General features: G+C 61.0%; 42 protein-coding genes, 1 pseudogene and 1 riboswitch. Of the genes and pseudogenes, 20 read left to right on the top strand and 23 right to left on the bottom strand.

Annotated features, from left to right (window positions below; all coding sequences use genetic code 11):
- From ACQY7U_RS05945 to ACQY7U_RS05920, 6 genes and pseudogenes are all read left to right on the top strand, one after another.
- A pseudogene (locus ACQY7U_RS05945) lies at nucleotides 1–320 on the top strand (hypothetical protein); the annotation flags it as partial.
- A 65-nt stretch (nucleotides 321–385) separates the two neighbouring features.
- On the top strand, nucleotides 386–910 hold the full coding sequence (locus tag ACQY7U_RS05940) for a SixA phosphatase family protein (RefSeq protein ID WP_428642850.1): 525 nt from the start codon (nucleotides 386–388) through the stop codon (nucleotides 908–910).
- Nucleotides 911–964: 54 nt separating this feature from the next.
- Nucleotides 965–2479 carry a YcjX family protein gene (locus ACQY7U_RS05935; RefSeq protein WP_428642849.1) on the top strand — a complete coding sequence of 505 codons (1515 nt, stop codon included), beginning with the start codon at nucleotides 965–967 and terminating at the stop codon, nucleotides 2477–2479.
- Entirely contained in the window at nucleotides 2476–3522 is a 1047-nt protein-coding gene (locus tag ACQY7U_RS05930) for a YcjF family protein (protein WP_428642848.1), read from the top strand. Before ACQY7U_RS05935 ends, ACQY7U_RS05930 begins: the two co-directional genes overlap by 4 nt.
- Nucleotides 3523–3609: 87 nt before the next feature.
- Nucleotides 3610–4785 carry a vWA domain-containing protein gene (locus ACQY7U_RS05925; protein WP_428642847.1) on the top strand — a complete coding sequence of 392 codons (1176 nt, stop codon included), beginning with the start codon at nucleotides 3610–3612 and terminating at the stop codon, nucleotides 4783–4785.
- A 22-nt stretch (nucleotides 4786–4807) separates the two neighbouring features.
- On the top strand, nucleotides 4808–5920 hold the full coding sequence (locus tag ACQY7U_RS05920; RefSeq protein WP_428642846.1) for a hypothetical protein: 1113 nt from the start codon (nucleotides 4808–4810) through the stop codon (nucleotides 5918–5920).
- Here the strand turns inward: ACQY7U_RS05920 and ACQY7U_RS05915 are convergent, their stop codons facing one another.
- Together ACQY7U_RS05915 and ACQY7U_RS05910 are read right to left on the bottom strand one after the other, a co-directional pair.
- Entirely contained in the window at nucleotides 5921–6352 is a 432-nt protein-coding gene (locus ACQY7U_RS05915) for a universal stress protein (RefSeq protein ID WP_428642844.1), read from the bottom strand.
- Nucleotides 6353–6422: 70 nt separating this feature from the next.
- Nucleotides 6423–7211, bottom strand: a complete 789-nt coding sequence (locus tag ACQY7U_RS05910; protein ID WP_428642843.1) for an AraC family transcriptional regulator — start codon at nucleotides 7209–7211, stop codon at nucleotides 6423–6425.
- Between the two features lie 203 nt (nucleotides 7212–7414).
- On the opposite strand from ACQY7U_RS05910, the gene ACQY7U_RS05905 reads away from it, so the two are divergent.
- Entirely contained in the window at nucleotides 7415–8641 is a 1227-nt protein-coding gene (locus ACQY7U_RS05905; RefSeq protein ID WP_428642841.1) for an MFS transporter, read from the top strand.
- Between the two features lie 212 nt (nucleotides 8642–8853).
- On the opposite strand, the gene ACQY7U_RS05900 is transcribed toward ACQY7U_RS05905, so the two are convergent.
- The 3 genes from ACQY7U_RS05900 to ACQY7U_RS05890 form a co-directional block, all read right to left on the bottom strand.
- A complete protein-coding gene (locus ACQY7U_RS05900) occupies nucleotides 8854–9174 on the bottom strand; it encodes a 2Fe-2S iron-sulfur cluster-binding protein (RefSeq protein ID WP_428642840.1) in 321 nt (106 codons plus the stop codon).
- A 155-nt stretch (nucleotides 9175–9329) separates the two neighbouring features.
- Complete coding sequence (locus ACQY7U_RS05895) at nucleotides 9330–9692, bottom strand: Hpt domain-containing protein (protein WP_428642839.1); 363 nt, start codon at nucleotides 9690–9692, stop codon at nucleotides 9330–9332.
- A 251-nt stretch (nucleotides 9693–9943) separates the two neighbouring features.
- On the bottom strand, nucleotides 9944–10258 hold the full coding sequence (locus ACQY7U_RS05890) for a hypothetical protein (protein ID WP_428642838.1): 315 nt from the start codon (nucleotides 10256–10258) through the stop codon (nucleotides 9944–9946).
- 280 nt (nucleotides 10259–10538) lie between these two features.
- Here ACQY7U_RS05890 and ACQY7U_RS05885 point away from each other — a divergent pair, with 280 nt between their 5' ends.
- Nucleotides 10539–16376 (top strand): antitoxin, encoded by a 5838-nt coding sequence (locus ACQY7U_RS05885; protein ID WP_428642837.1) that lies wholly within the window; start codon nucleotides 10539–10541, stop codon nucleotides 16374–16376.
- Between the two features lie 252 nt (nucleotides 16377–16628).
- Here the strand turns inward: ACQY7U_RS05885 and ACQY7U_RS05880 are convergent, their stop codons facing one another.
- Complete coding sequence (locus tag ACQY7U_RS05880; protein WP_428642835.1) at nucleotides 16629–17162, bottom strand: MarR family winged helix-turn-helix transcriptional regulator; 534 nt, start codon at nucleotides 17160–17162, stop codon at nucleotides 16629–16631.
- Nucleotides 17163–17335: 173 nt separating this feature from the next.
- Here ACQY7U_RS05880 and ACQY7U_RS05875 point away from each other — a divergent pair, with 173 nt between their 5' ends.
- The 5 genes from ACQY7U_RS05875 (at nucleotide 17336) to ACQY7U_RS05855 (ending at nucleotide 23253) form a co-directional block, all read left to right on the top strand.
- Nucleotides 17336–18364: a TRAP transporter substrate-binding protein gene (locus ACQY7U_RS05875; RefSeq protein ID WP_428642834.1), complete on the top strand. Its 1029-nt coding sequence runs from the start codon at nucleotides 17336–17338 to the stop codon at nucleotides 18362–18364.
- Nucleotides 18365–18366: 2 nt separating this feature from the next.
- Nucleotides 18367–18876, top strand: a complete 510-nt coding sequence (locus ACQY7U_RS05870) for a TRAP transporter small permease (RefSeq protein WP_428642833.1) — start codon at nucleotides 18367–18369, stop codon at nucleotides 18874–18876.
- A gap of 4 nt (nucleotides 18877–18880) precedes the next feature.
- Nucleotides 18881–20188, top strand: a complete 1308-nt coding sequence (locus ACQY7U_RS05865) for a TRAP transporter large permease (protein ID WP_428642832.1) — start codon at nucleotides 18881–18883, stop codon at nucleotides 20186–20188.
- Between the two features lie 176 nt (nucleotides 20189–20364).
- Nucleotides 20365–21270, top strand: coding sequence for a DMT family transporter (locus tag ACQY7U_RS05860; protein ID WP_428642831.1), 906 nt, complete (start codon nucleotides 20365–20367; stop codon nucleotides 21268–21270).
- 249 nt (nucleotides 21271–21519) lie between these two features.
- On the top strand, nucleotides 21520–23253 hold the full coding sequence (locus tag ACQY7U_RS05855; RefSeq protein ID WP_428642830.1) for an adenylate/guanylate cyclase domain-containing protein: 1734 nt from the start codon (nucleotides 21520–21522) through the stop codon (nucleotides 23251–23253).
- Between the two features lie 24 nt (nucleotides 23254–23277).
- Here ACQY7U_RS05855 and ACQY7U_RS05850 read toward each other — a convergent pair whose 3' ends face one another.
- Genes ACQY7U_RS05850 through ACQY7U_RS05835 form a run of 4 tightly spaced genes read right to left on the bottom strand, consistent with a single transcriptional unit; the run spans nucleotide 23278 to nucleotide 27883 of the window.
- Entirely contained in the window at nucleotides 23278–23883 is a 606-nt protein-coding gene (locus ACQY7U_RS05850) for an ABC-type transport auxiliary lipoprotein family protein (protein ID WP_428642829.1), read from the bottom strand.
- A gap of 26 nt (nucleotides 23884–23909) precedes the next feature.
- Complete coding sequence (locus ACQY7U_RS05845; RefSeq protein ID WP_428642827.1) at nucleotides 23910–25904, bottom strand: MlaD family protein; 1995 nt, start codon at nucleotides 25902–25904, stop codon at nucleotides 23910–23912.
- Nucleotides 25905–25913: 9 nt separating this feature from the next.
- On the bottom strand, nucleotides 25914–26723 hold the full coding sequence (locus ACQY7U_RS05840; RefSeq protein WP_428642825.1) for an ABC transporter ATP-binding protein: 810 nt from the start codon (nucleotides 26721–26723) through the stop codon (nucleotides 25914–25916).
- 8 nt (nucleotides 26724–26731) lie between these two features.
- Nucleotides 26732–27883: an ABC transporter permease gene (locus tag ACQY7U_RS05835; protein WP_428642823.1), complete on the bottom strand. Its 1152-nt coding sequence runs from the start codon at nucleotides 27881–27883 to the stop codon at nucleotides 26732–26734.
- Nucleotides 27884–27975: 92 nt separating this feature from the next.
- Here ACQY7U_RS05835 and dgcN point away from each other — a divergent pair, with 92 nt between their 5' ends.
- Nucleotides 27976–28989 carry an N-acetyltransferase DgcN gene (dgcN, locus tag ACQY7U_RS05830; RefSeq protein WP_428642822.1) on the top strand — a complete coding sequence of 338 codons (1014 nt, stop codon included), beginning with the start codon at nucleotides 27976–27978 and terminating at the stop codon, nucleotides 28987–28989.
- Nucleotides 28986–29969: an N-acetyl-D-Glu racemase DgcA gene (gene dgcA / locus ACQY7U_RS05825; RefSeq protein WP_428642821.1), complete on the top strand. Its 984-nt coding sequence runs from the start codon at nucleotides 28986–28988 to the stop codon at nucleotides 29967–29969. The genes dgcN and dgcA overlap by 4 nt, the downstream gene beginning before the upstream one ends.
- 39 nt (nucleotides 29970–30008) lie before the next feature.
- Here the strand turns inward: dgcA and ACQY7U_RS05820 are convergent, their stop codons facing one another.
- Nucleotides 30009–31175, bottom strand: coding sequence for an MFS transporter (locus tag ACQY7U_RS05820; protein ID WP_428642820.1), 1167 nt, complete (start codon nucleotides 31173–31175; stop codon nucleotides 30009–30011).
- 118 nt (nucleotides 31176–31293) lie between these two features.
- Between ACQY7U_RS05820 and ACQY7U_RS05815 the strand changes: the two genes are divergently transcribed.
- Nucleotides 31294–32451 (top strand): protein phosphatase CheZ, encoded by a 1158-nt coding sequence (locus tag ACQY7U_RS05815; RefSeq protein WP_428642819.1) that lies wholly within the window; start codon nucleotides 31294–31296, stop codon nucleotides 32449–32451.
- A 93-nt stretch (nucleotides 32452–32544) separates the two neighbouring features.
- Here the strand turns inward: ACQY7U_RS05815 and ACQY7U_RS05810 are convergent, their stop codons facing one another.
- The 4 genes from ACQY7U_RS05810 to ACQY7U_RS05795 all read right to left on the bottom strand — a co-directional run bounded on the left by ACQY7U_RS05810 (nucleotide 32545) and on the right by ACQY7U_RS05795 (nucleotide 37247).
- The gene (locus tag ACQY7U_RS05810) at nucleotides 32545–33879 is read right to left on the bottom strand and encodes a protoglobin domain-containing protein (RefSeq protein WP_428642818.1); all 1335 of its coding nucleotides are present in this window, start codon (nucleotides 33877–33879) and stop codon (nucleotides 32545–32547) included.
- 303 nt (nucleotides 33880–34182) lie between these two features.
- Nucleotides 34183–35208 (bottom strand): threonine ammonia-lyase, encoded by a 1026-nt coding sequence (locus tag ACQY7U_RS05805; RefSeq protein ID WP_428642817.1) that lies wholly within the window; start codon nucleotides 35206–35208, stop codon nucleotides 34183–34185.
- Nucleotides 35209–35397: 189 nt separating this feature from the next.
- Nucleotides 35398–36447, bottom strand: a complete 1050-nt coding sequence (locus ACQY7U_RS05800; RefSeq protein ID WP_428642816.1) for a glycosyltransferase family 4 protein — start codon at nucleotides 36445–36447, stop codon at nucleotides 35398–35400.
- Nucleotides 36444–37247 (bottom strand): UDP-2,3-diacylglucosamine diphosphatase, encoded by an 804-nt coding sequence (locus tag ACQY7U_RS05795; RefSeq protein ID WP_428642815.1) that lies wholly within the window; start codon nucleotides 37245–37247, stop codon nucleotides 36444–36446. The genes ACQY7U_RS05800 and ACQY7U_RS05795 overlap by 4 nt, the downstream gene beginning before the upstream one ends.
- 268 nt (nucleotides 37248–37515) lie before the next feature.
- On the opposite strand from ACQY7U_RS05795, the gene ACQY7U_RS05790 reads away from it, so the two are divergent.
- Complete coding sequence (locus ACQY7U_RS05790) at nucleotides 37516–38295, top strand: SDR family oxidoreductase (protein ID WP_428642814.1); 780 nt, start codon at nucleotides 37516–37518, stop codon at nucleotides 38293–38295.
- Nucleotides 38296–38357: 62 nt separating this feature from the next.
- On the opposite strand, the gene ACQY7U_RS05785 is transcribed toward ACQY7U_RS05790, so the two are convergent.
- The 4 genes from ACQY7U_RS05785 to ACQY7U_RS05770 all read right to left on the bottom strand — a co-directional run bounded on the left by ACQY7U_RS05785 (nucleotide 38358) and on the right by ACQY7U_RS05770 (nucleotide 42763).
- On the bottom strand, nucleotides 38358–39617 hold the full coding sequence (locus ACQY7U_RS05785; RefSeq protein WP_428642813.1) for an OmpP1/FadL family transporter: 1260 nt from the start codon (nucleotides 39615–39617) through the stop codon (nucleotides 38358–38360).
- A 418-nt stretch (nucleotides 39618–40035) separates the two neighbouring features.
- Nucleotides 40036–41145, bottom strand: coding sequence for a TRAP transporter substrate-binding protein (locus tag ACQY7U_RS05780; RefSeq protein WP_428642812.1), 1110 nt, complete (start codon nucleotides 41143–41145; stop codon nucleotides 40036–40038).
- Nucleotides 41138–41953: a bifunctional hydroxymethylpyrimidine kinase/phosphomethylpyrimidine kinase gene (thiD, locus tag ACQY7U_RS05775; protein WP_428642810.1), complete on the bottom strand. Its 816-nt coding sequence runs from the start codon at nucleotides 41951–41953 to the stop codon at nucleotides 41138–41140. The genes ACQY7U_RS05780 and thiD overlap by 8 nt, the downstream gene beginning before the upstream one ends.
- Before the next feature lie 36 nt (nucleotides 41954–41989).
- The gene (locus ACQY7U_RS05770) at nucleotides 41990–42763 is read right to left on the bottom strand and encodes a hydroxyethylthiazole kinase (RefSeq protein ID WP_428642809.1); all 774 of its coding nucleotides are present in this window, start codon (nucleotides 42761–42763) and stop codon (nucleotides 41990–41992) included.
- Between the two features lie 68 nt (nucleotides 42764–42831).
- Nucleotides 42832–42942, bottom strand: a riboswitch (TPP riboswitch).
- Nucleotides 42943–43077: 135 nt separating this feature from the next.
- Between ACQY7U_RS05770 and ACQY7U_RS05765 the strand changes: the two genes are divergently transcribed.
- Both ACQY7U_RS05765 and ACQY7U_RS05760 read left to right on the top strand, forming a co-directional pair.
- Nucleotides 43078–43314 (top strand): Lrp/AsnC ligand binding domain-containing protein, encoded by a 237-nt coding sequence (locus ACQY7U_RS05765; RefSeq protein ID WP_428642807.1) that lies wholly within the window; start codon nucleotides 43078–43080, stop codon nucleotides 43312–43314.
- A gap of 34 nt (nucleotides 43315–43348) precedes the next feature.
- Nucleotides 43349–43762, top strand: coding sequence for a hypothetical protein (locus ACQY7U_RS05760; protein ID WP_428642806.1), 414 nt, complete (start codon nucleotides 43349–43351; stop codon nucleotides 43760–43762).
- 15 nt (nucleotides 43763–43777) lie between these two features.
- Here ACQY7U_RS05760 and ACQY7U_RS05755 read toward each other — a convergent pair whose 3' ends face one another.
- Entirely contained in the window at nucleotides 43778–44782 is a 1005-nt protein-coding gene (locus ACQY7U_RS05755; RefSeq protein WP_428642805.1) for a DMT family transporter, read from the bottom strand.
- Nucleotides 44783–45142: 360 nt separating this feature from the next.
- Between ACQY7U_RS05755 and sbmA the strand changes: the two genes are divergently transcribed.
- Nucleotides 45143–46156: a peptide antibiotic transporter SbmA gene (gene sbmA, locus ACQY7U_RS05750; RefSeq protein ID WP_428642803.1), complete on the top strand. Its 1014-nt coding sequence runs from the start codon at nucleotides 45143–45145 to the stop codon at nucleotides 46154–46156.
- 125 nt (nucleotides 46157–46281) lie between these two features.
- Here sbmA and ACQY7U_RS05745 read toward each other — a convergent pair whose 3' ends face one another.
- From ACQY7U_RS05745 to ACQY7U_RS05735, 3 genes are all read right to left on the bottom strand, one after another.
- Nucleotides 46282–48579, bottom strand: coding sequence for a xanthine dehydrogenase family protein molybdopterin-binding subunit (locus tag ACQY7U_RS05745; protein WP_428642802.1), 2298 nt, complete (start codon nucleotides 48577–48579; stop codon nucleotides 46282–46284).
- 167 nt (nucleotides 48580–48746) lie between these two features.
- Nucleotides 48747–49808 (bottom strand): succinylglutamate desuccinylase/aspartoacylase family protein, encoded by a 1062-nt coding sequence (locus ACQY7U_RS05740; protein ID WP_428642800.1) that lies wholly within the window; start codon nucleotides 49806–49808, stop codon nucleotides 48747–48749.
- On the bottom strand, nucleotides 49805–50326 hold a 522-nt coding region (locus ACQY7U_RS05735; protein ID WP_428642799.1), incomplete at its 5' end, for a RimK family alpha-L-glutamate ligase. The genes ACQY7U_RS05740 and ACQY7U_RS05735, both read right to left, overlap by 4 nt.

Here is a 50326-nt window from a genome sequence, read left to right as displayed (position 1 = left end):
GCATCTACACCGGCCGAAACGGCATTACAGCCGTCCTGCGCAAGCATCTGGAAGCGACCGGCCGGCGGGAGGCGCGAACCTTCTCGCGCAACTACAAGGCTGCCGGTTTCGAACCCGTCAAGTTGTCGGGAGCGGCAGCCTCCGGCATTTCCTTCCGCACGCGTAACTGGACACCTGTCAGCCTTTACGAAACCTTCTGGTACTTCACCGGCGCCAGGGCGGACTATACCCTCTGGCTGTCCTACTCTCTTCCCGAACAGGAGGAGGAAGTCGGTCCGGCGATCGCCGCCTTCACCCAGGCACTCGCAAGCCAGAACTGAAACCGGCAGATACCTGTGCTATGAAACCGGCCGGAAACCCGTCCGGTACAGGAAGAATTGATGACATGCGGCTTCTTCTTCTAAGACACGCCAAATCCGACTGGGGCAATGCGGACCTTGCCGATATCGACCGCCCGCTCAACGGCCGCGGCAAGACGGCCGCTGTCGCGATGGCGCGGTATTTGAAGGAAAACGGCCTGTTGCCGAACCGGATCCTGTGTTCGACAGCACAGCGCGCACGCGAGACCCTGGCCCGCCAGCTGCCTCACATGCCGCAGGAGGCCAAGATCCATGTGCTTTCCGATCTCTACTGGCAAAGCGAAGACGACTATACCGCCCTGATCCGGAAACACGGCCTTCGGGTCCAGACGCTCATGGTCATCGGCCACAACCCGGCAACTGAGATGACCGCACTCGGCCTGATCGGCACAGCGAATTCAGGCGCGCTTTCGAATATCGAAGCCAAGTTCCCGACCGCTGCGCTCGCCGTGATCGACTTCGACATCGCCGACTGGGCCGAACTTCAGCCCGGGACGGGACACCTGGAACGGTTTGTCAGACCGCGCGATCTCAAGGCACCGGAAGAATAGCGCCCGGGACGTGCCTCGAATGACCGGTTTGAACTGGCCCGCTTGTGTGCCTACATGAACGCGCTGGAGGCACATGTGAACGCATTGACCACACTTGCAGAAGAAGCCCGGTTGACCCTGGCGAACCTTGCCGACGCGGCAAGCGACCTGACCATCCCGAGCTTGCGCATCGGCGTGACGGGTCTCGCCCGCTCCGGCAAGACCGTCTTCCTGACGGCTCTTGTGCACAATCTGGTCCATGGCGGACGCCTGCCGGTATTCAGCGCCGCGGCCGGCCGCCGCATGACCGGCGCAAGGCTTCAACCCCAGCCTGACGACGACGTTCCCCGCTTCGACTACGAAGCCCATGTCAGGGCCCTGGTCAACGAGCGTGTGTGGCCGGAATCGACGCGCCAGGTTTCCGAGCTTCGGTTGACGGTCGAATACGAGAGCGCCTCTTATCTTTACAGGAAGCTCGGCCCCGGAAAACTGCATCTGGATCTGGTCGATTATCCGGGTGAATGGTTGCTGGACCTGCCGCTTCTCACCAAGGATTACGCCACTTTCTCCGCCGAAGCCCTGCAACGCGCCAGGGCCGGGAACCGAACAAATATTGCCGCCCCCTTCCTGAAGGCCGAGGCGGATACGGACCCGGACGGCGCCGAAAACGAACCGGCGGCCCAGGCGTTGGCGGCATCCTTCAAGACCTATCTGGCAGCCTGCAGGGCAGATGCCCATGCACTTTCCATGCTCCCGCCGGGCCGTTTCCTGATGCCGGGCGACCTGGACGGGTCCCCCGCCCTCACCTTCGCACCACTGGACATTCCCGCCGATGCCGCGCCCGCCCGCTCCGGCACCATGCGTGCCATGATGGAACGGCGCTTTGAGGCCTACAAGACCCATGTCGTGCGCCCCTTTTTCCGGAACCACTTTGCCCGTCTCGACCGGCAGATCGTTCTCGTGGACGTTCTGCATGCCATCAACGCGGGAGGCCACGCCATCGCCGATCTCGAGGTGGCTCTCGGCGAAGTGCTCGGCGCCTTTCGCCCGGGCAAGCGCAGCTGGCTGTCTTCGATTCTCACGCGGCGGATCGACCGCATTCTCTTTGCCGCGACAAAGGCGGATCATCTGAACCGGGCCGACCACGACCGGCTGGAAGCCATTCTGAGACGCCTGGTTATCCGGGCGGAGGAACGGGCCCGTTTCAAGGGGGCCGATGTCGAGGTGCTTGCCATGGCGGCCGTGCGGGCGACGCGCGAGGCGACGGTCAAACACCGGGGAGAAGAGCTTCCGGCCATCCTCGGAACACCCCTGCCGGGAGAGCGGCTCAATGGGGAGACTTATGACGGTGAAACGGAAATCGCTATGTTTCCCGGGGACTTGCCACTGGAAGCTGAATCACTTTTTGCAAAAGATGAATCATCTTGTGAAGACAAGATGCCGGGATTTCAATCAGCTCAAGCAGATCTTCGATTTCTGCGGTTTCGCCCGCCGGTGCTCGATACGACCGCCGAGGGTCTGACCCTGTCGCTTCCCCATATCCGGCTCGACCGGGCCCTTGAGTTCCTGATCGGAGACCGGCTGGCATGACCGGCAAGACACCGCAATCCGGCCGCAAGCCGGCCGCCTTCCGCCTTGACGACAGCAAGGTCCGGATGACGGATGACGACACCAGAAAGCCCGCGGCCGGAGAAGCCCTGATCACCCAGGCCGTCCTGGAGGACGAGGAGCCCCGTCTTCCAAGAGCCGCAAGCACACCGAAATCCGGTTTCGGTTTCGGCAAATGGCTGCTGCTAGGCCTCACCGGCCTTCTCTCCCTCGCTGCCGGGCTCGCGATCGACAGCCTGATCAGGGACCTCTTCGCCCGCACCGACTGGCTCGGGTGGACGGGCGTTGCACTGGCCGCGCTTGCGGTTCTGGGCCTGATTGGCCTTGTGGCCCGCGAACTTGCCGGCCTGATGCGGCTTGGCCGGATCGACCATCTGCGCGAGCGGCTCGAGGCGGCCGCCGACTCCGACGACACCAGGGCCGCGATGGCCGGTCTGAAGGACCTGCTCGCGCTTTACCGTGACCGGCCTGAAACGGCTATTGGCCGAAAGGCCCTTTCCGGACATATGCGCGAGGTGATCGATGGCCGGGATCTGGTGAAACTCGCCGAGCGCGAGCTGCTGGGTCCGCTCGACCTGGAAGCCCGCCGGATCGTCGCCAACAGCGCCAAGCGCGTCTCGGTCGTCACCGCCGTCAGCCCGCGCGCGCTTGTCGACCTGCTGGCCGTTCTTTTCGAAAATCTTCGGACCATCCGGCGGTTGTCGGCCCTTTACGGTGGCCGCCCGGGCACTCTCGGTTTCCTGCGCCTTGCAAGACACGTCATGGCCCATCTGGCGGTGACCGGCGGAATGGCGGCCGGCGACAACCTCGCCTCCCAGGTACTCGGACATGGCCTTGCGGCACGCCTTTCCGCCCGGCTCGGGGAAGGCGTGATCAACGGCCTCCTGACCGCCCGCATCGGAATTGCGGCCATCTCGGTTTGCCGCCCGGCGCCTTTCGTCGGCGGCAACGGGCCCAGAATCTCGGATTTCATGGGAGATCTCGTCTCCTCTTCCAAAGCAGACGATACCGGGGATGCGTCCTGACAAGCCGGCAGCCGGACCATGGCCCAACGGCACTGATCCCCTATTTGCCAACTCGACAGTTACGATCAGCACAGCTACTTTCGCCGCATGTTCATCAATTTCTTCACCGAACTCAAATCCGCAGGCATCCCGGTTTCGCTCCGGGAATACCTGACCCTCATGGAAGCGCTGGACCTGGATCTGGCGGAAAGAAGCGTTGAGGATTTCTACTATCTTGCCCGGCTGTCTCTGGTGAAGGACGAGAGCAACCTGGACAAGTTCGACCGGGTTTTCGCCCATGTCTTCAAGGGTCTCGACCTCATGAGCGATGTGCCGGTGGAAGACATTCCGGAAGAATGGCTGCGCAAGCTCGCCGAAAAGCACCTCAGCGAGGAAGAAAAGGCGCAGATTGAAGCGCTCGGCGGTTTCGAGAAGCTGATGGATACCCTGCGCGAGCGCCTGAAGGAGCAGCAAAAACGCCACCAGGGCGGCAGCAAATGGATCGGCACGGCGGGCACCTCTCCTTTCGGCGCCTATGGCTACAATCCGGAAGGCGTTCGCATCGGCCAGAAGGAAAGCCGGCACCGGCGCGCGGTCAAGGTCTGGGACAAGCGCGAGTTCAAGGATCTCGACGACACCCAGCTCCTCGGCACCCGCAACATCCAGGTGGCGCTCAAACGGCTCAGGAATTTTGCCCGCACGGGAGCGGCCGAAGAACTCGATCTGGACCACACCATCCGAGCAACCGCCCACAAGGGCCTGCTCGACATCAAGATGCGCCCTGAACGGCACAACGCGGTCAAGGTGCTCCTGTTCTTCGACATAGGCGGATCGATGGACGACCACATCCGCGTCTGCGAGGAACTGTTTTCAGCCGCACGCTCCGAGTTCAAGGTGATGGAGCATTTCTACTTCCACAACTGCCTCTACGAATATGTCTGGAAGGAAAATCACCGCCGCCACACAGAACGCATCCCGACCATGGACGTGCTGCACAAATACCCGGCGGACTACAAGATCATCTTCGTCGGCGACGCGTCCATGAGCCCATACGAAATCGCCTATCCCGGCGGCTCGGTCGAACACTGGAACGAGGAACCGGGATCGGCCTGGATGCAACGTGTCACGGGGCTTTACAAGAGTGCCGTCTGGCTCAATCCGGTCCGGCAGGAGCATTGGCACTATACGCCTTCCATCCGGATGCTGAACGAACTGATGGAAAGCCGCATGTTCCCGATGACCCTCGAAGGCTTGACGGACGCCATGAAGGAACTGGCAAGATAGACTGGCTGCAAGGGGATGGCCGATGACGGAAAGAGATTCGCAAGCACCGGCGTCCCATGCAACCACCACCGGCATGACCGGTGGCGGCTTCTACAACGCCAACTCGGCTCCGCAATGGCAAGCCATCGAAGCGGTTATTCCCTGGCTGGAAGAGGCCGCGGCCGGCCTTCCGCTGGAGGGAGACGGGCCGGTTGGCCTGGCTGATTTCGGCTGCTCGGAAGGGCGCAATTCCATTGCAGTGATGACGCACGTCCTCAAGACGTTGCTGCCACGCACGGACCGCCCTGTCCAGACGATACATTCCGACCTTCCCACCAACGATTTTTCAAAGCTTTTCCTGAGCCTGCGTCCGGACGGCGCTTCGGCGTTTCAAAGCAACCGCATCTTTTCAGCAGCCGTCGGCGGATCGATGTTCGACCAGCTTCTGCCGCCGGCAAGCGTTCACCTGGCAACCACCTTCAATGCCATCGGCTTTCTCTCCGAACGGCCGGTCGACGTCCTGCCGGGCTACATCCTGCCCAACGGGCCAGTCCCCATTCGGGAAAACGGGTTTGTGTCCGTCGAAGACAGGCAGACCTTTTCCGAGCTGGCGAAACAGGATGTTGCACGGTTTCTGAAGAAAAGGGCGCTGGAACTCGTGCCGGGAGGCAAGCTGCTGCTCCAGGTATTCGGAACCACGGACACCGCGCGAACCTGTGACGGGATCTACGATCTTCTGAACGATGCCGTGCTGGACTTTGTCGAGACCGGGGAAATCTCCCGGCAGACCTATGACCGCTATTACCAGCCGGTCTATATGCGTTCGCTGGATGAGTTGACGGCTCCACTTCTGGAAAGCCATTACGGCGCGGCGGATCTCTATTCCCTCGACCGAAAGATGGCCTACGAAATCGCGGTTCCCTTCAATCAGGCCTTTGAGGCTGATGGCAACCTGGATCGCTATGTGAAGGATTACGTCAATTTCTTCCGGGCATTCTCCGAAGCCGTGCTACGCAACGCCCTGCCCGACGGCTCGGACAGGGAGGATCTTGTGAACCGGATCTACGCCCGGGCGGAAAGCCTGCTGAAGGCCGCGCCGGAAAGGTACCCCTTCCGCTACGCGGCGGTCGCAATGTTGCTCACGCGGGCCGCCTGATTACTCCTTACCGCGCAGCACCAGCACCGAACAGGGCGCATGCCGGACGATGTGGGCGGCGTTGGAGCCGATGAAATAGGTCGACAGGCCCGGCTTGTGCGAGGTCATCAGCACCAGGTCGCATGCCGCGCGTTCCGCTTCCTCGATGACTTCGTGATAGACCGAGCCCATCCGCACGACGTGATCGACCGTGCCTTCGGGAACGTCGAGACGTGCGCCGACGGTCTTGAGGATGGTCGTGGTTTCCTCGATTTCACGCTTCTGCCAGCCTTCCGGCAGTTGGCTGGCGACAAAACTCTGCACTTCCGGACAAACCGCCATCAGGTGGATCTTGGCGCCATAGTCGCGTGCAAGCTGGGAGGCTTTCGCAAGTGCTTCGTCGGCAAAGCCGGTTTCGCCCGGATCAACGGGAACGAGGATTTTCTTGAACATGGTCATTTCTCCAGGACGTGGAATTTGAATCAGTTTTCGCGCCGGACCCGGATCTGCGCCATGAGCCAGATCAATCCGGACCGCTGCCGGCAAAATAACGGCCGGGCGTCACGCCGAAAGCCTTCCTGAAGGTCGAGACGAATGCGCTTGGCCCCTCGTAGCCGAGTTTGTGGGAGACATCGGACACGCTGCGGCCCGAGGCCAGCAGTTCCAGCGCCCGGAACAGCTTCACCTGACGGCACCAGGTGCGGTAGCTGAGCCCTGTCTCCGCCTTGATCCGCCGCTCGAAGGAGCGCACGGAGGTGGCGCAACGTTCGGCCGCTTCCGTGAGAGAGGGAATGTGGGCCGGACAGCGCACGACGCCGTCGCAAAGTTCCCTGAGCCGAATATCCTGCGGCATAGGCAGTTGCAGGGGCGCGGCCGGCAGCATCTTGAGCTGATCCAGGATAACCGCTGCGATCCGCGCAGCCGGGCCGTCCTCCGTCTCCGCGCGCGGATAGGACATGAATTCCAGGATGAGCGCGCGAAGAAGCGTGGTGACCTGCATGACTTGCGGTGTTTGCGGCAGGTCTTTGGTATGGGCATACTGAACGTATATGTAGCGGATCTCCGTGTCCGTCAGGTAACGGGTCTTGTGCCCGACCCGTGGCGGCAACCAGACCGCCCGTTCCGGCGGCACGAAATAGGTGCCAAGTTCGGTGTCGATGGCAATCGAACCCTTGACCACATGGAACAGCTGGGCGGCATCATGGGCATGCCAGCCATTGTTCCTGCCCCGGAGCTGCGTGCGCGCGTAGCCGATGATCGGCGCGGCCACCTTGTATGTGGGAAACTCGGAAAGCTCCGGATGAATAGTCATCTGCTGCCCCTGCCTGATGCCGTTCCACTTCTAACGTGGGACCCGATTGCTGCGACTATCGCTCAAAAACCAAAGACCAGACAGTCAAATTTTGGCGAGTGAGAAATATTCCATGACAAAACAGCGCTAACACGCAACAGCTGATTGGGATTAGAAGCAAGCCACAGCGCTGGAAAGATGTGACCTTTTTTTACGGCAACGGAATGACCTATTTTACCCGAGACGCACACCCGAATGAAACCACCGGCTGGCGGTCTCCCGCCGTTCTCCTGATGATCATGGCCGGCGCCATGCAGCTGTCCTTTGCTGCCTGGTGGAACCTCATGAACAACTTCGCCGTCCAGGAACTGGACTTCACCGGGCGCGAAATCGGCATCCAGCAGTCGATCCGCGAAATTCCGGGGTTCCTGAGTTTCCTCGCCGTCTATCTGCTACTGATGATGCGCGAGCAGACACTGGCCTATGTGTCCCTGCTCCTGCTCGGGGTCGGTGTTGCGGTGACCGGCTACTTCCCGACCGCCATCGGCTTTTATGTAACCACGCTGATCATGTCGATCGGCTTTCACTACTACGAGACGATGGCCCAGTCCCTGTCTCTGCAATGGCTGCCGAAGGCGTCCGCCCCCGCCAGCATGGGCAAGATCATCTCCGTCGGCGCTTTCGCCCAGCTGATTGCCTATGGTGTGATTTTCGTGGCCTGGAAGATGTTCGACCTGTCCTTCACCACGGTGTTCGCCATCGCGGGCGGACTGACGCTGGTAGTTCTCGCCTTCCTGATGATGGCCTATCCCCACTTCAAGGAAGGCGTTCCCCAGCACAAGAAGCTGATCCTCAGAAAACGCTACTGGCTTTATTACGCCCTCACCTTCATGGCCGGCGCCCGCCGTCAGATCTTCACCGTCTTCGCTGGCTTCCTGATGGTGGAGCGCTTCGGCTACGACGTCCATGAGGTGGCGGGACTGTTTCTTCTGAACGGTGCCTTCAACATGGTGCTGGCTCCCAAAATCGGCAAGCTGATCGTCCGCTTCGGCGAGCGCAAGGCCCTGATCCTGGAATACATCGGCCTGATCCTGGTCTTCGTCTGCTATGCTTTCGTCACCAATGCCACGTTGGCGGCCAGCCTCTACGTGATCGACCACGCCTTCTTCGCAATCGCGATTGCCATAAAGACCTATTTCCAGAAGATCGCGGACCCGGCCGACATTGCCCCGACAGCTGGCGTCGCCTTCACGATCAATCACATTGCCGCCGTGGTGATACCTGTGGTGTTCGGGCTCATCTGGCTGGTCTCCCCGGCCGCGGTCTTTCTTGCCGGTGCCGGAATGGCCACCGTCAGCCTGTTTCTGGCCACGCTCATCCCCAGCCATCCGGACGCAGGCAAGGAAGTCGACTTCTGGTTCCGCAAACCCGTCGCCCAGCCGGCGGAGTAATCGGGACAGCCGAAACTCCCCCCTCCGTGACGTCGAAACCCGGGCAAAGGGCGGTTCGCCGCCCCTGGTCATTCCGGATCGGCGTGCAGCCCTGCTGCACTTGTCCGGAATGACGGCAGAATGTCCTGGAGGCACCGCTCGTCTGGTTCGTTTGCCCAACAAAAAACCCGCCGGTCACCCGGCGGGTTTTTCGTAACTTGCGTCAGTATCCGTTAGGCTTGGCGCTCCGGAATATGGACGACCAGACCGTCCAGCTCGCCCGTCACCTTGATCTGGCAGGAAAGGCGCGAAGTAGGCTTCACGTCATAGGCGAAGTCCAGCATGTCCTCTTCCATCGGCTCGGCGGTACCGGTCTTCTCTACCCAGGCATCGTCCACGTAGACATGGCAGGTTGCGCAGGCGCAGGCACCACCGCATTCGGCCTCAATGCCCTGGACCATGTTCTTGATGGCATTTTCCATCACCGTGGAGCCTTCGGCGGCATCGACTTCGGTCCGGGTTCCGTCGGCGTTGATGTATGTAACTTTCGGCATGCGTCGCGTCCAAGCCTTGAATTTCGGGTTTCAGTTTCCCCGACATAAAGGTTCCGCGAAAAAGGTCAAGGACCGTGCCGTTTCCACATGGCAATCTGCCCCGAAGAAGAACGCTCCCGCATGTTCGTGACAGTGCAGCCGGAAAAGGCGCCGGATCAGCCTTCCAGAAGGTCCCGGATGTACCGGTTCGCCTCATCGACAGCCGCGATGAGACCCTCCGTAGCCGTGTCGGTGGCAGCCTTCATCCTGCCTTCCAGGTTCTCGCACACCTCGGCCACCCGTTCGGCACCGATGGCGCGTGCGGATCCTTTAAGGGTATGGACGAGGTCGAGACGCGCACGCGCGTCGGTCTCCAGTGCAAGTCGCTCAAGCGTTGCCGAGGACTGCGACTTGAAGAGATGCAGGACCTGAACTTCAAGATCCCTGTTTCCCAGCGTATTGGTGGCCAACTGGACCAGATCGATGGGGGCTTCCGGCCCTGCTCGGCCGGTGACGCGGGCCATGGAGGAAGGCGCCATGAGGATACTCCGAACTGCTGCTCATGCCTGACGGCACCCCGCCGCCAGCTGTGACTGCCCGGAAGATTGCAGGTCAAGCCGCAAACACGGGGTTAAACCGGTCTGTCAAACTTGCACGATCCGGCGATGTCCCCAAAAAATTGCTTTTTTGGTTAACGCGCTTTAACGGTGGTTTCGAATCACCGCTGAAAAAGCCCTTGCAAATCTGCCGTTTTTCAGAGTCGTTAGAATTTTAACGATGTGATTCGCCGTTAACGTTTTTTATCTTTTTGACTTGCCGACAGGGCCTTCATTGCGGCAGGCGTCAGCTTGCAAACCAGCCAGTCAGGCTTGATTGGGTTGGAAAACCAAGGCTCTGCCCAGCCTGCGTCGATACAGGCTCGAATGGTGCGCACAGGGATTTCACGGCCTGTGTCATCGAAGAGCGGCAACTTTCCGCCCGGCTGCGACAGCCCCCGCTGCAACCACCGCTTTTGCGGAGCCGAAAGGCTTCCCGCCTTGAGTGTTCCGGTGCGTGCCGGTTTTTCACCTGCTTCCACTACGTCAGTTCGCTTCGATTCAGGCATTCAAATCGCCCCCTAAGTGACTCACGCTATTGCCGTTTCTTGTTCCTTGGGTGAGATTGTGCCATTACAGTTGCTGATGCGGCAAGGTGGGGAGAGTACCGTCGGACGGAAAGTTCACGGTCGGTCAGCGGCGGCCCTCCTCATGAACAAGGTTTTGCGGCGCCCTCCACCCACGAAGGCAGCCGCGGAAACAGCGCATCCGGTGGTCACTGCGAAGGCTGCGTCAGCGGCGCGGCGGAGATACCGGTGTGTAATGAGTACGGATGTGAGGCGACCCTAAATGGCAAATCCGAAACAGGCGAAAGATCCGGCGGAAGCAGCTCTGTCTGCAGTTGAAGAAGCCCTGAAACTCGATTTCGGCGGCCCGGAAACCGCGGCGGCGGATCCTGCACCGGAAGCAAGCGCGGCGGCGGAAGCCGAACCGGCCCAATCGTCAAGAAAGAGCGCGTCGAAAAGGGACGAACAGCGTCAGGCCCGACGGCGCGGCCGTGGCGGGCGCCCGCCAGCAGCCAATGACGATCGCCGCAACATCGGCAATCTGATCTATGCCTTGCAGCGCCGCCCCTCCTCGGCACCCTTCTGGGGGGCTCTGGCCCTCAGTGCCGTCTGGGCCGTGCTTGGCGGCAGCCTGTTCATGACTGCCTTCGCCGACAAGATGGGATCGCTCACAGATCCGCAAGCCCTGGTTGGCTCGCCCGAGATGATTTTGGGTGCCGTCGGTATTGTCGTTCCGATCATCTTCTTCTTCGTCATGGCCATGATGATCTGGCGGGCCCAGGAGATGCGCATCGTCGCCCGCGGCATGACCGAAGTCGCCTTGCGTCTTGCCGAACCGGAAGACATGGCCAAGGAATCCATTCTCAGTGTCGGCCAGGCCATCCGCCGAGAAGTCGCGGCCATGGGCGACGGCATCGAGCGCGCGATCGCCCGCGCCAGCGAGCTGGAAGTCCTGGTCCACAACGAGGTGTCGTCCCTCGAACGGTCCTACAATGACAATGAACTGAAGATACGCGGCCTGATCGAGGAACTGGTCAGCCAGCGTGAATCCATCGTCATGAACGCCGAGCGGGTCCGCGAGACCATCGCCGGCGCACACGAGAATTTCTCCTCGCAGCTCTCCAGCACCTCCGGAGAACTTGGCACCACCGTCGACGAGGCGACCCAACGCATGATCGATGCGGTGAACAGCCGCGTGGAAGAACTGACGGCAACGGTCGACTCCCGCATTGAATCGCTCGGCGCGACCCTGAATGCATCGGGCAGCGAACTCGTGGAGTCCCTGACGGAGCGCGCGGAAGACTACGTCTCGCGTCTGTCGACGACCGGCACCGACCTTGTCGCGAACCTCGCCGATACCGGCTCGACCATGTGGGAGACGCTTACGACCCGCGGCAACGAGGTGAACGAGCGCTTTGCCGAAACGGCCACCAACTTCGTCGAAACGCTGAATATTCGCAGCAGCGAGATCAACGAAACCCTCTCCGCCTCCAGCACGTCCGTCATCGAGACCTTGAGCACCAAGGCCGAGGACTTCCGTACGACGCTGGAAGCAACGGGCACCAATGTCGGCGACATCATCACCCAGCGCGGTGAGGAAATTAACGCCAACCTGTCCCTGACCTCCGGCCGCCTGATCGACACCATTACCTCGCGCACCGAGGAACTGGTCACGACCATCGACACCCGTGTCACTTCGCTGGACGAATCCCTGGCCGAAACCGGCAACCGGGTCGTCGAAAGCATTTCCGAAAAAGGGCAGGCCGTCACGGATACCATCTCCGTTCGCGGAGCCGAGATCGTCGATACCCTGTCCGACCGCTCCACAGAGGTCGCGGAAATCCTGCGCGGCACCGGCGAGAGCATTGTCGTCGACCTGTCCCTGCGCGGCGGCGAAATCGCGGCCAAGCTGGACGAAACGGCAGGCTCCCTCACCGAAACCATTTCCGTGCGCGGTGGCGAACTGGCCGAGAAGCTCGATAATATTTCCGAGCGCATCTACACGGCGATCTCCATCAACGGGACCGAACTCGACGAACGCCTGGCTGCACGCAGCAACGAAATGGCGACCATCCTGGAACAGCAGACAATCGACTTCCGGGACACGCTCGAAGGCGTATCAAGCCAGTTTGCCGCCGGTCTCGGCGAACAGACAGGTACTCTCACCCAGAAACTCGCCGTCACAGGAACCCAGCTTGCCGAACTCATTGGCAGCCGTGGCGACCGGGTTGCAAGCGACATCAACGAAGTCAGCGGCAAGATTGCCGAAACGCTGGAAGTGCGCGGTCAGGCCCTGCAGGAAGGTCTTTCCACGCGGCTTTCCGAACTGGAAACCATCGTCACCGATCGCGGCGGCCAGTTGATCGACGCCTTCGACACCAAGACCCTGCTGCTCTCCGAAGCACTCGATGCGCGTCTGTCCACGCTCGACACCACCTTCGCGGCGCGGATCGATTCCATGGATGCCTCGCTCGGCAACCGGATCGCCACGATGGATTCGTCCCTGGAAGAACGTCACAACGCGATCGACACGACCCTCGGCGAGCGCATCGGTTCTCTGGAAAGCTCGCTCGAACAGCGCTACGCCGCTTTCGACGAAATCCTGGGCGAGCGTCTGAGCACGATGGATGCCTCCCTGGAGCAGCGTCACTTCGCCATTGACGCGAGCCTCACCGACCGGATCGGTTCTCTGGACGCTTCGCTCGAACAGCGCTACGCCGCTTTCGATGCGACATTGAGCGACCGCATCAGCACCATGGATGCGTCCCTGGAACAACGCTATTCCGCCATCGACGAGACCCTGAGCGAGCGGATCGGCACCATGGATTCCTCGCTGGAGCAGCGTTTCACCACGATGGACGCGACGCTCGCCGACCGTATCAGCATCATGGATGCCTCTCTCGAACACCGGTTCAGTTCGATGGACACCTCGCTGAGCGAGCGGATCTCCACCATGGACTCCTCGCTCGGCAGCCACATCAACACGCTGGACCTCACGCTTGATCAGCGTACGGCTTCCTTCGAGGCAACGCTCGAAGCCCGGACCCAGATCCTGGCGGATGCCATCGAGAACCGCACGACCAGCATCAGCGATGCGCTGGAAGAAAAGACCCGCAACATCACCGATGTTCTGGCAGACCGCTCCGACGCCATCACCCTGCAGCTCGGTCAGCGGATCGAGGCCGCCGGCAACTCCCTTGCCGAACGCGCCGTGGAAATTGGTCAGACCCTGTCCGGCCGTGTCGATGAGGCGGCAACCGCCATGGCGGAAAAGGCCGAACTCCTGTCGGCTTCCATGACCAGCGGCACCGACCGGATCGACGAGACCCTCGACGCCCGGGCCCGCCAGATTTCCGAGACCCTGATTTCACGCACCAAGGAAATCGCCCAGGCCTTCGTCGAAGGTCAGGACGAAATGACCTCGGCCCTCGACAACCGCCTCGCCGAAGCAGGAAGCGTGCTCGGCAAGCAGAGTGAGCAGCTGACAGATTCCCTGTCGGAGCGGATCGCCGAAATCAACGTCTCCCTCGGCGCCAAGGTGTTCGAGGTTGCCGAAACGCTCGACAGTCGCGCAACCCAGCTCGAAACCCTGCTGAACGAGCGCCTGGAAAGCATCTCCGGCACGCTGACCGGTGAAAGCGAACGCGCCCGTGACATCCTGACGGCCGTGATCTCCGAAGCCGGCGCAACACTCTCCACGGAAAGCACGAACCTGCGCGACGTCATTCAGGAAGCAGTGACCGCCGCAGTCCAGACGCTCTCCGAAGAGCGCACCAGAACCGTCGAGATTGTCGATGGCGCCCTGAGCCAGGCAACCGAGAAGCTGAGCGGCGAAGGCGACCGCATGCGCCAGATCGTTCTGGGCTCGGTCGGCGAAGCGCGCGGCGTCCTGGTTGGCGAAAGCCAGAAGGCCGCAGACGCGGTTTCCTCGGCCATGCAGCAGGCCACCGGGGCTCTTTCCGGCGAGAGCAGCCGTATCCGGGAACTGGTCCTGGCCGCCGTCGCCGACGCTGCCCGCGCCATGACCGCGGAAAGCGAGAAAGCCCGCACGCTTTATGCCGGCACCCTGGCAGAGTTCAGCGGGTCCCTGACCGGCGAAAGCGAAAAGGTCCGCAACGAGCTGTCCGGCCTGATTGCGGAGATCTCCGGCAACCTGTCCGCCGAAAGCGAACAGGCCCGCCTGACGCTGGCCAAGACCCTGGAGGAAATCCGGGGCCAGATGTCGAGCGAGGCCGGCATGGTCCGGGCTCGCGTCAACAGCGCTGTGGCCGAAGCCGCCGACCTCCTGGTCAATCGCGGCAACCAGGTCGCCAACGAGCTGCTTGAACGGGCAACAACCCTCAACGAGGCCTTCGGCGCCCGCTCCGGGGAACTCGCCAAGATCGTCGGCACCGACGGCAACGAGCTCATCAGTGCCATCGAGATGCGTGCCAACGACCTTACCGGCCGCCTCTCCGAAGTCCATGGCGCAATCCTCGAAGCCATCACGGTCAAGGGCCGCGATGTCACCGAGACCTTCGCTCATACCGGCCTCGATGCAACCCGTTCGCTGGTCGAAGCCGGAGAACGGATCGTCACCAGCATCAACGAGCGCAGCGAACAGGCAACCACCCTGCTCAGCGACACCAAGCGCCGGCTGGAAGCGGACGTTACCGAGATCCTCAACAAGATCGAAGAGTCCAACACCAACCTCCAGAACATTGTCGCAACGGCCGGAGAGAACCTCAACGAAGTGGAAGGTAACCTTGCCCGCCGCGCCGGCGAGTTCCGCTCCGCTGTCGACAGGGCCGTGACCGAGACCAACTCCACCACGTCGCTCATCACCGAGCAGGTGTCCAACCTGCGCGATGTGACGCAGACCACGCTGGCGGATATCCAGAACCTGACTGGCCGCTTCGGCGACCAGTCGGAAGAACTGACCAAGGCGGCCCGTCACCTGGAAGAGACCAACCGCTCCGTGGAAAGCCGCGTTGCCGACCGCCGCACGGCGATCGAGGAAGTGGCCGAAACGCTGTTGTCGAAGACGGAAGCTGTCGATGCGCTCATGCGCACCTTCACCCAGACCCTGTCCGAGACGCTGGAAACGGCCGACGACAAGGCACGCGATGCAGCCAACATGCTGAGCGCGGCAGCGGAAGCGGCCTCCAAGCAGGTGTCGGAGCAGTTCGAATCCATGCGCCTGACCGCCGGCATGGAAGGCCAGAAGGCTCGCGATGCGATCCGCTCCGCACAGGACGACATCATCGCGGAAATGACCCGTACGGTCAGCGAGGCATCCGACCGCTTCAACGATGCGGCCGCCCGCATGCGCGATGTCGCCCGCGACGTCCACCGCGAGTTGGAGGCGACCCGCGCCGAGCTGAAGCAGGGCGTGCTCAACCTGCCGGACGAGGCGGAGGAATCCTCCGCTGCGCTCCGCAAGGTCGTCAACGAGCAGATCCGCGCGCTGACGGAGCTCTCCGAGATCGTTGCCAAGCAGTCCAACGCGCTTGACATCTCCCGGCCGCAGGCACAAGCGGCAAGTGCCGCCCCTGCCCCGCAGCCTGCACCGGTTTCCCCGGCAAGCTACGCCCCGGCGGCTCCCGTCCGGCAGCAGTCAGCGCCTGTCGCCGAGCAGCGCCCGGCGCAGCACCGTCCGGTCGACACCCGTCGTCAGCAGCCGGCCCAGGCCGAAGCCGGTGGTTCTGCCGGCAAGGGCTGGGTGGCGGACCTCCTGCGCCGTGCATCGCGCGACGACGATGCCAGCGCGGATGTGGATATGGGCCGCACACCGCTGCAGACCGTTGAGAGCCTCAACTCCCTGTCGGTCGACATTGCCCGCGCGATCGACCACGAGACCTTCATCGATCTGTGGAACCGCTACCGGAACGGCGAACGGCATGTATTCACCCGCCGCCTCTACACCCTGCAGGGCCAGCAGACTTTCGACGAGATCCGTCAGAAGTATTCCCGCGATCCCGAGTTCCGCACCGCCGTGGAACGTTATGTCGCCGACTTCGAGCAGCTTCTCGCCCAGGTCTCGCGCAACGACCGCGACAACATGCTGGGTCAGACCTACCTGACGTCGGATACAGGCAAGGTTTACACCATGCTGGCCCACGCCAGCGGCCGCCTCGACTGATAACGGTCAGGCAAACAGACACGGAAAAGGCGGCCACTGGCCGCCTTTTTTCGTGAGAGCACCTGATTTCGGCTGACCAGCTCCAGGATCGTGTTTCAGCACGCATCGGCCGGAAGCAAAAGGGCCAAATACCCTTCAGGGGTCATGCATAACGTAATTCCGGCGGCCACTTTCCTGAACCGATGAGGTGGGGTCGCAGCAAACGCCCCAGCAGGCCTTGAAGGAAGATGACCGCTGGAATTACGTTATGAATCAGTCCTCAGCCCCTTCGGCTCCACTGGCCAGATTGTCCCGGATCTTCTGGGCCACTTCCAGGAACCCGGTAATCTCATCGTCCGTCAGGCCGCGCAGCATCTTGGCCTCCACGGCCTTGAGCTTGGGCCCCAGATCGTCATAAACCGCCCTGCCCGTCTCGGAGAGCCGCAGCAGATAGCTCCGCCCGTCCGCCTCGTTCGTCTCACGCGTCAGAAAGCCGCGCTCTTCCATGCGCTTGACGGCACGGCTGACGACGACCTTGTCCATACTGGACCTGGCGACGATCTCCGTTGCCTGCAATCCGCCCGATGTGGCCCCCAAAATCGCCATGGTGCGCCATTCCGCCGGCATCATCCCGTAGTCGCGCTGGTAGATCGCCGACAGCGCACTGGTGACGTCGGAATAGAACACGCGCACCCGGTACGGAAAGAAGCCTTCGAGCTGAAAGTCAGCCTCTGCGCCTTCCGGCAGGTTCCCCGAATTTCCGGGCTGCGCCCCGGTGCCGTTTTCAGATGTCGATGTCTCGGTCATGTGAATTCTACGCAATCCGTAGTGCCTCATACGATTTTATGATTGACTTAGTTTCATATGTAACTATCTTCATCGAACTAGTTTCACCTGCAACTATATGCCATGAGCAGGAAACAAAGGCCAGACTCAGTTTCTGAATTCCGGCCTACGACGTCAATCGGGAGGAGAAATCCGTGAAACATATCAAGAGCCTTTCCCTTCTGGCCGGCCTGACCGCCACAGCGATCACCGGTCTTGTCGCCAACGCGTCCGCGGACGAGCTGGTGCTGTCATCCTGGCTGCCGCCCAAGCATCCGATTGTCACCGAGGTGATCAATCCCTGGGCCGAACAGGTTGCCGACGTCACGGAAGGCCGCGTGACCGTCCGTGTTCTGCCGAAGCCGGTCGGTTCGCCGCCCGAGCACTTCGATCTGGCTGCCGAAGGCATCGTCGACATCACCTACGGCCTGCATTCCTTCACCAAGGACGAACGCTTCCTGCGCTCCCGCATCGGTCAGTTCTCCTTCATCGCCAACACGGCGACGGAAGGATCCAAGGCCTACTGGAACGTTTACGGCGGCACCCTGGATGCCCAGGCTGAGCATAAGGGCACCAAGCTGCTGGGTCTATGGGTGCATGGCCCAGGCATGTTCCACAATAACCAGCGCAAGATCGAAACACCGGAGGATTTCTCCGGTCTCAAGATCCGCACGCCGGGTGGTTACATTGCCAACCTTGCTCAGAACCTCGGTGTCATCACCCAGTTCATGGGACCGGGCGAGGTTTACGAGAAGCTGTCGCGCGGCGTTATCGACGGCGTCACCTTCCCGGTGGAAGCGATCAAGTCCTTCAAGCTGACCGACTACGTCAAATACTCCATGAAGGTGCCGGGCGGTATCTACAACACCTCCTGGTTCCTCGTGATGAACGAGGACATCTGGGACGGCATTTCCGCTGAAGACCAGGCCGCCATCGAGAAGGTCTCCGGAGAAGCGCTTGCTGAGCTGGCCGGCGGAGCGTGGGATGCATCCGATGCACGCGGCGCGGCCTTTGTCGAGGAACAGGGCGTTGAAGTCTACGACGCGCCTGCCCCGGTTCTTGCCCGGATCAAGGAACTGGCCGACAAGGAAGAAGCCGCATGGGCCGACGCGGTCAAGACGACCGGCTTCGACGGCCTGGCAGCCCTTGCCGAAATGCGCTCTCAAACCGGCATCTCCGAATAGGCATGACGAACGAAATCAACAAGACCGCTCCGGGCCGGATCGCTTCGATCCGGCGCGGAGCCACCTGGCTTCTGGGATTCGCCTGCCTCCTGGTGCTGGCGGGTCTGATCGGCCTGACCTGCGTGGACGTGATCGCGCGCTACGTGTTCAACAGCCCGGTCAAGGGAGCCTACGAACTCACGCAGCTGATGCTGGCTTCCCTGATCTTCCTGGCCCTGCCGTTGACGACGGCTGCCGGTGAGCATGTCGAAGTGGAACTGATGGACGGCCTGAAGAGCCGTTTTTTGAAGCAGTTCGGTGCCGTCGCGGCGGGCGTCGCAACGGTTGCGGTCTTTGCATTGCTCGCTACGGAACTCGCCGACCATGCGGAAAAACTGATGCGCCGGGGCCGGGTGACGGATTCGCTCGCAATTCCGCTGTACCTGATCGGGTGGCTCGGCGCGGTATCCTTCGCGATTTCGGCGATAGCCGCTTTCTTCTGGTCCCTTAAACGCTTTCGTGCAAAGGCCTGACTAAGTGTTAGAAGCTCTGATTGGTTTTGTGGCGCTTTTTGCCCTGGTACTGGTGCGTGTTCCGATTGCCGTCGCCATGATCATCGTCGGAACCGTCGGTTTTGCGGCGCTGCGCAACTGGAATGCCGCCTTCAACCTGCTTGGCAACGCGGCCTTCGACACGGGACTGTCCTACACGCTGTCGGTCATTCCCCTGTTCATTCTGATGGGCAACCTTCTGACCATTTCCGGCGTCAGCCAGTCCCTGTTCTCAACGGCCCACAGAATGCTGCACAGGCTGCCCGGCGGCCTCGCCATGGCCTCCATCGTCGCCTGCGGCGGTTTCTCCGCCGTCTGCGGCTCTTCACTCGCCACCGCCGCGACCATGTCGAAGGTGGCCATGCCCTCAATGCGCAAGGCAGGCTATGCGGACAGTCTGGCGACCGGCTCCATTGCGGCCGGCGGCACGCTCGGCATCCTGATCCCGCCAAGCGTCATCCTGATCATCTATGGCCTGCTGACGGAAGCCGACATCGGCAAGCTCTTCATTGCCGGCATCATTCCCGGACTACTCGGCGTGCTGTTTTATCTTGCCGCCATCTATGTCACCGTCCTCTTCAAGCCGAAACTGGCGCCTGCCGATCATGACGATCTGCCTCTGGAACGGAAGGATCTCTGGGGTGTCCTGGCAGTCGTCGGCCTCTTTGCGGTCATCATGGTCGGCATCTATGGCGGTTTCTTCACACCGACGGAAGCGGCCGGCGTCGGCGCAGCGACCGCCCTCGTCATCGCTCTCATTTCCGGCGGCCTGACGTTCGAAAAGCTCTACCAGGCGGGTCTCAACTGTGCCCGCACGACCGCGATGATCTTCGCGATCATCATCGGTGCGGAGGTCTTCTCCAATTTTGTCAGCTATGCGGGCGTACCGGACGCGCTTCTGACCTTCGTGCAGTCGCTCGACGTCAACGCCTATGTGGTCATGCTCGTTCTGGTGCTGATCTACGTGGTTCTGGGGGCAGTTCTGGAAAGCCTTTCCATGATCCTTCTGACCGTGCCGGTGTTCTTCCCGCTGGTCACCTCGCTCGACTTCGGAACGGGCCTTTTGAGCGATCCGGAAATGGTCCTGATCTGGTTCGGCATCATCGTCGTGGTGGTCACCGAAATCAGCCTGATCTCGCCACCCATCGGCCTCAACGTGTTCGTGCTGCGCTCGGTTCTGACCGACGTGCCGCTCCGGACCATGTTCGCCGGCATCATGCCCTTCTGGGCCGCCGACATCCTGCGGCTCGCCCTGCTGATTGCCGTCCCGGCGTTTTCGCTGATGCTGATCTGAGCCCCTCCAAAGTACGTTGCAGTGACGGCTTCGAGCCGTCACTGACCGTCTTCTCCAGGCAGCGCTCTTCTTCGGACGCACTTTACCCTTCCGAACTTCCTGCATAGTTCTAAAATCGTGAGCCAAGGTTTCATCTGATGAACCTTCGTCTTTGACCATTGCTATGTGTGGGAGCCATGAACGACGGCCGCACCACCCTTCTGGCGACCTTGACCGTCGCCGTCACCGGTATCCTTTGGGGGTTCTACTGGATACCGGTCCGGTCGCTGACCGAAGCGGGTCTGCCGGGCGCCTGGGGCACGGTGGTCATCACGAGCGCTGCCGTCCTCCTCCTGTCTCCCCTGGCTGTCATCTTGCGGCACCAATTTGCAAAGACCGGTGCCGTCGCTCTGCTATCCATCGCGCTGGGTGGCGCTGCCTTCACGCTTTATTCGATCGGGTTTGTCTACGGCAGGGTCGCGATCATCATTCTGCTGTACTTCCTCACCCCGGTCTGGAGCGCGGTGATCGGACGGTATGTCATGGGCTGGCACTCCTCCTATGTGCGCCTTCTTGCCATACTGGCCGGGCTGATCGGACTTGTCGTGATGCTCAGCGCCGGTGGTGGGCTCCCCCTTCCGCGAGGCCCGGGCGAATGGATGGCGTTGAGCGCCGGTTTCCTCTGGTCCGTCGCCTCGACCGGCATACGCGCGAAATCGACTTTGAAGCCGGTGGCCGCTGCTTTCGTCTTTGCCCTTGGTGCAGCTGTCATGGCAGTGGCACTCGCTCCCCTGCTCGAACCCTGGCCTGAGGCCGTCCTGACCGGCATTCCAGGCAGTTGGGCCGGTCTTGCCCTCTTAACAGGCGGCCTCTGGTGGGGTGCCTCCATTGCTGCCCTGATGTGGGCAACCGCGCGGCTGGAGCCTGTTCGTGTTGGCATCCTCTTGATGACGGAGGTTCCGGTCGGAGCGGTTTCGGCGGCAATGCTTGCCGGGGAGCATCTTGAACTGCCGGAAATTGCGGGCGGGCTGCTGGTCCTGTGCGCCGGCATTCTGGAAGTTTGGCCGGTTCGCCGAATTGCCGGCGGAAAGTCTGGCCCGTGAATTGGACAATCGTTCTTCGTGCCATAAATAAGTTTAGGGTACGGACCCATAAAAATGTACGTTCAGGTCGATCTGGAAAGGTCGCCAATCGGGCTTTGAACGGCGGCTTCAAAACCTTTGCACCATGCGCCAGCATGGTTCTGCAGGTTATTCCTCGCTTATCTGCGCCCGATTACCCCCGAACGAACAACTTCATGAGTCCATACCCAGAGCCTTTTGAGGGAAACATTCTTCCGCGGGATGAGGGTCATGGAGCGCAAGCTCGCCGCTATTCTTGCCGCCGACGTCGCCGGCTTTTCGCGTCTGGTCGGCGCGGACGAGGAAGGAACCCTCTCCGTACTCCGGTCCTTGCACACCAGCATCATTGAACCGCTGATCCGGGAACACCGGGGGCGAATCGTGAAATTCATGGGCGACGGCCTTCTGGTCGAATTCCAGAGTGCAGTCGATGCGGTGAGATGTGCCGTCGATTGGCAAACCCGGCTTGCGTCCTGCGGCAACGAAAACGCTCTTGCATTCCGGATCGGCATCAATCTCGGCGACATCGTCGTTGATCGCGATGACATCCTCGGTGACGGCGTCAATATTGCCGCGCGCCTTGAAGGATTGGCTGACCCCGGCGGTATCGCCCTTTCCGACATGGTTTTTCAGAATGTTCGGGCAAAGCTCGGTCTTGAGTTTCATGACGATGGACTTCACACGCTCAAGAACATCGAAACTCCTGTCCGCGTCTGGAAATGGGTAAACAGCGCCTCCGCGGCCACCAAAGCGCAAGTGCCGCTTCCACTCCCCGGCAAGCCGTCGATTGCTGTCCTGGCATTCGACAATATGAGCAACGACCCGTCGCAGGAGTATTTTTGCGACGGCGTGGTGGAAGACCTCATTACCGAGTTGTCGAAGTATCACTGGCTGATGGTCATTGCCCGGAACACGACATTCACATTCAAGGGGGCCTCGGTCGACGTGAAGGACATCGGGCGCCAGCTCGGCGTTCGCTATGTCATGGAAGGCAGCATTCGCAAGTCGGGCGACCGGGTGCGTATCACCGCGCAAATGGTAGATGCCGTTTCCGGCTCACACGTTTGGGCGGAACGATACGATCGTGAAGTCGCGGACGTATTCGCACTACAGGACGAAATCACCCAGGCCGTTGCGGGTGCCATCCAGCCGACACTGATTTCGGCAGAGGCCGACCGGGCCAGGCGAACGCCGCCGGAGAACATGGTGGCGTGGGACTACGCGGTGCGCGGGCGCTGGCATGTACTGCGCCTGACGCAGGAGGACAATGCAATTGCCCAAACGCTACTGAGAACCGGCCTCAAACATGATCCGGAACATGTGCCACTCCTCGCCTTTCTTTCCTTCGGGCTTATAAACGCCGTATTCTTCGGCTGGAGCAACGACCCGGCAGCATGGCTCACCGAGGCCCGAGAACTGGCCGAAAAAGCGGCGGCACTGGATGAAAACGATGTGTGGGTTCAATGCGCGCTTGGGCTTTGCCAGTTCATTGCCAAGCAGCCGGGGGAAGCTGTTGGGCACCTGCGGAAAGCCATTGAACTGAACCCCAGCTTCGCGCTCGGACACGGGTACCTTGCCTTGCAACTCGCTTATGCCGGACATCCGGAGGAGGCCATTCAGGAAGCCGAAACCGCAATTCGCCTCAGTCCAAGAGACCCTGAACTCTTTCATTTTTATGTGGCTGCCGGGACGGCGCATTTCGTGGCCGGTCGCTATGAAGACGCCGTCGAATGGGCGGAAAAATCCGTTGGTGAACGGCCAGCGGTTCCCGGATCTCTCCGGCTGCTAGCTTCCAGCCTTGCACTTAAAGGCGCATCCGAAAAGGCCCGGAAGGTGTTCAGCCGAGTACGGGAGATCTCACCAACAGTGTCTGCTGATGGCATTCGGAATGCCATTCACTTCGGCAACCCGGAAGACCTGGAGCGCTATATCAAAGGCCTGAAAATGGCAGGCCTGCCGGATTGACCGGAACGGAACAAAAGTAACCGCTCAAACGTTCTGCAGAGTCCAGGCGGCCAGTTCCGTGAAGACCCGGTCGGCAGAGGCATTCATCGCCTCGACGGCCTTGTCAACCGAATTGCTGCCCGACGGCGTTTCCGCCCGGAACACTTTTGTCGCCACGGTCCGCCCGTTGCGGTCGTTTACGACGCGGGCTGAAATCTCGACCACACCCCGGTTGCCACCGCCGACCCGAAGTTCGAAGGCCCGGATTTCGGTCTGGAGCTGATAGTCGATCAGGAGACCGTCTCCGGGCAAGCCGACGCCGCGCAGGCGGCCCGTGTTCTGCAGTGTCTCCACCAGCTTCAGCTGCACGACATTGGGCAGCGTGTCCGCCCAGGCGGTTTTCGGGAAGTAGCTGTAAACGGGGCCCTTTTCGACGACGGCGATATAGCTGGTATCAAGCGCCTTCAGCGCCCGTGGCGCCGCGACAAGCACCTGGACGCGGCTGGACCTGCCCCTGAGACCACCGACATCGGCCGCATCGATGCTGTAATAGGCGGACGGTGCTGTGCTGGCGCAGCCGGAGACGAGCACACCGAGCCCGAGAGCGCCGAGAACGCTCCTGCGGGTCAAATCTGTGTTTGCTTTCGTCATACGCCTCAATTCCTGAAACTCGTTTGTTATCGCCGACGCCCGCCGGAGTAGGTCGGCACGTCTTCTCCGCCGAAGATCACCCGATTCGGGTTGCGTTCAAAGCTCTCCGCGGCCCGCTGTATAGAAACCAGAGTCCGGTTGACCTGCGCCAGGGCCGCGGCGAAATCGGCAGACCCCTGCGTCGCGAATTTTGACAGACCGCCGGCAATTGCATCGGCCCTGCTTTCGAAGGCCACCGCTACCTTGCGAATGGCCTGCGCCGCCAGCGTCGCTTCCTTGATCAAACCGTCGCCGTCACCGTCAACCATGGTCGAGACTTTCTCGATCAGGCTTTCGACCCGCACGGAGGTGGAGTTCAACGTTGCCGTCATCTGCTTGGCGTCGGTGATGATCTGGTCGACGTCAGGCGTGCGCTTGGTCAGGTCGGCCGTCATCTGCTGGACGTTGTCGGCCGCCTTGCGCGCGCTTTCCAGGATCGCCGGAAGTCCGTCCTCGGTGTTGGCCAGACCGGAGGCCGCCGTCTCGACCGAGCCGACGATATTGGCAACCTTCTCCGGATCCACCGCTTTCATCAGGTCGTTGGCGGTCTGCAAGGTTTCGGAAAAGCGCGCAGCAGCGGCCTGAACATCACTCACCAGAGCCGCGATGCGGTCGTCCTCACCCCGTATCGTGGCGGACACGGCTTCAAAATTCTGCACCGTCGACTTGGTGGACGCGATGATCTCGTTGATCTGGCTCTGCTGGTTGTTGACGTTCTCGACAATGGCGGAGACACCTTCCACGGCCTTGCCGACCTTTTCGGGATCGACGCTGGCAACGATGGCGTCGACGTTCTCAAGCGAAGCATTAAGACCGCTGGTGAACTTGCTGACGGAAGCAACGACTTCCTCGATCTTGAGCGGATCGATGGCGGCGGCCAGTTCGACGCCGCGCGAGACGAGCGTATCGACCTTGGCAACCACATCACGCCCGCCTTCGATCATTTCCTTGATCGTGCCTTCCTCGCCCTTGAGCGTCGCGACAATCTCGTCAACGTTCTGCATCGTCTGGCTGGTGGCAACGATCAGCTTGTCGATGTCGCCGGTCCGTTTTTCAAGCAGGTCCCCGAGCGCTGCAGCCCCCTTTGCAACTCTTTCGACCTGATCCGGATGAACCGCCTTGACAACTTTCTGAACGTGGTCAAGTCCTTCGTTGACCTTCGTGGTGAAGGCCTCCAGCTCCTTGGCCGCGTTCTGCGCGTCGGCCATCAGCAGGTCGACATCCTTGCTGGCCCTGCCGAGGCTGGCGGAAAACTTGCTCAGATCATCAACAATGGCGGTCACCTTGTCGGAAGGCACGGCAGCCATCAGGCGCTCGCCCTGGTCCACCAGCTTTTCGAGTCGCACCGACAGACTGGAGAAGGAGTCGGAAGCCTTGCCGATACTGGCCATAAAGTCCTTGACGCCATCGGAGTTGGCCGCGAGGGCTTCGGAAAAGGTATTGGCGTTCTTGATGATCGACGAAATCTCCGGGCCATTTTCCTTCAAAAGATCGTCGACCGTCTTCATCGTGGAATCCGTCCGTTGAAGCACATCGCGCGCGCCGTCGACGATATCGTCAAAGAAGGATTTGTCCGCGTTGATGACAGGGATCTTGTCGTCGTCCCTGCCGAGCAACAATGGCGAATCCGACGTGCCCCCGCTGAGATCCACGTAGGCGACACCGGTCAGACCGGTAAAATTCAAGGTTGCCTTGGTGTCTTCCCGCAAAGGCGTGTCCGGCCGCACGCCGGTCATCGCCACGACCTTTGTCGGGTCGTCGGGCGCAAAATTCAGCTCCTTCACTTCGCCGACCTTGATGCCGTTGAAGTAAACCGCCCCCCCTATCGGCAGGCCGGTGACCGGGCCCGGAAAGACGATCTCGACTTGCACGTTCTGACGGGATTCCGCCGTCGCGGCGAGCCAGTAGACGAAACCGAACGCGCCGACCAGAGTGGCCACCACGAAAGCGCCGATCCAAATATAATTTGCGCGGGTTTCCATTCCGTCCACCTATGCTCGGCGTAATGCCCGTTCGCCCCGGAAATACGATTTGATCCAGGGATCGTCGTTTTTCATCATGTCGTCCAGTGTTCCGATGGCCAGAACACGTTTTTTCCCAAGAACAGCAATCCGGTCGCAGATGGAGTGAAGACTGTCGAGATCGTGCGTCACCATGTAAACGGTCAGTCCAAGGGTCGAACTGAGATTTGCAATCAGCGAATCAAAAGCTGCCGCCCCGATCGGATCCAGACCGGATGTCGGCTCGTCCAGAAACACCAAATCGGGGTCCAGTGCAAGGGCACGCGCCAGGCTCGCCCGCTTGACCATGCCGCCGGAAAGCTCGGAAGGCAGCTTGTTGGCGGCGTCCTGAGACAGTCCGACAAGGTCCAGTTTAAGCGTTGCCAGTTCGTCCATGAGCTGCGGCGACAGCTTCAGATGCTCGCGCATCGGCACCTGGATGTTCTGCTTCACGGTGAGCGAGGAAAACAGCGCACCCTGCTGAAACAGGACGCCCCAACGGCGCTCAATGGTCTTGCGTTCCTTTTCATCGGCCGTTTCAAGGTCATGTCCGAAGACGGAAATTGATCCGGCGCGCTTTGGCGTCAATCCAAGAATGGTGCGCATCAGCACGGACTTGCCGGTTCCGGAACCACCGACGAACCCCAAAACCTCACCCCGGCGCACGTCCAGATCGAGATCCTTCAATATGATCTTGCTGCCGAATCCGACGGTAACATCCCGCACAGACAACACGTTATCCGTGCCGTCATGCGTCGGCTCTGTCGCTTTGGCTGTGTCTTCGGCTTCGCTCAATGACATGAATAGGGTCAAACTCCAATAGCGGCAAAGAATATGGCAAAGAAGCCGTCGACGACAATCACGAGAAAAATAGCTTTCACAACGGACATGGTCGTATGACGTCCGAGCGATTCCGAAGAGCCCCCCACCTTCAGCCCCTCAACGCAGGCAATCAGCCCGACGATCAGCGCCATGAAAGGGGCTTTCACGATTCCGACCAGCAGGGTCTCTCTTGTAATGGCGGTCTGCAGTTCCGCCAGAAAAGCAGCGGGTGGAATGTCCAGGTAGGCCCAGGTAATCAACCCGGACCCGAAGAGCGCCGCCATATCCGAAATGAACGTCAGGATCGGCAAGGCGATCATCAGGGCCAGGATACGCGGCAGCACCAGCACCTCGGTCACGCTGAGACCGATCACATGCAGGGCATCGACCTCCTCCTGCATGCGCATGGCGCCAAGTTCGGCGGTAAAGGCCGACCCGGACCGGCCCGCCACCATAATGGCCGTCAGGATCACGCCGATTTCGCGCAGGATCAGGATGCCGGCCAGATCGACGACATAGATGTCCACCCCGAATTGCTTGAGATAGAAACCACCCTGCTGGGAAATGATCGCCCCGATCAGAAAACTCATCAGGGCGACGATCGGCACCGCACCGATGCAGCTTCGGTCGAACTGGACGGCGATGGAGATGCCGCGCAGGCGCTTGGGATCCCGCAACACCGCCGCCAGAACCACCCCGAGCGAGCCGAGAATATGCAACATCGCCAGGCCGTCCCGGCCGGAGTCAACCACCTGGCGTCCCACGGCCTCCAGAAAACCGAGGATCGTGAAAGGGTTGCGTTCCGGTTTCCAGCTTGGCGGGTGATGGCGCTCGATTTCGTCAAACAGCGACTGGCGCACCGGCGTCACGCCGGCCAGGCCCACCTTGCGGCCTTCGAATTCCAGACGGCCACGCGTCCGGTGAATGAGCCAGGCGCCACTGGTGTCCAGATGCTCGATTCTGGAAACATCGATGCAGGTCAGGCGGTCCTTGGAGACATCCACCAGCCCGGCCAGTTCCCTTTCGGCCTCCCCGATGGTGCTGACCGTCCAGTCTCCGGACAGCGACAGGAACTGGCGATCCGGACCATCCGCTTCCAGGTGCATCTCCGGCGTTATGTTTTTTTCCAAGAATGCCATTCCGGAGAGCTGCCCTCTTGCCGCTGGTTCAACATCCCCCGTATACCTGATGCAGAAGTTCAACGTCCAGCAGCCACTTGAAAGCTTTGTCCATGGAAATAGCCCATCCCTACCTTTTGTTCCTCGGTGATGTTCCCGATGCGCTTGCCGCCAAGACCGCGACCGGCATTGTGGACTGGCGCAAGGACTGGTGCCTGGGCCAGGTTCGGCTTGAAGGCTGTGCCGCAGATACGGGTCTCTCGGACATGTCGATCAGCGACGGTGCCGCAGCCGGTGCCAGGACCTTCATTATCGGCGCCGTGAATGCCGGCGGGCGTTTGCCGGACCACTGGGTCGACAGCGTCATCGAAGCGCTCGATGCAGGAATGGATGTCGCTTCCGGCCTTCATGTCCGTCTCGGCGACGTCGCCGCCATCCGGGAAGCTGCAGAGCGGAACGGGCGCAAGCTGCATGACGTGCGCCACAATTCGGAGACCTTCGCCACCGGCAAGGGCACCAAACGCCCGGGGAAACGCATTCTCGCGGTTGGCACCGATTGCTCTGTCGGCAAGAAGTACACCGCTCTGGCCATGGACAAGGCCATGAACGAGCGCGGCTACACCAGTTCTTTCTGTGCGACCGGCCAGACCGGGGTCTTCATTTCCGGCCGGGGCGTCGCGCTCGATGCAGTCGTGGCCGACTTCATTTCCGGAGCCGCCGAATGGCTGTCGCCGGCAACCGACGAGAATCACTGGCAGATTGTCGAAGGCCAGGGGTCCCTGTTTCATCCCTCTTTCGCGGGGGTAACGCTCGGCCTTCTGCACGGCTCTCAGCCGGACGGCTTCATTGTCTGTCATGAACCGACCCGCACAAAGATGCGCGGCGTGGAAACGCCCCTTCCGACGATCCAGCAGGTGATCGACCTGACCATTCAGTGCGGCAGGCTGACCAACCCGGATATCCGCTGCGTCGGCATCGCGGTGAACACTGCCGCCCTCGACGACGACGAGGCCCTCGCCTATCTCGCCAAGGTCGGCGAGAAACACGGCCTGCCGGCAACAGACCCGGTCCGCTACGGCATGGAAACCATCGTCGACAAGGTCTCGGCCGAATTCGGTGCCCCATGAGCCTTGTTGTAACCGTCGAGGCGGAATGCTTCGAAATCGCGGGGGGTTTCAGGATCTCCCGCGAAACGCGCACTCACGCGCAAGTCGTTGTGGTCACGCTGCAGGACGGCACTTTCAAAGGCCGGGGAGAATGCGTTCCCTACCCGCGCTACGGCGAATCCCTTGAGAGCGTCCAGACGCAGATCCAGGAAATCGCCCCGGCCCTCCAGGCGGGCCTGACGCGGGCAACGCTGCTGGAGGCCATGCCCGCGGGTGCTGCCCGCAATGCGGTCGATTGCGCGCTCTGGGATCTGGAAGCCAAGAAGTCCGGACGGACAGCGGCGGACCTGGCGGGTGCCGGCACCCTCAGACCGCTGACGACGGCCTTCACCATCAGCGTGGATACACCGGAGGCGATGGCCGAGAAGACAGCGGCCGCAGCTCATCGTCCGCTATTGAAGGTCAAGCTGGCCGGTCCTGGCGATGACGAACGCATTGCCGCCGTCCGGAAGGCCGCGCCTGACAGCACGCTGATCGTGGATGCCAACGAGGCCTGGGACCAAAGCTGTTTCGAAATCAACATGACCGCCTGCAAGGCGGCCGGCGTCGCCCTGATCGAACAGCCCCTCCCCTCAAAAAACGATGGTCTTCTGGCCGAGATCGACCGGAGCGTCACCATCTGCGCCGACGAGAGCCTGCATCCGGGCAAGAGCATCGACGGCCTGCGGGAAAAATATGACGCGGTCAACATCAAGCTCGACAAGGCCGGTGGCCTGACCGCTGCGCTGCAGCTGGTCGAGGATGCGAGGGCCCAGGATCTGAAAGTCATGGTCGGCTGCATGCTCGGCACATCGCTGGCCATGGCGCCGGCGGTCCTGATTGCCCAGAATGCCGACTTCGTCGACCTGGATGGCCCGCTGCTTCTGGCCGAAGACCGCTCGCCCGGACTGACGTTCGAAGGCAGCACGCTCTTTCCGCCCCGCCCGGAACTCTGGGGCTGACAACCTTTTGATCTTCGGATGACGATTGCCGGCGGCAACCTATGCCGCCGCCATGCGCCGGCGCACCAGAGGTGTCAGCGCCAGGGTAGCCAGCACGCCGACCGCGGAGACGGCGGCCATCAGGTAGAACGGCAAGTCCGGATCGACATCATAAAGCGCGCCGCAGATGGTCAGCGCGACCGCCGACTGAATGCCGATGGATGTGGCCAGCAGCCCCTGCCCCGTACCGCCCCATTTGCTCGGCACCAGCTTCGCCAGGATGGAAACCGCCCCCAGATGGGCCGCGCCGAATGTCAGCGCATGCAGCATCTGCAGCGCGGCCATTGTCACGAAGTTGTCGGCAAAGGGAAAAAGTCCCCAGCGAACGACGGCCGCGGCCCCGGATACCAGCAGAAACACGGGGGGATCGAACCGGCGGCCCAACCGGCCCGCGACGGTGAAGAGCGCGATTTCCGCGACCACGCCCACAGCCCAGAGAACACCGATGGTGAAGTCCGGAACATCCATCGCCTTCCAGTAGATGGTGCCGAAACCATAAAAGGCCGAATGACTGGCCTGAAACAGGCCGAGCAAGGCGAGAATGGGCCAGAACCAGGCTTTCCGGAAAGGCGCTTCCCTGTCATCGCCCCGAGTATCCGATTGCCCGCCGCCACGCTGCTGGGAGGACATCGACATGGCAACGGCTCCCGTCGCCAGGGCCGCGACGGCAATCAGGACAAGAATGCTCCAGGAGGTTTGCTCCGCCGCCAGCATGCCGCCTGCGAGGTTTGCGGCGACGAAACCTACCGAACCCCACAGCCGCATGCGGGCATAATCGGTGCCCGTATTTCGCGCCGCATCCAGCGCATAGGCATCTGCAAGCGGCAGCACCGGCGCCTGAAACACCATGTAACCGATAACGGCAACCGCAACCAAAACGAACCCGGCAGGTCCGGCAAACAGGGCAATGAAAGCCGCGCCCGTCAACGAGTAGATCAGGATGGAGAGCCGCCGCTGGCCGGTGCGGTCGGCAATGTTTGCCAGGAGCGGGCTGGCCGCGATCCGGGTGATGGTCCCCGCCCCGAGAATGAACCCGATTTCCGCGGGATTGATGCCGCGAAAATCCAGCACGACCGGCAAGAAGGGCAGAAACAGCCCGTATCCGAAGAAATGGCAGGCGAAGAGCCCGGCAACCCGGGCACTGATGGGTGGAGAAGAAAAGTGCATAGGAAATGTGCCAGATGCCTGCCTAGGGAGATGTTAACGATTTTCACCTTACCTTGCAGGACAAGCCGTCGGTGTACGGCAAATTATGTCCCTTAGGCAAGTTGAGATTCGCGTCCATATGAAAGCGGAAGCAGCACAGGAAGAGCATGAACTGATCGGCGAGGCCGAATATCATACGCTCGAACAGACCCTGATGGAATCCGATCGCGGGCGTCGGTTTCTGAAAGAGTTTCTCAATCGCAACAAGACCCCGGAAACCACTGAGATTCTGGGAGCGATTCACCGGCTTGAAAAGGTGGTGACCCGTCAGCGCGACGTGCCGGATCTCGACAAGATTCGCCTCGATATCGCCGACATGCATGAAGCGATCGAGCGCACCAAGGCCGAGATCGCCAACATCAAGGCGGAAGGCGAGGAAAACAACCGATTCGTCGATGCTTCCAACGAGCTCGATGCGATCGTGACCCAGACCGAGGGCGCGACCCAGACGATTCTGGAAGCGGCAGAGCAGATCCAGGAAAAGGCCTGGGTTCTGCGCGAAAACGGTGCCGACGACGCAACCTGCGACGATATTGATGCGAAGGCCACGGAAATCTTCATGGCCTGTTCCTTCCAGGATCTGACCGGCCAGCGCACCAACAAGGTGGTACAGGTTCTGCGTTATCTGGAAAGCCGCATCAACTTGATGATCAGCATCTGGGGCATAGAAGAGATGGAGGCCGACGCTACGGCAGGCCCCGTCGACAACCGGCCTGACGCCCATCTTCTGAACGGCCCCCAGCTCTCCGGCGGCGGCGTGTCCCAGAACAGCGTCGACGAACTGATGTCCGCCAGCGACGATGTGTTCAACGCCGCGTTGCAGGAAAACAATGCTGTTTCCGCCTTTGACGCAGCGGCCCCCGCTCCCGCCACGGATACCTTTGCCAGCGCAGCCGACGTCGACGCCATCATGGCCAGCGAGGCCGATATCGATGCCATCATGGCCGGTGGTGACGAACCGATGGACGCTGCCGCTATCGACGACATGTTTGCCTCCGCCCCCGTGACGGACGACGTGGAGACCCCGGTGGCGGAAGACGAGTTCGCGGATATGGATCCGGAAGCGACCCTGGACGAAGCCGCCATCGAAAAGCTCTTCGACAGCGAAATCGCCTCCTCGGAAGAGGAAGAGGAAGCTGACGCGGAATGGCAGATGACCGAGGTCGAGGCGGCAGAGGAAGGGGAAGACCCTCTGACGCAACTGAGCGAAGCCGAACGTCAGGCTCTTTTCAACTAACGCAATAGTCTTTGCCGGAGAATTGGAAAAGGGCGCGGCCGGTTGGCCGCGCCCTTTTCAGATCAGATCCACACCTCTCAGGGGGTGGCGCCGTCAGGTACCCGCGGCAATCTTCCGGAAAAAGACCTCGGCCTCTTCACCCAGCCTGTCGGCCTGATTCTTCAACGAGGCCGACATGTTGCGAACCGCGCCGACCGTTGTCTCGACGCTTTCCACCGATTCGCGGATGGCGGTGATTTCATCGGTCACCGCCTGCGTTCCCTGAGCCGCGAGCTGCACGTTCGAGGAAATTTCACCGGTCGCGGCAGCCTGCTGTTCGACGGCCGATGCAATGCTGGTCGCAATCTCGGACAGCTGCCCGATCAGGCCGGTGATGCCATCGATATCCTGGACAGACTGCTGAGTTGCCCGCTGAATGCTGGCGATCTGCTCGGTGATCTCTTCCGTTGCCTTGGTGGTCTGGCTGGCAAGTTCCTTGACTTCCGCTGCCACGACGGCAAAGCCCTTGCCCATCTCTCCGGCTCGCGCTGCCTCGATGGTGGCATTCAGCGCCAGGAGATTGGTCTGTTCGGCAATATCGGAAATCAGACCGATCACGGAGCCGACCTGTTGTGCAAATTCCGCGAGTTGGGTCATCGACTCGTTGGTGTTCTGCGCTCCCTGAACCGCCTTGAGCGCCATTTCCCGCGACTGCCCGGCCTGCCGGCCGATCTCGGCAATCGAAGCCGTCATTTCTTCCGTTGCCGTCGCACTGGACTGCACGCCGCTGGCGGTTTCCGCCGAAGAGGCATCCATGTTGCCCATGCGCGCACTGATGGCCCCGGTTTCCTGGCTCAAGCTGCCGGAAGACGTTTCCAGTTCTTCCGAGGCGTTTCCGAGCGCGTTGACAGCCCCGCCCAGCACGTCCTGAAAGCCCTGGACGGCCGTTTTCAATTCGATTTCACGTGCCACAGCGTCTTCGACCATCTTTTCGTGATAGGTCGAAATCGCGAGATCCATGTCCAGCATCACGAGCTTGGTCACGACATTCAGCGCTTTCGTGCGCTTGGATGCGGACAGGAAACGCCGTTTCATCAAAAGACCGGTGAGCTGCTCAAGCACATAGGCGTAGCCACCGATATACCAGCTCGGCTCAAGGCCGATTTTGACATGGGCAAGCCCGATGCGCACTGCCCGTTCACGATAGGCCTCGGTTGCCCCATCCGTGAACAGCCCCTGCCAATGGGAGCTCTGGGCCGCCACAAGCCGGTTTTCCTGGTCACCGAGAAGACCGGCCAGATGCGGCACGGTTCTGACATGCGCGTAGAAACCCTTGAGGATCCCGGGCAGTTCCTGAGCGATCTGCGGCCAAAGGGATCTGGCGAGGGCGCGATCCTCGTCCGAAAACCGGAAGAAAGTCAGCCGGTCGCTCATGTTCTTGTTTTGCATTTCAACCCCTAGCGGTCCAATGGAGCGCGAAACGAACTGGATCCGCCGACAACCGGACTTACCGGAGTGCAGGAACCAGCACCTTTCGCAAGGTGCACAGACTGCCGGGCGGGATTCGTTTTGGGTTATGAAAAGGCACGGAGATCACCCGCGCCCCGTGTCGGGGCAACGGTTTCAAATCCGGCCAGTCCGTCCTTTCGCCCCGTCCCGGCGAAACGGCAACAACCCTCACGACTTACGTTAAGTAACTGACTCGTAAAGGTTATCCCTGCCTCGCTCTAACGGGCCAGTGCTAAGGACGGGTTAACGGGCTAGGGCTTTCATCAACATTTCAGGGTCGATATTGCCGCCTGTCAGAACAACCCCAACCGTCTTGCCTTCCAGGGGCAGTTTTCCCGACAGGACGGAGGCCAGGGCCACCGCACCACCCGGCTCCACCACCAGTTTCAGTTCGGTAAAGGCAAAGGCGACCGCGTCAAGCACTTCGTCGTCGGTCACGCTCACGCCTTCTCCGGCAAGCCCATGAAGGATCGAAAAACCGATTTCCCCCGGCATTTCGGAAAGCAAGGCATCGCAGATCGACCCGGCCTTGACCGCATTTGGCAAGCGCGTTCCGGCATCCAGAGAGCGTTTGTAATCGTCGAAGAGAGCCGGCTCGCAGGTATGGAATTTCGTTGCGGGCGAGAGGTGCGAAAGAGCGAGCGCGATGCCGCTTGAAAGTCCGCCGCCACCTGTACAGGCGAAAACGTCATCAAGCCGAAGACCAAGATCACCGGCTTGCCGGGCGAGTTCCAGCCCGACGGTACCCTGCCCGGCGATGACGGCAGCATTGTCAAAGGGGTGGACCAGTGTTGCCCCGGTCTCGGCGCAGAGGCGTTCCGCGATCCCGTCACGGTCCTCGGTCTCCCGGTCATAGGTGACGACGGTGGCGCCATAGCCGCGTGTGCGTTCCAGCTTGATCTCCGGTGCATCGGCCGGCATCACGATGGTCGCCGGCATGCCAAGCAGTTGCGCGCTCGCGGCAACTCCCTGCGCGTGGTTTCCGGAAGAGCAGGCAACCACACCCTTCTGACGGTCAGCGGCCGGGATCTGGCTGAGGCAATTATAGGCTCCGCGAAACTTGAAGGATCCGCTGCGCTGCAGGTTCTCCGGTTTGATCAGGACGTTCGCCCCGGTCCGTTCGTCCAGAACGGGGTGCCGCAGCACGGGCGTCAGCAGGGCTTCGCCGCGGATACGCGCGGCAGCGGCTTCAATATCTTCGAAGGAAACGGCTTTTCCGGAACGGTCCGGGTTTGACACCGGCACGGCTTGAGACTGGATTTCCGACATCAGAACTCGCTTTGCGGATCAGAATTCTTCAACACTGAGATCCGGCCCGGGGAGGAGCCGGAGAGGAATACCTGGCTCGCTGATCGCGGCCAACTGAGAATTGTCTTTCACAGGAAGATGGAGTGTTCCAGCAAGAAATTGTCCCGGTATCAATTTTGCCGGAACAGCACTTCGCATCGGAGCCGGCCGTTATTCCGCCGCCCTCACCCCGGCGAGCGAGCGGTTGAAGATGTCCTGCGCCTCTATGCAGTTGTCCAGGAACTGGCGGGCACTTGCCGCCCAGGTGTAGTCCATGGCGATCTTCCGGCAATGCTCCCGTGGAATATCGAGAGCTGCCTCCGCCGCTTCCTGAAGGTTGTCGGACAAGACCCCGGCCCCTGTTCCGCCGATGACATCGAGCGGCCCCATGACGGGATAGGCGGCGACAGGAACACCGCAGGCCAGCGCTTCAAGCATCACGTTGCCGAAGGTATCCGTCAGGGACGGAAAGACGAAGACATCGGCATCGGAATAATGGCGGGCCAGGTCTTCGCCCAGCTTTGCACCGGTGAACAGGACATCCGGATATTCACGGCGCAAGGCCTCAAGCTGCGGCCCGCCACCAACCACGACCTTTGAACCCGGGAGTTTCAGGTCCAGGAAAGCACCGATGTTCTTTTCCACCGAAACGCGGCCGACATACATGAAGACGGGGCGTGGCAGATCGGCAGGCAGAACGGACCCTTCGTATGGACGGAACAACTGCTCGTCGACGCCCCGGGACCAGCGCATCAGGTTCCGGAAACCGCGTGCGCGCAGCTCCTCTTCCAACGATCGGGTTGCCACCATGCAGCCGCTGCCGGAATTGTGGAACCGCCGCAGCCAGCCGTAGGACCACGAAAGCGGCACCGGCAGCCGGGCGGAGACATATTCGGGGAAACGTGTGTGATAGCTGGTTGTGAACGTCCGGCCCGTCTTGCGGGCCGCACTTGCCGCCAGGAGCCCGAGCGGACCTTCCGTTGCGATGTGTAGATGCTCGCAATCGAACGCTTCGATCTTCCGCCGGACGATACCGCGATGGGTCAGCGACAGGCGGATTTCTGGGTAAGTGGGACACGGCAGCGTCCGGAAGCCCTGGGGGGTGAGAAACTCGACGCGGGTCCCGATTGCCTCGAGTTCCTCCGCCGTGCGTTCAAGGGAGCGGACGACACCGTTAATCTGCGGATGCCAGGCATCCGTCACGATGAGAATGGAGCTCATGCGGCGACCGGCGTTTCCCGAGACTTCGTCTGCACGGTCCTTGTCTGGCTTCTGTCCACCCATCGGATCACCTCGAATGTCCCGTCATGGTGTTCTGCAACGGCCGTACAGCTTTCCACCCAGTCGCCTGTGTTGATGTAGTGAATGCCGTTCATATCACGATTGGCGGCGTGATGTATGTGGCCGCAGATGACCCCGTCGACCCCCTGCCGCCGGGCTTCCTCGGAGAGGGCCTCTTCGAACCGGCCGATGAAACTGACTGCGTTTTTCACCTTCAGCTTGGCCCAGGCCGACAGAGACCAGTAGGTCAGGCCTGCCCGGCGGCGAACGGCGTTCAGCCAGGTGTTGACGGTCAGGGCGGTCACGTAGGCCTTGTCGCCAAAGAAAGCGAGCCATTTGGCATGGCGGATGACCACATCGAACTGGTCGCCGTGGATAACCAGGTATCGCTTGCCGTTGGCCGCTTCGTGGATGATGCTGTCGGTCACTTCGACACCGCCGAAGTGGGTTCCGAGAAAACTGCGCAGGAACTCGTCGTGATTGCCGGGAATGTAGACGATCCGCGCTCCCTTGCGGCCCTTACGCAGCACTTTCTGGACAACGTCGTTGTGCAGCTGCGGCCAGTACCAGGACCGTTTCAGGCGCCAGCCGTCCGCGATGTCGCCGACCAGGTAGATGGTTTCGGCATCATTGTCCTTCAGGAAGTCCAGCAGCATATCCGCCTGGCAACCGCGCGTGCCAAGGTGAACATCTGAAAGAAACAAGGCCCGGTAATGCCGCGATGACTCTGCGGTCGACATGGCGCTTCTCCAATTTCCCATTGGGGCGCTTTAGACGCGATTCAAGTTTCACTATTATGACAGCGCAACGCCGAACCAGTACCTCGCATTGTTTTCCGCGGCACGACCGAATACCTGCGAAACATTTTGAACAGGTCCGGAACTCTTTTCGCAACGCCCTCATTTCCAAACAGAACTTGCCGACACAAAAATTTCCTTTCGTTTGACAGCCCCCGTCCGCACGGCCCAAAAGAGGCATCGGGAGTTCCGGCAACGAAGGAGACATTCGATGGATCTGGGCCTTGAGGGAAAGAAGGCGATCATTTGCGCTTCCAGCCGCGGTCTTGGACGGGGCTGCGCGGAGGCGCTGGCGGAAGCCGGCTGCGCGATCGTCCTGAACGGCCGCAACGAAGCCGTGCTCGCGGAAACCCGCGCAGCAATCGAGTCAAGATTTGGCGTCCCGGTTCAAACCGTCGCCGCCGATGTTTCAACGCCCGAGGGACAGGAAGCGCTGCTGGCTGCCTGCCCCGATCCGGACATCCTCGTCAACAACAATGGCGGCCCGCCGCGCCGCGATTATTCGGAACTGGACCGTGCTGCCCTGCTGGAAGGGGCGATCCAGAATTTCGTGACGCCCGTGGAACTGATTCAGGCCGTGGTTCCCCGCATGAAGGAGCGCGGGTTCGGACGGATCGTCAACATCACCTCGCTCTCGGTCAAGATGCCCATCGAAGGCCTTGACCTGTCCAGCGGAGCGCGTGCCGGGCTTACGGCATTCCTTGCCGGCGTTTGCCGCCAGCTCGCTCCGCATGGCATCACCGTCAACAACCTGCTGCCCGGCAAGATGGATACGGACCGTCTGAAAGGCGGCTTCGAGCGCACCGCCGTGCAAACGGGCAAGCCGGTCGATGACATCCGGGCACAACAGGCTGCCGAAATCCCCGCCCGGCGCTTTGGAAATGCCACCGAATTCGGCCAGACCTGCGCCTTCCTGTGCTCTGTTCACGCCGGCTATATCACCGGCCAGAACATCCTCATGGACGGCGGCCTCTATCCGGCGGCGTTTTAGGCGGATCAGCGAAAAAGGCCAGAGCGTTGCCCTGGCCTCCCTGCAAGCGACGTTGAAGCCAATCAGAACTTGTAGCGCAGCGACGCCGCAACGATGTTCACATGACTGTCGACATCGGCGGAATAGTTGCCGAAAGCCGTCTTGTAGTCCTGATGGCTGGAATCGATGTTGATCTCGGTCGCTTCAGGAATGATATGCGTGTAACCGAGATCGAAGGCCAGGTGCTCGTTGAAAGCATAACTCGCCCCGGCGGACAGCCACCAGCGATTGTTGTCGGGAAGACGGGTCGAGCGGATGTCCTCGTCAATCGGCGAAATCTCGTAGGCGAGACCGGCGCGAAGGGTCAGCTTGTCGTTGAAGTCGTATTCACCGCCGAGAGAAAAGAACCAGCCATCGTCGTAGTTGAAGTTGAGCGTCGTCAACGTGGCACCGGATGTGTCGGAAGTCGCGCGAGGCGCTTTCAGGCGGCTCCAGTTGGTCCATTCAATTGTGCCGAGCAGGCGGATCTTGTCCGTGATCTTCTGCTTTGCGGAGAAATTGATCATGTCCGGAGTGGTGACACCGAGGTGGATCGCACTCGTCGCACCACTGGCGTAGAGATTTCCTTCAAGCTCATGGGACACGCCAGAGCGGTATCCCAGCCCGAATTCCGTGCCCTCAAAAGGCTTTACGGTGATACCGGCGGTCACGCCAAAGCCGATATCGTCTCCGGAGATCTCGTTCGACCTGGCAAATCCGGAGGACGTCGCATCCGCCGATTTCAGACTGACGTCCAGGTACTGGACCTGAACACCGGCCGCGATGGAGATCATATCGTTGATCTGATAGGCGATATTCGGATTGACGTTCAGCGAGAAGACCGTCGAGGACCGGGAATAGAACCGGGCCGCCCAGTCGTTCTCCGGCTTGGTCGACATTCCGAAGGGCGCATTGACGCCAACACCGAAAATGAGGCTGTCATTCAACCGGTAGGCGGCGTATCCGGCCGGTAACCAGGCATCGCCTGCAATGTCGCCGCTGCCGATCGACGATGTTCCGACAGCCCCTCCCGAGAGCGTGCCGTTGATGTCGGAATACGGAAGCAGCGCGGTGTTGTGCGTTTCCACGGTCAGTCCCTGCCGGGCACTGATAAGCGATGCCGGGTTCCAGAACATCGAGGAGATGGAGTCGCTTGTCGTACCGTAGCCAGCGAACGACATCCCCTGATAATAGGCGCTCTGTTCCCGGATCGCGAACCCACCCGCATGCGCGGCTCCCGCGACCATGGACAGTGCAATCGCGGTCGATGTAACGAGCGCTGCATTCTTGTTTGCCAAAGGCATCGAGTTTTCTCCCACCCAAATTTCCAACGTGTGTAACGTGACTACCGCCGTTAGAAATTTCGGAGAACGGATGCCGTTTCAACTCAAGAATTACGCCCGAAAACCGCAGTTAATTCGATGCTGCGACGCAAAATATACCAAGTGATACACAGACCGGCGCCACGGAGTTTCAAAGATCAGACACAAAAGTTACTGATCGGAGCTGCTTTGTCATGAAAGCGACACGCCTTCGCGCGATTGCATAAAAAATGAGCAATCGGCGAGCGACCTTCCGATAACGTCAATTAACCTGCCTCCGTTGCCCCCATGCCACACGTAACCCAAGGGAAACCCTTGGGTTTTCAGAGGCAAAGATTCAAATTAGCTCGATATTTTTAACAATACTTTTGCAACGCATGCCAACAAGAGATACCGGATTTCAGGCCGCACCGTCGCGTGCAGCCATGAACCGGCGCATGGCCACGTTGCTCCAGGGAGCCAGCCGTTCGCGCGCTGCAATGTTGCTTTCATAGATGCGCCGGGCCAGGGGATCCTTGCCGGCGAACTCCTCCAGAACCACTTTGGCCGTCTCCCGCAACGCGGTAAGAACGTCATCGGGATAGGGCTTGATCGTCACCCCGTCTTCCTCCTGGAGCAGCTTCAGGCTGCCGGCGTTTTCCCAGTCGCTTTCGGCCAGCGCGCGTCCGTTTTCCGCGCGGCAGGCTTCCAGCACGATCGTGCGCAGCTCTTCCGGCAGGCCATCGAGTGCGAGCTTGTTGAAGAGCGCCTCTCCCGTGCCGTTCGGCTCGTGGAAACCGGGCGTGTAATAGGACTTGGCAACCTTGTGGAAGCCCATGGCCCTGTCCGACCACGGCCCCAGAAACTCCGTCGCATCGAGCACGCCGGACTGCAACGCCTGGAAGAGTTCGCCGGGCGGCAGGCTGACCGGCGTCGCCCCCAGACGGCGCATCACCTCGCCGCCAAGACCCGGCATCCGGATTTTCAGACCCTTCAGATCGTCCAGACCGGCAATGTCCCGCTTGTACCAGCCGCCCATCTGAACGCCGGTGTTGCCGGCCATCACCGGCTTCAGGCCGAAGGGGGCATAGAGTTCGTCCCAGAGCGTCTGACCGCCGCCCTGCTCGATCCATGTGATGTGTTCATGCGGCAGCAGACCGAAGGGAATGGCCGTGAAGAATACCGAGGCCGGGATCTTGCCCTGCCAGAAGAACGAGGCCGTGTGAGCCATCTGTGCCGTTCCGGCGGAGACCGCTTCGAAAACGCCGAGCGCAGGCACCAGTTCACCGGCGGCATAAAGCCGGATGCGCAACTGGCCACCGGACATCTTGGTGACCTGATCGGCGATCCGCTGCGCTGTGACGCCCGGCCCCGGCAAGTTCTTCGGCCAGGAAGTCACCATCTTCCATTCGATCGTGGCCTTTTCCTGCGCCAGCGCAGGAGTGGCCAATGCCGCCGCCGTAGAAGCGGAAGCTCCCAGAAGCGCCCTGCGGCTCAACTTCGTCTTCTTGCCCACGGTGAGATCAGACATCTTGCTTGCTCCAGAAGTCATAAAAATGATGGACCGGACCATGACCGGCACCGATTTCCAGCTGGTCTGCAGCGGCAATCGCTGCCTGTATGTAGCGCTTTGCCGCCCTGACCGCCTCCGGCAATGTCATGCCCCTTGCGAGCCCTGCCGCAATGGCCGAGGAAAGCGTGCAGCCTGTGCCATGGGTGTTGTTCGTGGCAATGCGGGTCTCGCGCAGCCAGATCCCCTCGCCGCTGCCGTCCAGGAAGAGATCGGCGCTTTCCGCGCTGGTGCCGTGTCCGCCCTTGAGCAGAACGGATCTGGCCCCCAGTCCGAGTAGCCGCTCGGCCTGGGCGTGCATGGCGGCCTCGTCCACGGCCACGTCCGTTTCCAGCATCCGGGCGGCCTCGTGCAGGTTCGGCGTGATGACATCCGCAAGCGGCACAAGCACGGAAATCAGGCCACTGACAGCGCTGTCGGCCAGCAGGGGATCTCCGGAAGCGGCCACCATCACCGGGTCCAGCACCACGGGACCCGTCTCATGTGCTTTCAGGCCGCTTGCCACCGCCTCGATGATGTCGACGCGCGACAGCATGCCGATCTTTGTGGCCTTCACCTTCAGGTCCGAGAAAACTGCATCCATCTGGGCGCGCACGAATTCGGGCGGTACATCGTGAATGGCGCTGACCCCGAGCGTGTTCTGCGCGGTCAGGGCGGTCAGAACGCTCGCCCCATAGACCCCGTTGGCCGAAAAGGACTTGAGGTCCGCCTGAATGCCGGCGCCTCCGCCGGAATCGGATCCTGCTATGGTCACCGCGATCGCGGTCATGATGTTCTCCTTCCCTGAATATGATGGGAGTGTCGGTCAGGTGGTTTTGAGACGGGCTTCGATATCGCCAAGGCTCATGGCGTAGAGCGCATCTAGAAGTTCGGGCACGAGAGTGCCGGGGCCGCCGGCCTGTTCGGCAGCCATTTCGCCCGCAATGTTGAAGACGGAAAGACCGCAGGCCGCCGCCAGCGCGGTGTCTTCCTCCACGCTCATGAAGGCCGTCAGAACGGCCCCGCCCGCACAACCGGTCGCCGTCACCCGCGCCATCAAGGGATGGCCGTTCAAAAGCCTGAAATCTTCTCCGCTGCTTTCGATCTTGTCCTCTTGCCCCGTCACCGCGAACACCGTCCCCGTGGCGATCAGATCCTCCACGCCGGCACGGTCGGCAAACATCGCACCCATTTCCGGTTCATTGAGCCGGACAAGGTCGGGCTTGAACCGGAGCAGTTCCTGTGCGAAGGCGCATCGGAGGGGAGAACGGTCGACGAAAACCGGATCGAGACCGACCGGCCTGCCGGCGGCTTGCGCCGCTTCCATGGCGAGCGGAATGGCCTCGCGCCTGGCTTCGTCCAGCGTACCGAGATTGACCAGCAACGCATCCGCGCTTGCGGCAAATCCCGCCACTTCCTCCTTTGCAAGGGTCATGGAGGGCACCGCCCCGAGCGCGAGCAGCACATTGGCGGTGAAACTCTGGGCCACCGCATTGGTGATGGCGTGGATGCGCGGCGCTTTCACGCGGACACGTTCAAGCCGTTCGAAGACGGTCCCGGCCGCAAGCGAGCGGGTAGACGCGGCAAGAGAAAGGCTCATGCGGCACCTCCTAAAAGGGCCGGAGGTCCTCCGGTCGCGGTCTGTGTCGGGAATTTGCCTTTGGCGGTATTCATCATCATCTCAAATCCCTCCGCCGGTGCAAGCCGGATCAGGTTCAAGGAGTTGGCAACCCGCCTCTCAGCCCGAACCACAATGGCCGGGCACCCCCATGAGATGTCTGCACTGCTAGCAAGCCGGGCACGGCATTGCAAGTCTTCGCGCCCCCTGAGACACCATATGCGATTGACTGGCAGCAAGAGATGGGCGATGTCGTTGGAAACGAAATTGCAAAAGCCAACCCGTCGGAGCGCCGAATGACCCCGTTTTTCGTGATGATCAAATGCCAGCTGGGCAAGACCTACCAGGTTGCCAACGCGATTGCCGACGCAGAGATCGCCTCCGAGGTCTATTCCACCAGTGGCGACTACGATCTTCTGGTCAAGTTCTATGTCGACGAAAGCGCCGACATCGGCCATTTCGTCAATGAAAAGGTGCATCCGATCGACGGCATTCAGGACACCAAGACGATTATTACCTTCAAAGCTTTCTGAACCGCGTCCAGTTCCATTGACCGGGAGGTCTTCCATGCGCTTTGTGACATCCGCTGCCCTTGCTCTCGGCCTGACACTCCTGCCGCTTTCAGCGGCTGGAACCGCAAGTGCCCAGGGCATGCCTCCCGAGCAGATCAAGCAGATCCTCGACCTGACCAAGGCGAACTGGGTGGCTTTCCGCGACTGGCAGGGCCAGGAGCTGATCTATTTCACCCATCTGGAATCCTGGAAATGCGGGATCGACTACGTCTTCTACGGCTTCAACGGCGGCGAACTGGACCAGGAGTGGGAACTGGATACCTGCGATCCCGACAACCCGAACGCTGTCCTCAAAGACAAGCCCTATATCGAACTGCCTCTCGGGTCGGTCCAGTCGATCAGTGTTCAGCTGATCTTCCCGGACGGCACCAAGAGCGCGGTTGAGACCTTCCAGTACAAGCCGCAATAGGGCAGCGTCCCGTCTTCATGACTTCGACGGTGAGGATGCCCGACGAGCCTTGGTGCGGTCCAGCCCCAGCCTGTGCTCGCGGTAGATGACGAAGACACCGGCAGCGATCACGATCAGGGCGCCGATCATCACCTCCGGCACCGGAAATTCCGAAAAGACCACCCAGCCGACGATGATCGCCCAGAGCATGTTGACGTAGTCGAAGGGCGCGATGGTCGAGGCGTCTGCGAAGCGGTAGCTCTGCGTCAGCAGGATCTGGCCGACACCGCCGGCAAGACCGATCAGCAGCATCAGGCCGCCGGTATGAAGATCCGGAACCACCCACGCCTGCCCCGGCAGAACGAAGCCGAGCGGCAGGGTCAGCAGCGCCATGACCGTCGAGGCCCCCGCGAACCAGGTGACAATGGTCGAGGTCCGCTCCGTTTCGCACAATTTGCGTACGGTGATCATCGCAAGTGCGGCAAAGCAGGCGGCCACGGCACCCAGCATCGCGCCGATAGCAGACGCATTGTCGAGTTCCCCTTCCCCCAGATGCGGCGACAGCACCACCAGAATACCGATGAACCCGACGCCGACAGCGCTCCAGCGGTAGACCCGGACCCGTTCCCCCAGAATAAAGAAGGCCAGCACAACCACGATCAGCGGCGTGGCAAAGCCGATGGCGGTGGCGTCTGGCAGCGGCAGCAGGTGCAGTGCCGTGAAGGAACAGACCATCGCGGACAGCCCCACCGCCGAACGGGTCAGATGCCCTTTCGGATTGGAAGTCCTGAAGGCCAGACCCAGTTCTCCGCGCAAAGCCACCATTATGAGGACCGGAAACAGCCCGAAGAAATTCCTGGCAAAGACCAGCTCGCCGATCGGAACGGTTTCCGCCGCGATCTTCAGCGAAGTCGCCATGACAAAGAAGACGATGGTCGAGGCTACCTTTAAGCTTATGCCGAGCAGCGGTGCCTGGCGGGTCATTCCCTGTGGCGCGGCGGTCGGGCTGGAAAGGCGGGAACTTTCGCTGGAAAGCGACATAAATATCATCCGGGACCGGCACAGAAAGAAGGCCCCGTGAAGCGCCGGACCGAAACTCCACAGGCAACACACCCCCACATTCCACAGCAAACGACCGTTGCCGTTCCGGATCATTCAATCAGGCAAAGACGGATATGAGGCGGGAAATCGCTCGAATAGAGCGACCAGTATCCGGCCAAGTTGCGATTATTGCAATGAGCCACCACGAAATTTGCCGTCCTTGACCAGATGGCTGCATTTGCAACGCAGCCATTCTGGTCAAAAACTCTTCACAACTGCCACAATAACCGTCCGCGCACTCCTTTTGCCTCAGAGGCTCCCTATAATCTCCGGAAACTCCGATTCGAGAGGCGAAATGCCATGTTCCGTTCTTTTTTTCTAAGTCGAAAATGGTTCCTGTGGGCCTGGGTTGGCTCAGTGCTGATCCTGGGGGTGACCTGGTTCAAAGTTCAGCAAACCGTGCGGATCAACGAATGGTATGGCGTTTTTTACGACATGATTCAGAAGGCGCTCCAGACCCCCGGCAGCGTTGAGGCAAAGGACTATTGGCAGGGTATTCTGGATTTCGCGGAAATCGCCACGATCCTGATTACTGTCGCCGTCTTGCTGGAGTTCTTTATCAAGCACTTCATCTTCCGTTGGCGCACGGCCATGAACAACTACTACATGTCGCACTGGCATGCGGTCCGCCACATCGAAGGGGCCTCCCAACGTGTTCAGGAAGACACGATGCGGTTCGCCCGGATCATGGAGAGCCTGGGCGTTTCATTCATGCGCTCGATCATGACGCTGGTCGCGTTTCTTCCGATCCTCTGGCAACTATCACAACACGTCACCGAGCTGCCACTGCTTGGAAAAGTCGACGGCTCGCTGGTGTTTGCAGCACTTCTGTCCGCTGCTTTCGGAACAGTCCTGCTTGCCGTCGTCGGTATCAAACTCCCAGGCCTGGAATTCCAGAACCAGAAAGTCGAAGCAGCTTACCGAAAAGAACTTGTCTACGGCGAAGACCACCCGGAACGGGCAGACGCGCACACGGCCAATGCACTGTTCATGGACGTAAGACGAAACTATTTCCGGCTGTTCTTTCACTACCTCTACTTCGATGTGGCACGCTGGGTGTACCTGCAAGGTGCCGTGCTCATCCCATTGATCGTGCTTGCACCAACGATCCTGAGCGGCGCTATAACTTACGGCATCCTGACTCGTATCAGCTCGGCCTTTGGCCAGGTCGAAAACTCCTTTCAGTTCCTCGTGAACTCCTGGGGTACGATTATCGAGTTGATTTCGGTTTATAAGCGCCTTCGTGCCTTTGAGGAGCATATTTGGGAATATGAGCGAAACGGCGGTGAATCACGCCCGATGCCTGCTGAGTAGGCTTCGGCCCGTTTCAATAACCTGATCCGGGTGCCGATTGAAAATCGCGTATTCTAATCAGGACCACCAATGAAAAGGCGCCCCGTTTGGGCGCCTTTCGCGTCTCCAACCTAACGCGCCGCAACCTAACGCGCCGCCTGGATCGTTTCCCAGACCTTCAGCGGCGTCGCCGGCATGTCGATCAGCTCCGATACGCCGGCCCCGTCCCTCAGGGCCCTCTGCACCGCGTTCATCACCGAGGCGCAGCCGCCGATGGTGCCGGCTTCCCCGGCCCCCTTGATGCCCATGGCGTTGGTGGTCGACGGGATGTTGCGGGTCTGGAAATCGAAGTCCGGCAGGTCGGCGGCGCGGATCATCCGGTAGTCCAGCAGCGAAGCGGTCAGAAGCTGGCCGTCCTCGTCATAGACCGTGTGCTCGCACAAGGCCTGGCTTATCGCGGAAGCCGCCCCGCCATGGACCTGACCGGCCAAGAGCAGCGGGTTCACCGTCACGCCGAAGTCGTCGACGATGACGTAGTTCAGGACGGAAACGTCGCCGGTTTCAGGATCGATCTCCACTTCGGCGATGTGCGTGCCGTTCGGATAGGTCGCCTCGTCCTGCTTGACTTCCTCGCGCGCCATCAGCGGTTCGCCGGCGCTGGCGGCGATCTCGGCCAGCGTCACCTGCTGGTCGGTTCCGACCACGCGCACGACGCCGCTTTCCAGCTCAAGATCCTCAATGCCCGCCTCCAGCCGGTCGGCAGCCAGTTCCTTGACCTTCTTCACAAGGGAAAGACCGGCATCGCGCACGGACGGCAGCCCGATCGGGATCGAGCGGGACCCGCCGGTGCCGCCACCCTGGCGCACCCGCTCCGTATCGCCCTGGATTACCTGGATGTCCTCGATGTTCACCCCGAACTGCTCCGCCAGCACCTGGCTGTAGGCCGTTGCATGGCCCTGTCCGTTGGTCTGGGTGCCAATCAGCAGCGTCAGCGTGCCGTCACCGCCGAGTTCCAGCGTCGCCTCCTCGCTTCCCGGAAAGGCACAGGCCTCGATATAGGAGCAGATGCCGATGCCCCGGTATTTGCCGGCAGTCGCGCTTGTCCGCTGACGGGCTTCGAAACCCGCCCAGTCGGAAACTTCCAGAGCCTTCTCCAGATGCCCCGCAAAATCGCCGGTATCGTACATGCGCCCGGTCTGGGTAGTGTAGGGCAGCTGATCCTGCCTGATGAAGTTGCGCTTGCGGATTTCCACGGGTCCAAGTCCGGTTTCCTCACCCGCCTTGTCGATCAGCCGTTCGATAAGATAGGCCGCTTCCGGCCGTCCGGCGCCGCGGAACGCATCGACCGGAACGGTGTGCATGTAGACGCCCTCGACCTTTGCAAACAGCGCCGGAATATCATAGAGCCCGGACGACATGGTCGTTCCGACAAACGGAATGAACGGGCCGAACTGGTGGAGATATGCTCCCATGGCGGCCTTCACATGCACTCTCAAGCCGATAATCCGGCTTTCGCCGTCCAGGGCCATTTCCGCGTGGGTAAGGTTGTCCCGGCCGTGGGCATCGGTGACGAAGTGATCCATGCGCTCACCCGCCCAGCGCACCGGGCGGCCGAGTTCCTTCGCGGCGATCATCGACAGCGGATATTCGCGGTAGCAGAACATCTTGGTACCGAAGCCGCCACCGACTTCCGGCGTGATGATCTGCAGCTGTTCCGCCTCCAGTTCCAGGATGCTGCACAGGATATTGCGCATGATGTGGCCACCCTGCGTCCCCAGCGTCACCTTGAAATGGTCCCGCGTGCCGTCATATTCGGCGACGCAACCGCGCAGCTCCATGTAGTTGGCCACGATCCGGTTGTTGACGACATCAATGGAAACGGTCTTTGCTGCTTGCGCAAATGCCGCATCGGCCTTGGCCTCGTCGCCATGGCCGAAGGTAAAGGCAACATTGTCGCTGAACTGCGGCCAGACCTTCAAGGCACCCGGCGCAAGCGCATCCTCGATGCCCACGACAACGTCGAGCGGATCGTAGTCGATCTCCAGCATCTCGGCCGCGTTTCGAGCCGTCTCGATATCATCAGCGACGATGAAGGCAATGGCATCACCGACGTAGCGGACTTCGTCCGGGCACAGAACCGGTTGCACCGGCGCCGTGATCCCTGATCCGTCGATCTGCTTCGGGCGGGCGTTGCAGGGCATGGACCTGCCTTCAAGCTCGGCTCCAGTCAGGACAAGCCGGACACCGTCCATCTCCCGGATCTCGCCAATATTGCCCAGGCTGATGCGGGCATGCGCCATGGCAGAGCGCACCATGTAGCCGTGCAGGCAGCCTTCCGGCTGATAGTCCGCCGTGTAGATGCCCTTCCCCGTAATGAGAGGCTCGTCTTCCTTACGGCGCAACGGCGCGCCGACACCGAATTTCGGAGGGACCACTTGGTTCATGAATTTGACCTGCAATTTTGGGAAGATATTCCCGGAAAATCAAAGCACCGAAGGAGGTGGCATTTCACTCAACATAATACCCGGAAGCCGTGTCGGCCAGAGCGGCCGCCCGGATGCAGGTTTGCCGGCCGGCAAAACACTTTTGCTTCAAAGGGTCGATCCACACTCTAGATGATTTCATCCTCGTCAAACAAGGGATCGGCCTCCAGTTGGGACGCCAGGCTGCCAAGCGTCTGTTCCGCGTCGACCTTCGCGCTGACATCAGCGATATGAAACAGCCCGTCCCCTTCGTTGACGACGGGCAGATTGGTACGTCCGATCACCAGTCCACCATATTCGGCCAGCACCGGCCGCTCGTTTTCGCCGAAGGGGTCGGAGACAATGCCCAGCAGCATTTCCGGCTCGACCACATCACCGATGGACTTGTAGGGCCGCAGAAGCCCCCCTGCCGGTGAACGGACCCAGTAACTGGATTTTGTCACGATCGGCGCGGCCTTTGGCCTGGTAATGCCCCTGGCGCCGACCATCTTCAGAGCGCGCATCACCCTCAGCACTCCGGACACACCCGCGCGAATGGCCATTTCGTCGAAGCGCAGCCCCTCGCCCGCCTCGAAAACCAGTACGTCCTTGCCCTTGGCCTGAGCCGCCGCGCGCATGGAGCCCTCGCGCAGCCTGGAGGTCAGAACCACCGGCGCGCCGAAAGCCTTTGCCAGCTCGAGCGTTTCCGGCCGTGAGGGAGATACCCGGATCTGCGGCAGGTTGGTCCGGTGGATCGCCGCCGAATGCAGGTCGATGCCGTAGTCGGCCCGGTTGACAATTTCGCTCATGAACAGTTGCGCCAGGCGCCCGGCCAGGGAACCTCTCTGGCTTCCCGGAAAAGACCTGTTGAGGTCGCGCCGGTCCGGCAGATAGCGGGAATGGTTGAGAAACCCGAAGGCATTCACAATCGGGACGACCAGAACCGTTCCCTTCAACCTTTCCAGTTCCGGCGCCTCCAGTTGCGGAGCGTTCAGGATACGCCGGGCGATCTCGACTCCGATCACTTCGTCGCCATGCACGGCGGCGCTGACGAAGAGCACCGGTCCGGGCCTGCGCCCGTGAAGCACATGCACGGACATGGTGACCGGTGTGTGATCAGAAAGAACGCTGACCGGAAGATCGACCGTGCGCCGTGTACCGGGAGAAATCGAATGGGTCCCGATCTCGAAAGGTTTTGGGTTCGAGGTCAACCGCGTCCCTTTGTCTTGGTTTTTCCGGTCACGGCATTCTTGGCGAGAAAATCGATAATCTTTCCGGCAACATCGATGCCGGTCGCCTTTTCAACGCCTTCCAGTCCGGGAGAGGAGTTCACTTCCATCACCACGGCGCCATGGTTCGAACGCAACATGTCGACGCCGCAGACATTCAGGCCCATGGTCTTGGCGGCCCGGATCGCCGTCGAGCGTTCTTCCGGCGAGATCTTGACTGCCGCGGCACTGCCGCCGCGGTGCAGGTTGGACCGGAATTCGCCCTCGGCGCCAGTACGTTTCATCGCAGCGATCACCTTGCCGCCGACAACCAGCGCACGGATATCGGTACCTCCGGCCTCCTTGATGAATTCCTGAACCATGATGTTCACATTTGCCCCCCGAAAGGCCTCGATCACCGATTTGGCGGAGCGTTCCGTGTCCGCCAGCACGACCCCGATGCCCTGGGTGCCTTCAAGGAGCTTGATGACGAGGGGAGCGCCTCCAGCCGTGCGCAGGAC

Origin of the sequence: Roseibium sp., assembly GCF_050301095.1 — a bacterium.
In the GTDB taxonomy this organism is placed as follows: Bacteria; Pseudomonadota; Alphaproteobacteria; order Rhizobiales; family Stappiaceae; genus Roseibium.
The sequence above is the reverse complement of the archived record's forward strand: the minus strand, read 5'-3'. Positions and strand labels throughout refer to the sequence as shown.

Excerpts from the sequence above, each read along its gene's own strand:
- ACQY7U_RS05780 (WP_428642812.1), bottom strand. The coding sequence starts at position 41,145 with ATGTCTGATCTCACCGTGGGCAAGAAGACGAAGTTGAGCCGCAGGGCG.
- ACQY7U_RS05885 (WP_428642837.1), top strand. The coding sequence starts at position 10,539 with ATGGCAAATCCGAAACAGGCGAAAGATCCGGCGGAAGCAGCTCTGTCT.
- sbmA (WP_428642803.1), top strand. The coding sequence starts at position 45,143 with ATGTTCCGTTCTTTTTTTCTAAGTCGAAAATGGTTCCTGTGGGCCTGG.
- ACQY7U_RS05815 (WP_428642819.1), top strand. The coding sequence starts at position 31,294 with ATGAAAGCGGAAGCAGCACAGGAAGAGCATGAACTGATCGGCGAGGCC.
- ACQY7U_RS05910 (WP_428642843.1), bottom strand. The coding sequence starts at position 7,211 with ATGACTATTCATCCGGAGCTTTCCGAGTTTCCCACATACAAGGTGGCC.
- ACQY7U_RS05810 (WP_428642818.1), bottom strand. The coding sequence starts at position 33,879 with ATGCAAAACAAGAACATGAGCGACCGGCTGACTTTCTTCCGGTTTTCG.
- dgcA (WP_428642821.1), top strand. The coding sequence starts at position 28,986 with ATGAGCCTTGTTGTAACCGTCGAGGCGGAATGCTTCGAAATCGCGGGG.
- dgcN (WP_428642822.1), top strand. The coding sequence starts at position 27,976 with ATGGAAATAGCCCATCCCTACCTTTTGTTCCTCGGTGATGTTCCCGAT.
- ACQY7U_RS05920 (WP_428642846.1), top strand. The coding sequence starts at position 4,808 with ATGACGGAAAGAGATTCGCAAGCACCGGCGTCCCATGCAACCACCACC.
- ACQY7U_RS05925 (WP_428642847.1), top strand. The coding sequence starts at position 3,610 with ATGTTCATCAATTTCTTCACCGAACTCAAATCCGCAGGCATCCCGGTT.
- ACQY7U_RS05870 (WP_428642833.1), top strand. The coding sequence starts at position 18,367 with ATGACGAACGAAATCAACAAGACCGCTCCGGGCCGGATCGCTTCGATC.
- ACQY7U_RS05755 (WP_428642805.1), bottom strand. The coding sequence starts at position 44,782 with ATGTCGCTTTCCAGCGAAAGTTCCCGCCTTTCCAGCCCGACCGCCGCG.
- ACQY7U_RS05770 (WP_428642809.1), bottom strand. The coding sequence starts at position 42,763 with ATGAGCCTTTCTCTTGCCGCGTCTACCCGCTCGCTTGCGGCCGGGACC.
- ACQY7U_RS05835 (WP_428642823.1), bottom strand. The coding sequence starts at position 27,883 with ATGGCATTCTTGGAAAAAAACATAACGCCGGAGATGCACCTGGAAGCG.
- ACQY7U_RS05880 (WP_428642835.1), bottom strand. The coding sequence starts at position 17,162 with ATGACCGAGACATCGACATCTGAAAACGGCACCGGGGCGCAGCCCGGA.
- ACQY7U_RS05930 (WP_428642848.1), top strand. The coding sequence starts at position 2,476 with ATGACCGGCAAGACACCGCAATCCGGCCGCAAGCCGGCCGCCTTCCGC.
- ACQY7U_RS05795 (WP_428642815.1), bottom strand. The coding sequence starts at position 37,247 with ATGTCGACCGCAGAGTCATCGCGGCATTACCGGGCCTTGTTTCTTTCA.
- ACQY7U_RS05855 (WP_428642830.1), top strand. The coding sequence starts at position 21,520 with ATGGAGCGCAAGCTCGCCGCTATTCTTGCCGCCGACGTCGCCGGCTTT.
- ACQY7U_RS05805 (WP_428642817.1), bottom strand. The coding sequence starts at position 35,208 with ATGTCGGAAATCCAGTCTCAAGCCGTGCCGGTGTCAAACCCGGACCGT.
- ACQY7U_RS05760 (WP_428642806.1), top strand. The coding sequence starts at position 43,349 with ATGCGCTTTGTGACATCCGCTGCCCTTGCTCTCGGCCTGACACTCCTG.
- ACQY7U_RS05800 (WP_428642816.1), bottom strand. The coding sequence starts at position 36,447 with ATGAGCTCCATTCTCATCGTGACGGATGCCTGGCATCCGCAGATTAAC.
- thiD (WP_428642810.1), bottom strand. The coding sequence starts at position 41,953 with ATGACCGCGATCGCGGTGACCATAGCAGGATCCGATTCCGGCGGAGGC.
- ACQY7U_RS05940 (WP_428642850.1), top strand. The coding sequence starts at position 386 with ATGCGGCTTCTTCTTCTAAGACACGCCAAATCCGACTGGGGCAATGCG.
- ACQY7U_RS05785 (WP_428642813.1), bottom strand. The coding sequence starts at position 39,617 with ATGCCTTTGGCAAACAAGAATGCAGCGCTCGTTACATCGACCGCGATT.
- ACQY7U_RS05860 (WP_428642831.1), top strand. The coding sequence starts at position 20,365 with ATGAACGACGGCCGCACCACCCTTCTGGCGACCTTGACCGTCGCCGTC.
- ACQY7U_RS05820 (WP_428642820.1), bottom strand. The coding sequence starts at position 31,175 with ATGCACTTTTCTTCTCCACCCATCAGTGCCCGGGTTGCCGGGCTCTTC.
- ACQY7U_RS05900 (WP_428642840.1), bottom strand. The coding sequence starts at position 9,174 with ATGCCGAAAGTTACATACATCAACGCCGACGGAACCCGGACCGAAGTC.
- ACQY7U_RS05850 (WP_428642829.1), bottom strand. The coding sequence starts at position 23,883 with ATGACGAAAGCAAACACAGATTTGACCCGCAGGAGCGTTCTCGGCGCT.
- ACQY7U_RS05935 (WP_428642849.1), top strand. The coding sequence starts at position 965 with ATGAACGCGCTGGAGGCACATGTGAACGCATTGACCACACTTGCAGAA.
- ACQY7U_RS05790 (WP_428642814.1), top strand. The coding sequence starts at position 37,516 with ATGGATCTGGGCCTTGAGGGAAAGAAGGCGATCATTTGCGCTTCCAGC.
- ACQY7U_RS05765 (WP_428642807.1), top strand. The coding sequence starts at position 43,078 with ATGACCCCGTTTTTCGTGATGATCAAATGCCAGCTGGGCAAGACCTAC.
- ACQY7U_RS05895 (WP_428642839.1), bottom strand. The coding sequence starts at position 9,692 with ATGGCGCCTTCCTCCATGGCCCGCGTCACCGGCCGAGCAGGGCCGGAA.
- ACQY7U_RS05915 (WP_428642844.1), bottom strand. The coding sequence starts at position 6,352 with ATGTTCAAGAAAATCCTCGTTCCCGTTGATCCGGGCGAAACCGGCTTT.
- ACQY7U_RS05890 (WP_428642838.1), bottom strand. The coding sequence starts at position 10,258 with ATGCCTGAATCGAAGCGAACTGACGTAGTGGAAGCAGGTGAAAAACCG.
- ACQY7U_RS05845 (WP_428642827.1), bottom strand. The coding sequence starts at position 25,904 with ATGGAAACCCGCGCAAATTATATTTGGATCGGCGCTTTCGTGGTGGCC.
- ACQY7U_RS05840 (WP_428642825.1), bottom strand. The coding sequence starts at position 26,723 with ATGTCATTGAGCGAAGCCGAAGACACAGCCAAAGCGACAGAGCCGACG.
- ACQY7U_RS05745 (WP_428642802.1), bottom strand. The coding sequence starts at position 48,579 with ATGAACCAAGTGGTCCCTCCGAAATTCGGTGTCGGCGCGCCGTTGCGC.
- ACQY7U_RS05905 (WP_428642841.1), top strand. The coding sequence starts at position 7,415 with ATGACCTATTTTACCCGAGACGCACACCCGAATGAAACCACCGGCTGG.